A 55,492-nucleotide genomic window follows, 5' to 3' on the forward strand; every position below is an offset into this window, starting at 1 on the left:
AGCTTGATGACGATGGTGTGATGGTGTTGGGAGTGTAGCGTGCCGTGGGCTTCCCTGTGTGGCATCCCACGCGTTTCTATGCCGCTTTCTGTGCAGTTGCAGAGGGATGACCGGGCAGATAATCCATGGCGACAATGGCCTTGTCCTTGCCCGTTTGCTTGGCCTGGTACAAAAGGCTGTCGGCAAAGACGATGGCCTGCTCGAAATGACCGGTTTCGAATTTGGAAATGAAGACGCCGCCCAGGCTGGCAGTGAATGCAATGGGAGCACCATTTTCCATCAGGGGCTGTTCGCGGATGGCCTTTATGATCCGCTGGCAGGTGTCCGGAAACGATGTCGGTGCGATATCGGGAAAAATCACCAGGAACTCTTCGCCGCCCCATCTTGCCGGTATGTCCTGGGCGCGTACCCTGTGCCGCAGTATCTGCGACAACTGCGTGAGGACCCGGTCGCCGACGTCATGGCCGTAATGATCGTTGATGGCCTTGAAATTATCGACATCCAGGATGGCGATGCCGAGGTTCTGCCTGCCTGTGTGGCGGCTGATGGCCTGCAGGACTGAGCGCCGGTTGCAAAGCTGGGTGAGTGGGTCGGTGTTGGCCTTCGCCTTGATGTGCGCCATCAGCCGTCGGTTGCGGCTCATGATTTCTGCCATGACGATAATCAGGATGGCGGTCATGGCAAAGTCGAACCGGTTGGAAAAAATCTCGTGAAACAGTGTGTTGCCCTGGCGGTAGTCATAGAGCGACAGATAGAAGTGAATCCGGCTTGCCGCAGCCAGCAGCATGAAACAGCCGGTGATGAGAATGGTCCATGCAAAACCCAGGCGGATCAGGGCAATGAGGCTGGGCAGAACCAGAATGGTGACCAGACTGAGCCAGTCGGAAAACAGCATGAGTACCTGTGCGCAGGCCAGCGAGATGATCAGCAGGAACATCGGCATGCGGAGTGGATTGGCACGGAGGCTGCGCTTGTGTGACAGGATGCCGGACAGAAGCATCGAGACAATGAGGCCGGAAAATATTTGTTCGCTGGTCCAGTCTATGGCGACGAAACCGGGTGTGCCCAGCGGAATCAGGCGTGCCAGGAATACACCCGCAATGATTCCCTGGATGATGGCAGTCATCGTGATGGGCACGATCAGCAGGATGCTGCGCATATGGGCCCGGTAATATCGGCGCTGCCTGAGTACGAGTTGCGTACATGCGGCATAGATCGGGATGCAGAGCGTATCTGTCAGGCAGGCATAGAATTGCTGCAGTGGCGTCATCTGTTGCTGCACCAGAAGCGATGCGGCGTAATGGCCCGACATGAACAGCAGCATGAAAGTGACCAGCCGCTGTTTGCAGCTGTGCTGGCATCGGCTGCGCCAGTGCATGGCGAGCATGGCGGCCAGGGCGTTGCCTGGCCAGAAGAAAATCAGTCCGGCAGAAGTCTGCCCGATCTGGGCGGTGTAATTTACCAGTGTACAGACAAGGGTATAGGCAACCAGTCGCGGGATGATATGCACGGGGCAATTCCTGTTCGAGGTCCGGCCTGTGGGCCCGTCAGGTAATCGTACACGTCTTGCCCCCGCAGGTGTTATGCCGGAACCGGTTCTGCCTTGCGCTGCAGGTGGCGCACGATCATGTTGAGCAGGAGGCCGTACATCGGTACGAACATCAGCAGGCTGACGGCGAGCTTGATCACATAGTCGACCAGCGCGATCTCGACCCAGTGCTCGGCCATGAACGGGTTGCTGCTGCGCCAGAAGGCCACGCCGAAGAACACCAGCGTATCGACTGCCTGCCCCACCACGCTGGAGGCGGCGGGGGCAATCCACCAGGCCCGATGCTGGCGGCGCAGCCGGTCAAAGACCTGGATGTCCATCAACTGGCCCAGCACATAGGCCGTGAAGCTGGCCAGGGCGATGCGGAACACGAAGCTATTGAATTCGCCCAGCGCAGCCAGTCCGCTGAAGACGCCGTCGTGAAAGAGCACCGAAACGATATAGGAGGCTACCAGGGCAGGCAGCATGACGCGGGCGATCACGCGCCGTGCCGGTGATTTGCCCAGCAGCCGTACCGTGAGGTCGGTGGTCAGGAAAATGAAGGGAAAACTGAAGGCGCCCCAGGTGCTGTGGAAGCCGAACAGCGTGATCGGCAACTGCACCAGGTAATTGCTGGCGATGATGATCAGGATGTGGAACGAAACGAGCAGCGCCAGCAGCCAGGGCTGACGTTGTGTGGACAGCGTAGTCATTGGAGACCTTTTTGACGAATGGGGTAAGGGAACCCATGGACCGGATAGAATTGCAGGTGCAATTGTAGCCTGATTCTGCAGGAGAAAAGGTGTCGGACACTATCCAGGATGATATGGCCGGGGGCGGCGAGCGCGGCACCCGGTTCTGGCATGATCCTGCCATGCCCCATGTGGAAAGCCGCAGGGCATGCGCCAGCCGTGCCTGCTATCGGCCTCACAGCCATCCGACCTGGTCGATCGGTGCAGTCGATGCAGGGCGCAGCCGGTTCAGCGCGGATCGCGTCGGTACCGTACCGATCGGGCCGGGCACACTGGTCTTCGTCCCGGCCGGACATGTGCATGCCTGCAATCCCGAACCGGGGGCGGCCTGGAGCTATCAGATGCTGCATCTCGATGATCGCTGGGTGCGTCGTGTGCTGTCGATGCCGGTGGCGTTGCGGGGGGATGCGCAGGTGCTGTCTGGTCACCGGGTCGGGCTGTCGCACGATCCCGCGCGCTATGCCCGCTTTTGCGCCCTCAATGATTTGCTGTTTTCTGCGGCTCCAGTCGCGACCAAGGATAGGGCACTGCAAGCCTTTCTGGTGGAAGGGCTGGTGGGTGCGGCGGCCATCGAGCCGCTGGCGCAGGCTGTGCAGTTGGCCCCCGTTGCCCTGGTGCCGGTGATGCAGGTGCTGCAGAGTGCACAGGTTCCCGTCCCCCTGGCAGAGCTGGCAGCAGTGGCGGGCATGAACCGTTATCGCCTGATCCGTGTCTTTCGTGCCGCTACCGGGATGACGCCGCATGCCTGGTGGCTCAATGACCGGATCAACCAGGGCAGGATGCACCTGCGGGCGGGCCGGGCGATTGCCGAAGTTGCCCATGGGCTGGGTTTTTCGGATCAGAGTCACTTTCAGCGGATGTTCAAGGCACATGCCGGTGCGACGCCGGGCTGCTATCGCTGAACGGACGTCGGTGGGGGCCTGGCACCGTGACAGGCCCAGGCTGCAATTTCATTCAATACAGGTGGCGTGCCCTGCGTCAGACTCCTGCCCGTTGCAATTGCGGGTGATGAAACGATGGAGCAGTTTCTGATGGTGGCCGTGGCGCACTTCCTGGCGTTGCTGTCGCCAGGGCCGGACTTTTTCCTGATCGCACGGACATCGGCAGTGCAGGGCTGGCGCCTGGCGGCCGGGGTGTGTGCAGGGGTGGCGATCGCCAATGCCGTATTCATCGTGCTGGCCTTCAGCGGTGTCTCGGTGTTCCGTACGGGCAGTCTGCTGTTCGAAGTCGTACAGTGGGCGGGATGCCTGTATCTGCTGTATCTGGGATGGCTGTTCCTGCGCCATGCCGGCCGTACGCCGCTGATACTGCCTGATGCGGTGGCGCAGGAGACCCGGGACAGGCCGCCCACGGCAAGGGGGCTGCCGGGGCCGGTAGGCTGGTGGCGCAATTTCATGATGGGCTTCATGTCCGGGGGCCTCAATCCCAAGAATGCGCTGTTCTATGTGAGTCTGGCCACCATGCTGGGCCAGCAACCGGATCTGCTGCTGGCGGGCTATGGCCTGTGGATGTTCGGGGTGGTACTGGGCTGGGATGTGCTGGTGGCCCTGGCGATCGGCAACCGGGCGATATTGGGCCGGTTTGCCCGTATCCTGCCTGCTGTGGAGCGCATTACCGGCTTATGTCTGATTGGCCTGGCAGTGGCCGTTCTGGCCAGCCGCGGCTGATCTCGGCAAAACCTGCCCGCAGGAATTCGACCAGGCATTGCACGGCACGCGGCACCTGGGGTGTCCAGGGGCGGATGGCGTAGATGCGGGCACCGAAAAAACCCTGCGGCTCCCAATCCGGCAGGACGATGACCAGGGACGGTGCGCGGACAGGGTGCCCTTCCGGCCCTGCCTGCGCAACCGGTTGCAGCGCGGGCATGGCACTGAAATCGGGCAGCAGGGCAATGCCCAGTCCTGCCCGCGCTGCATCGCGCAGGGTTTCGCTGTTGTTGGCCTTGATCGGTCCCCAGACCGGGACGCTGACCTGTTCGGGGGGCTGGCGACGGCGCGTCCGCGCCAGGGTCCAGCTTGATGCGGCCAGCCCGGCCCGCAGGTAGACCAGACAGGCGTGGCGGACCAGGTCTTCGGGGCAGGCAGGCGTGCCGCAGCGCGCCAGATAGTCGGGACTGGCGACCAGCACCGAACGGGTGTCGCACAGGGGCCAGGCGACACTGCTGTCGGGCGGCGTGTGCGTGTGGCGGATGGCGAGGTCAAAGCCTTCCTGCCCGAGATGAACCAGCCGGTCGTTCAGGTCCAGTTCGACACGGATTTCGGGATGTCTGGACAGAAAATCGGCCAGCATCGGCATGACGTACTGACGCCCCAATGCCACAGGTGCCGTCAGCCGTACCAGGCCACGCGGCTGGCTGGCCAGATCGCGAACGGCCGCAAAGCTCTGTTCTATCCGGGCAAAGGCCGGGCGAGTGTCCTCCACCAGTTGCAGGCCGGCTGCCGTGAGCGTCACGGCACGTGTCGTGCGCCTGACCAGGGGGACGCCGGTCGCCCGCTCCAGGGCGGAGATGCGCTGGCTGACCGTGGCCTTGGACAGTCCGAGGCGGCGTGCGGTCTGGGTATAGCTGCGTGTCTCGCCGATCAGGGTCAGCAGATGCAGGTCGGAAAAGACAGGGTGGGCACACAGCGCCGGATCGAGCGATGCAGGGGGCGTAGCCCCGGTGTGTGCGGAGGTGTGCTTGGACATGAGGCAGCGTCGATAACGATCAAGGTCGGGTACGGCAATGGTCGAAGGGAGGATTGTTTGATTTTTCAAACAATGTAGTCGATTTTTCGGACTTCTCAAAAATCAGGTGGCTTCCTAAACTGAAGCGCATTTTCCGGGGACTGTATCGCTCGGGCTGACACAGTCCTGTGGCCATTTTTTCTGCGAGGTTTGATCATGACAGCACTTGTTTCCAACTGGATCGCCGGTCATCGCGCTGCCGCCTCCAGCGGCCGGCAACAGCCGGTGTTCAATCCCGCCAGCGGCATCGTGACAGGGCAGGTGCAACTGTCGTCCGCGACCGATGTCGATGCGGCCGTGGCGGCTGCCCGCACGGCATTTCCGGCCTGGAGCGCATTGCCGCCGCTGCGCCGCGCCCGCATCCTGTTCCGTTTTCTGGAACTGCTCAATGCGCATCGTGACGATCTGGCGCATATGATCACGGCCGAGCATGGCAAGGTATTTACTGACGCCCAGGGCGAAGTCACGCGAGGCATCGAAATCGTCGAGTTCGCCTGCGGCATTCCGCAACTGCTCAAAACGGATTTCAGCGAGCAGGTCAGCACCGGCATCGACAACTGGACGCTGCGCCAGCCGCTGGGTGTCGTGGCCGGCATCACGCCATTCAACTTTCCGGTCATGGTGCCGATGTGGATGTTTCCGGTAGCGCTGGCGACCGGCAATACCTTTGTGCTCAAGCCCAGTCCGATCGATCCCGGCCCCAGTCTTTTCATGGCTGAGCTGTTGCGCCAGGCAGGATTGCCGGATGGCGTTTTCAATGTGGTGCAGGGCGACAAGGAGGCGGTCGATGCACTGCTGGTGCATCCCGACGTGCAGGCGGTATCGTTCGTCGGCTCCACACCGATCGCCAACCATATCTATGAGACCGGAGCGCGTCACGGCAAGCGTGTGCAGGCCCTTGGCGGTGCCAAGAACCATCTGGTGGTCATGCCCGATGCCGACATGGATCAGGTGGTGGATGCCCTGATTGGTGCCGCCTACGGTTCGGCTGGCGAGCGCTGCATGGCGATCAGCGTGGCGGTTTTCGTGGGAGAAGGGACCGCCGAGCAAGTACTGCCCAGGCTCATCGAGCGTACCCGTGCGCTCAGGATTTGTGATGGCCGCAACCTGGAGGCGGAAATGGGACCCATCGTGACGCAGGCCGCCCGCGAGCGGATTACCGGCTACATCGAGCAGGGCATCGCCGAAGGGGCACAATTGCTGGTCGATGGCCGCACGTTCGAGGGGGCTTCTGCCGGGCCGGGATGCGAAGCAGGCTTCTGGCTGGGCGGTACGCTGTTCGACCACGTGACGCCGCAGATGCGCATCTACCGCGAGGAGATATTCGGCCCGGTGCTGGCCTGCATGCGCGTGGCTGATTTCGGCGAGGCGCTGCAACTGATCAACGCGCATGAGTTCGGCAATGGCGTGAGCTGCTATACCCGCGATGGGCATATCGCCCGCGAGTTCAGCCGTCGCATCCAGGTCGGCATGGTGGGCATCAATGTGCCGATCCCGGTGCCGATGGCCTGGCAGGGCTTTGGTGGCTGGAAGCGCAGCCTGTTCGGCGATATGCATGCCTACGGAGAAGAGGGGGTGCGTTTCTACACCCGCCAGAAATCCGTCATGCAGCGCTGGCCGCAGGCCACTGCCAAGGGGGCGGAATTCGCCATGCCCACCAGTCAGTAGGCGGCCAAGCCTGGCTCAGTCAAGTCCGGTGCTGCGCTTGGTCGCATCCTCGTGCATGGATTCGTTGAGCTGGTCGACGATCAGTGCCCAGGGTGCATCGGCCTTGAGCTGTTCGGACAGGAACTGGCGCTGCGCCGGGTTCCAGCAGGGGGCATCCAGGATACTGACATCGGTGGGCAACTGGTTGTTCCGGATAAAGGCAGCGATGGCAGCATCACTGGCGTCCAGTCCGAGTTGCAGGAACAGATTGCTCATGCGGGGCGTGGTTTCGTCCATGGGGCACTCCTTTGGCGGGGTGGGAAAGTGGGGGCACCGGCCTGTCACGCAGGCGCGGGGGCGGGGCGTCACTGGCCGACAGATAGCGTTTGTGTGAAAAATAGACGACCAGTGCAATGGAAATCAGGCACATCACGGCCAGTGTCCACCAGAAGCCATGTTCGTGCCGCAGCCAGGGCAGGAACTCCAGCCCCATACCGAACAGGTCGGCAATCAGGCCCAGCGGCAGGAAGATGGCCGTGATGGCCGTCAGCGTGCGCATCACATCATTGGTGCGATTGCCCTGGATGGTGAAATGAATCTGCACGGCGGTCTCGGCACTTTGCTCGAGCAGGCGCACGTGGCGGGCGACTCGACCGATGTGCTCGGCCACGTCGCGGCTGCGTACCAGCAGGATTTCGTGCGTGCGGCGACTGGCGTCGGACGAAGGCGGCAGGTCTTCCAGAGTTTCGATCCAGCCGCTGACGGCACTGAGTTGGTCCTCGCACAGACTTTCGAGATGATGCAGTGTCTGGCGTGCCTGCAGCAGACCTTCCCAATTGCCGAAGCGGGCATTCGGGCGCAACAGGTGTTGTTGCCAGTGGTCCAGGCGCGTGGTCATGGCTTTGCGCAGGACCAGGAAATCATCGACCATCAGGCCCAGCATGCGCAGCATCAGTTCGGCCGCAGAGGTCGGCAGACGCCCGCCGCCTGCCTGTGTCGCATGCGGGCCGGTTTCGCTCTGTGCCTGTAGCGACAGGCGTTCGATGGCGACGCCCAGGGTTGAGCAGGCGCTGTCCGGATGCACGCTCAGCAGCACCCGCTCGAAGATGGCGAAGCCGACCGGCTCGGTCTGGATGTCCGAGGCCGGCAGCAACTGGGGTTCCTGCTGGGGCCGGGTGCCGGTGGCCGGCCGTGCAGGCAGGTCGTCGAGCATGGCATCCGCCAGGCGTCTGAATACCAGAATATCGTAATCGGCCGTGCAGTCGTAATGCGACGGTTGCTGGTGATTTTCGAGATCGGCCAGGTGCAGATCAAGCAGTGTGCGACCTGCCGTGCGCTGCAAATCGTCCTGCAGGGCATGGCGCCGCCGTTCGAGATCGGCACGGGCGACCGCCAGCCACAGAAAACCATCGGCAGGTGGCGCAGCCGGCAGGCTGGTCAGCTCCTGGAAGGCCTGGCCCGGCCGGATCTGGAAAATACGCAGCATGCCTGTCGATGCTCCATGAAAGAAAGCGACAGCCTCATCATACCCAAGTGCGTGGGCAGCATCGAATGGCTATGGAAAATTACCCATTTTCAGTGATTGCAGGTGACTGTGCGCGCTTGCACAATCACATCGTCAATATCCGACAGGCTGAACATGAAAAATTTATTGATAGCCGGCATGCTGCTTGGCATGTCTTGTGCGAATGCCCATGCGGCATTGCCTCCGTGGGCCCAGCGTAGCGTCGAACTCAAGGCCATCCTTGAGGATCAGGGGGTGATGAAGGCTTTGCCTCACCGGAGTCTCATCCAGAGTCTTGAATACATCGGGCCGGATCTGTACCGGGTCAGTGCAGGGCATTGCACATTGGATGTCCGGATCAAGGATACCCCGATGCCTGAATATCAGGGGGGGCCGATGGTGGGGCCGCGCCATTTCGAACTGGAAGTCGGCATGCCAGTATGCACGGAGGACTGATGAAATTTTCCATTCCAATGATCACCTGGGTAGCGAGTGCTGCCTTGCTGGTGTTGCCCGCCCTGGCCTGGGGAGACTCAAGGCCCGACGCAAAACTCATGCAGGATTACAACGACTCGCAATTCTGCGCAGCGCTGCTGCAGCAGTTGGGGGGGGCAGACAATGAACGGAAAGCCGCGTTGGCGCTGGCCCATGCCAAGAGCCTGGCACCCGCTGCCGGCGACACCACTGCCGAGGCGTTCAATGCCGCGTACCACGATACCACCCTCATTCTGGGGATGGCAGATGAGCAAGAGATGAAGCAGTTCACTCAATTCTGCCTGAATAGGTGGTAACCCTTTTTGAGTACCGGGGTGTGGGCGGGCTATGATGACCAGACGAGCAGACTCAGGAGGTTGCATGTCTTACCCGCCCATCCCTTTCCTGTCCCAGTCGGGGCCGGCCGAGCAGGCCGTCTGGATCCAGGCATTGTCGCAGGCCATGCCGCAGGAGCGGATCGTGTCGTTTTCGGCTCTGTCCGAGCAGGAGCGCAATACCTGCACGGTGGCCATCGTGGCCAATCCCGACCCTGCCCAGGTGCATGCCTTGCCGTCGCTGCAATGGGTGCACAGCGTCTGGGCCGGTGTCGAGCGGCTGGTGGCTTCGCTGGGAGACAGTCCGCTGCATATCGTGCGGCTGGTCGATCCACAACTGGCGGCGAACATGGCCGAGGCCGTCCTGGCCTGGACGCTGTACCTGCATCGCTACATGCCTGAATATGCCCGGCAGCAGCAACAGCGGATCTGGGCCGAACTGCCCTATGTCATGCCGCAGCATCGTACGATCGGAATACTGGGCATGGGTGAACTGGGGACGGAAGCGGCCCGTCGCCTGCGTGCGGCAGATTTCCGCGTCTGCGGCTGGAGCCGTCGCCCCAGGTCGATCGAGGGCGTGGAGAGCTTTGCCGGTGACGACGGTTTGCGGGAGATGCTGGCGCAGACCGATATTCTGGTCTGCCTGTTGCCTTTGACGCCGCAGACCCGGCACCTGCTTGATGCCGAGCGGCTGGGCTGGCTGCCACGAGGTGCCCGGTTGATCAACTTTGCCCGGGGGGCCATCATCGACGATACGGCATTGCATGCTGCGCTTGATGCCGGGCATCTGGCGCACGCAGTTCTGGATGTTTTCGAGGTGGAGCCGCCGCCAGCCGATGGCTGGCATTGGGCGCATCCTGGCGTGACGGTCCTGCCGCATTGCTCCGGGCCGACCAGCCGTGAGACGGCTTCTGCCATTGTGGCCCGGCATGTGCAGGCCTTTCGCGAGCGTGGGGAATTGCCGGCAGGCGTGGATCGGGCGGCTGGGTATTGAAGGGTCTAAGACCGAAGATCACGCCGGCAACAGGAACTGAATGATGAAACCCATCCACCAAACCGCTATTGCGGGATCGCTCATGGCGGTCGTTTTTTTATTGTCAGGCTGCAGTACAGCGACAAACATACCGCCAGCGCAGCATCAAGGCATTGACTGGTGGGATGCTGATTGTCCAAAGGTTGCCAGTGAGGACGTATCACCTGATGGTCATTTGATTCTCAGAAAAGGGAAAACACTTGCGTGCCAGGTGGCCAGGGCTGTATCCAATATCCCGTGCCAGGGGATAAGAGACGCTGGCGATGAAAATGCTGGCGACTATGTTATTTGCCAGGACAGGAGTGGGCGGCAATCCATTTTCTCATTTGATAAAAACAAAATCCTCCTTGAACACAAACAACTCCGATAAGCAGGAATGAGCGAGGTCGCTCCACTGTCATGCTCGCGGTTGCGTGACTGACGGTGGAGCGTGGTCAAGTGCAGCCCAATGATCGGGCTGACTCAGAACGCGTGTGTCAGGCCCACTGCCACCCGTGTCGTGGTCGGGTTGTCCGGCGTGAGCAGGACTTCGGTCGAGGCGTTCTTCATCCGCCCGGCGAAGGCGTAGACGCTGGTACGCGGCGACAGGCTGTACGAATAGCCGATCGTGTAGACCTGTATGTTCTTGGCCTTGTCGCCACTGCCTTGCCAGTCCCAGTCCGGCGAGGCGAGCGACCATTGCAGCGTCAGGTCACCGCCACCCAGCGGAATGGTGGCGCCGGCATACCAGCTTTGCAGGCGACCGCCGTCGACAAATTCGTTGGGACCGAGGCCGCCCAGTCCGGGCCGGTCGGGATTGGCGTTGGCGTATTCATCGCCGTTCAGGCCGACGAAGCCGTTTTTCTGGCGCGACCAGCCGCCGGCCAGCTTGACGGGACCAAAATCATAGCTGGCCCCAAGTTGCCATGCGTCAGGCTGGTTCAGGCCGACCGAGCCGCTGTCTTTCGGTTGCAGGCGGTCGTAGGTGAGCGCCACATACAGCGGGCCATCTTCGTAGCTCAGGGCTGCGCTCAGTTCGCGTGCCTGGCGGGCACTGTCGAAGTCGCTGCTTTCGTCAGCGTTGAAGCTATAGCCCAGGCCCAGTTTCAGGCCTCCGAAATCAGGCGAGAAGTAATTGATCGTGTTCGACAACTGGTAGTTGTCGGCCGCCTTGAAAGTCGCGCCCAGGCCGAAATCTTTCCAGCCGGCCAGTTCCACTCCAGAGGCAGCCTGTTGCGCCACCGTGTTCTGCCGCCCGAAACGAAGCTCGCCGTAGTCGGCGTGGTTCAGGCCGAGCCAGGCAGCATAGTTGAACAGGCGGCCTTCTTCTTCTGCATTGCCGCTATTGGCGTCAAAGCCGCTTTCCAGTGTGAAGGTTGCGCTCAGGCCGTCGCCCAGATCCTCGGCACCGCGCAGACCCCACAGCGAGTCGGCCTGGCCGCCGCTGATCAGGCCGCTCTTGCGGGCGCGGCCCTGGCCTTCGAAGTTGGAAATGCGGGTGTAGGCCAGTCCGGTATCGATCACGCCATAAAGGGTGACGCTGCTGGAGGGGGCCTCGGCATGGGCAGCGCCCAGGGGCAGCAGGGCAGCGCACAGTGCCGTCAGGGGAAGAAGGCGGACGCACGCGGGTACGGCAGTCGTGGCAAACGAATGCTTCATGATGGTTCCTTGCGGAGAGGGAGGTCCCATCGGACGATGGGTGCAAGGTCCGATGGGTCAGTGGTTAAGCCGGGTATCAGTCCAGTCCGAGCATGCCGCGCAGTTGCGACAGGTCTTCTGCCAGCGTGTTGACCTTGCCGGCCAGCAGCTTGCGGTCGCGTTCGCTCAACTTGTCGTAACTCTCGAAGCCGCCATCCGCCGTGCGGTACTTGGCCAGCGTATCGAAGACGGTCTTGAAGTTGGTATCGGTCTTGGCCGCAAAGGCGGGGTCTTCGGCCACGATCAGCGGATGCAGCAGCTCGACGATCTTGTAGGCCCCTTCGAAGTTGGCCTGGAAGTCCCAGAGGTCGGTATGGCTGTAGCGGTTTTCCTCGCCGGAGATCTTGGTGGCCGCGACTTCCTCCATCAGCACGGCAGCCCCGCCCACCACCTTTTCGGGCGGGAAGGTCAGGTCGGCCAGCCGGCCGTTCAGCTCGCGCACGTCGGTCAGCAACTGGTCGGCGAAGGGGGCCAGACCCTGGGTCGAGTTCTGTTCCCACAGCACGTATTCGATGCGGTGGAAGCCACCGAAGCCCGGATCCTTTTCGGCCTGCTCGTGGTCATCGGCACGCGAGTCGATGGCCCCGTCGAGATCGCTGAACAGTTCCGCGACCGGCTCGATCTTTTCGTAGCTGGTGCGGGTGGGGGCGTACAGAGCCTTGGCCTTGTTCAGGTCGCTGGCCTTGATGGCGGCCACGAATGCCTCGGTGTCGGTCACCAGTTGGCCGGCATTTTCGGAAACGTAGATCTTGTATTCGGCCACGGGCTCGACCAGTTGCAGCGGATCGACGGCAGCCTGGGCCTGCAGGGCGGAGAGACCGGCGCAACTGCCGATGAGGATGGCCAGTGTACGGGCGCGGAAGGGATTCATGGGCGTTCCTTTTTATCGATTGAATGTCATACAGGAAAACAGGCGGATGGTCGTGCCGGGCAACGCGGTGCCTGGGCGCAGGCAGAAGGGGCTGGGCATCATGCGCTGGCCTCCATCAGGGAACGACCCAGCCAGTCATCGGCCGTGCGCATGCCGGGCAGCGTGAAGAAGAAGCCGCCGCCGACGGGCTTGAGGTATTCCTCCAGGGGCTCGCCGTCGAGCCGTTTCTGTACCGTGATGAAGCCCTTTTCCAGATCGGCCTGGTAGCAGATGAACAGCAGCCCCATGTCGAGCTGGCCCGAGCGGGTGACACCATTCGAATAGTTGAATGGCCGGCGCAGCATCAGGTTGGCCTCGGAACCCGGCGTGCGCGGGTTGGCCAGCCGGATGTGCGAGTCCATCGGGGTACGCAGACCTTCGGGATCGGCGTGGTAATCCGGCACATCGTGTTCGGTGGCACCGCCATCGAGCGGCGCGCCGCTGTCGCGCTGGCGGCCGAAGATGGCTTCCTGCTCCTGCAGTGGCGTGCGGTCCCAGCGCTCGACGAAATTACGGATGATGCGTACCGCCTGGTAGGTGCCGCCCACGGCCCAGGCCGGTTCGCCCTGGCCGGGCTGAACCCAGACCACACGATCCATCAGGGCTGCATCCCCGGCATCGGGATTGGCCGAACCGTCGCGAAAACCCAGGAAATTGCGGGCGCTTTCGGCGGGCTGGCCGGGGCGCTCGGCGATGGGCGGCACGCTGCCTTCCTGCTTCCAGTGCAGCAACAGCAGGTCGGGCGTGTTCTTGATGATGTCGCGCAGGGCGTGGATGATGGTGTCGGGCGTATTCGCGCAGAGCTGGATGGACAGGTCGCCGTGGCAAAGCGCAGCATCGAGTGCATCGTTGGGATGGCGCTGCATCTGGTGCAGTTCACGCGGCTTGACGGCGGCCAGGCCAAAGCGCGGGTCGAACAGCGAGGTACCGACCGACACGGTCACGGTCAGGTTGTCGGGGGGCACATCGGGGCCGAGGATGCCCGATCCGGGCGGTGGCAGCTTGGGATCACGCTGTGGCTGGGTGCCCCCCTGGGTCAGGAAGGCGATGCGCGCGCTCAGGATGCGGAACAGCCGCTCCAGCCCGGCGCGGTCTTCTGCGAGCACGAAGAACGAGGCCATCATGCCGGCGCTGGGTCGGGGTGTGGTGACGCCCGCCTGGTGCACGCCCAGGTAGGGAACGCGTTCCTGAAACTGGTCGCTGTAGGGCGCGTCGGTGACTTGCCCGCCGGAGCGCGCCAGCGGCGCGCAGCCACCGATCAGCAGGCTGCCCGCACCGATTGTTGCCAGCAGGTGGCGTCGTTGCGGGGAGGTGGGCGATGTGTCATGGCTGTGATCCGACAACGGGACGGAACGTATTTTCATGCAGGCTCCTGATCGTGGTGGCCTCGGCTCACTCGAGTCCGAGCGCCGGGTTGATCTGGTCGAAATCGTCGGCCAGTGCGTTCAGTGCTGTCGCAACAGAGGCCGGTACGACGGGCGAGGCTTCCAGTGACTGATCCAGCGTGCCGAGGTCGCGGCTGATACGGGCCTGCAGGTCCGGATTGGCCTTGGCCAGCAGGGGTTCCAGCAGGGCGGCGATCTTGCGGGTGCCGTCGCGGGTCCCCTTGACCAGATCCAGGTCGCTCCAGGCTTGCTGCGAGGCGCTGCCGGTACTGTCACCCAGATGGCCGGCGGCGCGGCGCAGGCTGCGGGCACCGGCCTGCGCCAGTCGCTCGGGGCTGATCTGCAGGGTGCGCACGCGGGCGCGCAGGCTGTCGACGTCTGCCTGCAGTGCAGGCAGTTCGGCCTGTAGTGCAGGCATATCGCCACGCTCGGCAAGCAGGTGGCGTGTCTTGTAGAACCCGGCAAAATCCGGGTCGTTTTCCCGCTGGTCAAAATAATCGGCCCGGGCATTGAGGCGGGTGTCCAGATCGGCAAACAGCTCTGCCACAGGTTCCAGTCGCTTGTAGGTGCGATGTGCGTCCTGTGTCGCACGGCGGGCACCGTCGAGGCTGCCGTCTGCCACGGCCTGCTGCAATTGCTGCACGTCCTTCTGGACAGCGCCTGCTGTCAGTACCATGTAGACCTTGTATTCGGCCAGCGGGCCGATGTACTCGGTCAGGGGCGGGCGGGCGGCGTCGGCCTCGGACTGGGCCGACGGCGTGACGGTCAGCGTGCCGCGCGGGTTGCTCAGCAGGCCGCAGGTAATGGCAAATGTACCGGGCCGCAGCTTGACGGTCAGAGTCTGGGAGAAGCCGGGCGCGATATTCTCACGCTCATCCACGACCATCACGCCATCGAGGATTTCCCATTCGAGTGCGCGTGGCGTCTGGTTGACGATGGTAAAGGTAGTGCGGCCGGCCGGCACGGTGATGTCTCCGGGATCGCACAGGTTGTCGCGGATAGTGACCGTGACCTGCTGCGCATCGTCATGCGGGGCACGCTCGCGGGCCTTGCCCGAGGCATACCAGAATGCGGCAAGTCCGGCGATGCAGAGCAGCGCCGAGCCGGCCAGGGCGACCTTGGTCAGGGCCGGCATGGAGGGCTTGGAAGAGGAGGACATGGGCGTGGTCCGGTCGGGAAAGAAGCTCTGGTGGCGTCAGGCGTGGGAGGCTGTCGATGACGTCGCGGGGGACGTGGCTGCGGGCATTGCCGTGCCAGTGGGGGCTCCGGCGCTTGTGTCGGGCGCGGATGCGCGCAGGAAGCAGGCCAGGGAAATGGCCAGGAACACCACGTAGGCAATGACTTCACCCAGCACCGGTGCCGCCTGGTAGCCGAACAGGCTGGACAGCACCGTGCCGAGCGGACTGTCCATGGGCAGTGTGTCGTTGAGGTCGAAGACCACCTGTTGCAGGTGGTTCCAGACACCGGCCTCATGGAACTTGCGCAGCACGCCGGCCAGCAGGCCGGCCGCCACCAGCAGGATGAACATGCCGGTCAGGCGGAAAAATCGGCGCAGGTCGAGGCGGATGCCGCCCGAGTACAGGCCATAGCCGATCAGGATGGATACGAGGATGCCGGCCAGCGCACCCAGCGGTGCAGCCCAGTCCCGGCTTTGCTGGAAGATGGCCAGCAGGAAGAAGATCGATTCCAGCCCCTCGCGCGCCACGGCCAGGAAGACCATGCCGATCAGCGCCCAGCCCTGGCCGCTGCCTGGGTGGTCGTGTACTGCGTGTTCGACCGAGTCCTGCAGCCTGCGCTTGAGTGTGCGCGCGCTTTTTTTCATCCAGAACACCATGGAGGTGAGCATGGCCACGGCCACCAGCCCGACCACGCCTTCGAAGAACTCCTGCTGCTTCTGGGGGAACTCTGCAGACAGCCACTGCAGCGCAGCGCCGGCGAACAGCGAGAGGGCGGCCGCCAGCAGTACACCGATCCAGACGACCGGAATCAGGTGGCGTCGTCCGCTCTGGACGAGATAGCTGGCAATGATGCCGACGATGAGCGCGGCCTCGATACCTTCGCGCAGCATGATGAGAAAAGGGATCAACATGGCTTCGATTCCTGGACAGGCAGGCGGCCTTCAGGGGGCGTCGAAATCGGCGCGCGACATGAGGAGGTCGTCGATGCAGAAGTATAAATGGAAATGCAATTTGTTTTTATGTGTTCTGCAAATCTGTTGATCCATCGCAACTATTCGGTAGGGCGTCTATCCTGTCCATGATCCTGACGAATTCGGCCAGATTCTGTGCCCCGAGCTTGTCCATGGCATGTCGGCGGCGTACCTTGACGGTGATCTCGCTGACGTGGAGCCGATCAGCGATCTGCTTGTTGAGCAGTCCCTGCACGACCAGTCGCGCCACGGCCAGTTCACCCTGCGTCAGGGTGGCAGCCAGATGCTGCAGGGCATGATGTCCGGCGGCTTCGGTGCGTTGTCGGTGGTCCAGGTCGAGGGCGCGCTGGATGGCATCGAGCAGGTCCTGTTCGCGAAAGGGCTTGGTCAGAAATTCGACAGCGCCATTTTTCATGGCCTCGACACCCATGGCGATATCGCCGTGCCCTGTAATGAAAATGACGGGCAGGGTGCCGCCCTGGCGCACCATGTTGCGATGGAAGTCCATGCCGCTCTGGCCCGGCATGCGGATGTCCAGTACCAGGCAGGCCGGTCGTCCACTGCGGGGACGGGCCATGAATGCGGCGACAGAGGCGTCGGCCTGTGCCTCGATGCCGACCGAGGCCAGCAGGTCTTCCAGCGCGGCACGCACCGAAGGATCGTCATCGACGATGTGAACGACAGGCAGGTCAGTCATGGGAAGCCTTTTTGCCTACCGGCAGCCAAAAGACCAGCCGGGCACCCCGGCCCGGAGCCGGGTGCGCGGCGATCTCGCCGCCGTGTGCGGTGACGATGGAGCGGGCGATGGACAGGCCCAGTCCGGCACCGTTGTCCCTGGTGGTCCAGAAAGGGTCGAATAACTGTGTCGCGTCGCCGGGGGCAAAGCCGCTGCCGCTGTCCTCCACCGTGAATTCGGCAAAGCCGTTGCCGCCGGCATGCACGGCGATGCGCAGCGTGCGTTCGGCGGGAGGCACCTGGCGCAGCGCGTCGAGGGCGTTGCCGACCAGATTGCCCAGCACCTGTTGCAGCAGTATGGGGTCGGCGTGCACGGCAGGCAGGCTGTCGGGAAGGTCGAGCAGCAGGCGTATCTGCTCATGTTCGAGCTCATGCGTGTACAGCGCCAGGGTCTCGTGTATGGCATGTGCCGGAGCGATGGCCTGGGGGGCGGTCTTGCGGGCCTGGGTGACGGCACGGATGCGGGCAATCACTTCACTGGCGCGATGGGCGTCGTCTTCCATGCGCCGGGCCGCCTGGCGTGCCCGGTCGAGATTGGGCGGCGTCTGGTCGAGCCAGCGCTGGCATGCGCTGGCGCTGGTGGCGATGGCGGCCAGTGGCTGGTTGACCTCATGGGCGATAGACGCAGCCATTTCGCCCAGGCTGGTGGCGCGGGCGATGTGGAACAGTCTGTTCTGCGTCCGTTCGGCGGCGGCACGCGCCGCCACGGCCTTGAGTGCCAGGTGGGCGGTGATGCCGATGGCCAGCAGGCTGATGGCCAGATTGACCAGGCCGGTATCGTAGGCACCGGAACGGGTCAGCGCAAAGCTGGCCAGGGTGAGCAGCACGGCCAGGGCGGTCAGCAGGCGCGTGGTCCTGACCGGCAGCAGCGCGGAGGCGGCGAGTATGGCCAGGATATAGAACACCGCGACCGCGATTTCATAGCGGGTCAGGGTATCGGCCACGAAGATGGCTGCCATCAGGGCAAGCAGTGCGACGGTCTTCAGGATCATCGGCAAGGTTCCTCATGTCGTTCGGCGGACAGACGCTATTCCGTGGTGCTGGCGCTCCAGAACGCCTGGCGGATGCCGCTGTTGCGGCGCAGTTTCGCCAGCAGGGGATCCAGTTCGTTGCCGCCGATCGAGGTTGGCAGCAGCGCGGCCTCGATCTCGATTTCCTGTTCGCCGAAGGCCCGGACCTCGATGTCGCGCAGCGGGATGCCGGCAGTATCGAAGGTCGATTCGATCAGGTGCAGGGCTTCCTTGCGGCGCTCGCGTTCGGCGATGGCATAGATGATGTAGGTTGCCTCCATGTCCTGGGTGTCGATCGGCTGTCGGTTGATGCGGTTGACGGCCGGGCGCAGCAGCGTGTTGGCAGCCAGCACGAACAGGGCACCGACGATGGCTTCCAGCAGCAGATCAGCACCTGCTGCGCAGCCGACGGCGGCCGAACCCCAGAGCGTGGCGGCGGTATTGATGCCGCGCACGCTGCCACCCTCGCGCATGATGACGCCGGCCCCCAGGAATCCCACACCCGAGACAACATAGGCAATCACGTGCACCGGGCTGGTATTGCCTCCGTGCAGTGTGTAGTAGCTGACGCCGACGTCCACGAAGAGTGCTGCGCCGGTGCAGACCAGCACGTTGGTGCGCAGTCCGGCCGTGCGCTGGCGGATCTGGCGTTCGATGCCGATCAGGCCGCCCAGGATGAAGGCGGCAGTCAGGCTGACGAGCGTGTCGGTCAGGGAGAGCAGGTTGATGTATTCGAGGCTTTTCATGTGTTCAAGTGTCTACTGGCCCAGGGGGGCAGGTGCCAGCATGTCTCCAAGAAAGGCGTAGGCCAGGCCGAAGTAGATGACCACGCCGACCAGGTCCATGATGGAGGTGATCAGCGGCGCGCTCAGCGTGGCCGGGTCGGTACCCATTTTACGTGCAGCAAATGGCAGCAGCGCGCCGATGAGGCTGCCCAGCACGGTGCACAGCAGCATGGCCAGGCCAACCACCAGCAGGACCTCGCCCTGTACGCCCTTGCTGAAGTAGGCCAGTATGCTTTCGAGCACGGCGATGGCGATGCCCAGCGCCAGTGCCACTGGCAGTTCGCGCCGGATCACGAACCACATGTCGCGCCAGCGCAGCCGGAAATCGCCCAGTGCCATCGATCGGATCACCAGGGTGGCTGCCTGGCTGCCGGTATTGCCGCCGGTATCGATGATGGGCGCGATGAAGGCAGCCAGGATGATGATCTGCTCCAGCATTTCGGTCTGGGCGGCGATATAGGTGCTGGTCAGGATGCCGAAGCAGGTCAGGATCACCAGCCAGAAAGCGCGCACCTGAAACAGCTGGCGGAATGGGGACGTCCGCAGGTCCAGGTCATCGCCCTGCATGGCAGCGACCCCGCCGAAGCGGGTCAACTGAGTGGCATCTTCTTCCTTTTCCAGGGTCATGGCGTCATCGACGGTCACGATGCCGATCATGCGTTCCCCACCATTGATGACGGGCAGCGCCAGCAGGCCGTGGCGGCGGATCAGTTCGGCCGCCTGGCGGGCTGGCCATTCTGCACGCACGAAGACCGGATGTGGCCGCATCAGATCGGCGATGCGGGCCTGGGGCTGTGCCAGCACCAGCTCGCGCAACGATAGCGTGCCCTGCAGGTGTCCTTCGGGGTCGAGCACATAGATGACATAGATGGTTTCCTTGTCGGGCGCGCTGGTGCGAAGCGCTGCCAGCGCTTCGGCCGCAGTCATGCCGGCGTTGACCGCGGCGTAGTCGGAGGCGGTCAGTGAGCCGGCCGAGCCTTCCGGGTAGGCTGCCAGCCTGAGCAGGCCATCGCGGTCGCCCTGGGTCAGGGACGGCAGCAATCGGGACTGGGTGTCGGTATCCAGCCGGTTGTACAGGTCGGCCTGTTCGTCGGAGGGCAGCGCCTTGAACATGTCGGCGATGATCTGGTGGTGCAGGATGGGCAGCAGCAGGTCCTGCTCGAAGTCGGGCAGGTGTTCGAACAGGCGTGCCCGTCGGGCAGGGGCCAGCCAGCACAGCAGCAGGGCCAGTTGTTCAGGCTCCAGGTCGGACAGCGCTTCTGCCAGATCGGCACACTGTACCTGGTCGAAAATGCGTGCGAAGGCTGCGGCATCGCTGTGCTTGAGGGTGGCGCGGACGGCAGCCAGGAGATGTTCGCGGTTCATGGATTCCTTTCCTGTCGATCTGGGCGCAGCGATCTCCGGATGGGGATTCTGCGGGCGGGTCATGACGCCTTCATGAACGCCTGGGGGCGGCCATGCGCGGCGGCAGGGCACGCGCATCCACCGGCAGCGTGCCGGGCAGCTGCCGCAGGAGCGGGTGAGGGAGGGATGGGCTGTCGGCCGGTGTGGGAGGACAGCCCGCGCCGGAGCGGTCCGGCCGGCAAATTATAGGAACCGGGGCCGTGGCGGCACCAGTATCCGGTGGCGTATCCGTGTCATGCGCAGGGATGGCGCCGGTATACCAAGGTATACCGGCGTACAGGCATGGCTGTCGTTGCCTACAGAGTGAAGGCCTGATCCTGGCGTGGTACTGCAGCATCCCAGCCGAGTTCGCGGCCGATGCGCATGCGCAGTGCCTCGGCGGCCTCCGGTTCGCCATGGACGATGAAGACGCGTTGTGGGGCGCGCCTGAATCCGGACAGCCAGCGCATCAGTTCTGCCGCATCGGCATGGGCCGACAGCATGGGCAACTCGGAGACCTCGGCCCTGACCGGAATCCACTGGCCGAACATGCGGATCTCGCGGGCACCCTGCAGCATGTCGCGTCCGCGTGTACCGGCGGCCTGGAAACCCGAGAACAGTACGGTATTGCGATGATCCTGCGCGAAGGCGACCAGGTGATGCAGCACTCGTCCGCCCGTGGCCATGCCGCTGGCCGAGATGATGACCTTGGGATAGGCGTTGGCCGACAACGCCTTGGATTCTTCCACGGTGCGGACATAGGTTGCCACGCCGCAGGCCTGGGCGCAGGTGCCGGCCGATAGCCGGTGGTCCTCGTGGTGGCGGCACAGCAGTTCGCTGGCACTGGTGGCCATTGGGCTGTCGAGATAGACCGGGATATTGCGCAGGCGACCGCTCTGCTTGAGCTGCCACAGGTAATACAGCAGCGCCTGTGCCCGCCCCACGGCGAAGGCCGGGATCACGGTGGTGCCGCCGCGACTCGCGGTACGTTCGATGACATCGCCCAGGGCAGTTGCCGGATCGGCATGGTCATGCAGGCGATTGCCATAGGTGGATTCGATGACGATGTAGTCGGCCTCGGGCACAGGTTCGGGATCGACCATCACCGGGTCGCCGTATCGGCCCAGATCGCCGGAGAAGACGATGGTGCGGCCTGCCCAGCGGATTTCGGCCGAGGCTGCGCCCAGGATGTGGCCGGCCCGCCGCAGTTGCAGCGTGGCCCCCCCGGGCAGGGGTACGCTCTGGTGCAGCGGTGCGGTGCGAAAGAATGACATCGCATGTTCGGCATCGTGCACGCCGTAGAGCGGCAGTGCCGGGCTGTGCCTGGAAAAGCCCTTGCGGTTGGCGTATTCGGCATCTTTTTCCTGCAGGTGGCCGCTATCCCTGAGGATCAGTTCGGCTACGTCACGCGTGGCTTCGGTCGAGACGATCGGCCCCCTGAAACCGTCGCGTACCAGGCGCGGCAGATAACCGGAATGGTCCAGGTGGGCATGCGTCAGTACCACGGCATCGATATTGCCGGCCTGTACTGGCAACGGAGCCCAGTTCTGTTCGCGCAGGTTCTTCAGCCCCTGGAAGAGGCCGCAATCGACCAGCAGGCGGTGATCGCCGCTGGACAGGAGGTGTTTGGAGCCGGTGACGGTACCGGCCCCGCCGAGTGAGCGTAATGTCAGCATGATGCGGGCTCCTGTTCGGGGGCGTCGAGATCGGAGGGATGGCCCTTGCCGTCGAGCGCGGCGCGCTCGCGGGTTGTCAGCAGCCTGTCTCGTGGCAGTCCGGCCAGTGTGACGGCGGCATCGACGGCATGCGCCCAAGTGCAGCGGTTGGCGAACAGCAGGCCCGCCGTATCGAGCGTGCCGCCCCGGCTGATGTAGCCCAGCGCGGTGGTGCCTGTCGGGCCATTGTCGATGCGACGCAGCACGCCCAGCATGGGTTCGGGCCGGGTGTGGCAGAGCAGTATGCGCGGCAGTCCGGCAGGAAAGAGGGTCGCCAGCGCCGCGTCGCCGAGCACGAACTCCGCTTCGATGGCATCGCGTGGAATACGCAGGCGGCCCGGTTCGAGAATGACCGTGACGCAGGCAGATATTCCCTGGCGCGACAGTCGCCCGTGGGCCTTGATGGCCTCATCGAGCTGATAGGCACCGATGGCCACCAGTTGTACCTGTGCCTGGTCAGGGATGCCCACGACATGTGCAGCTCCTTCCCGGACCAGGGCCTGTGCGGCGTTGGCATCGAGCCGCTGGGGCAGGTTGCGCTTGGAGACGACCAGGCAGGCCACCTGGCCGCGTCCGGCATAGATATCGCGCAGGGCGGCCATGGCACTGTTGGAGTCCACGGGAAACAGTACGCGTGCGGTGTCGGACATTTCGCCGAGCAGCGCCTCGCCAATGGCCGGGTCCTGGTGGGACTGCTCGTTCTTGGCATTCTCCCAGGTATGCGAGGTCACGACCAGCGGCACGCCGATCCAGCCCGGTGTCTGCCCGAGATCCCGCTGGTGGCGGGCAAAAATGATGTCCTGGCGCAGCTCGCCCAGCATTTTCATGGCAAAGGCTTCGTAGCTGACGATGAGGTTCAGCCCCGCCTTGTTACCCAATGCTGCGGCGGCCACGGCTTCCTCGTTCAGTGCCGTGATGATGGCTCCCTGCACCGATTCGGCGATGCCGGGCTCGGGCTCGTTGACCCGGTGTTTCAGGTGCGCCAGCGTCTGGCCCATCTGGTTGCTGGCCAGTTCGTCCGGGTTGCCGACCCGGGGCCGCAGGCCCGGATTGGACTCGACCAGTTGCACGAACCAGCGATCCAGATCCTGCATGGCGCAGCCGGGCGTGCCGTCGGCTGCCACCCATGCCGGTTCGGGCAGGGATGGGGCCTGGGGGTGACGGTCGGCCAGCGGATGGCGGCTTTCCGGTGCGCGTTGCTGGGCTGCATGTACGGACAGTGTCTGGACCGCATGATCCAGCATGTCGGCCGGCACGAACAGTTTGCGGGCAGCGTCGTTGAATGTGTCGCGGGCCTGGGCGCTGGCATGGGGGTTGCCGCCCAGCGGCAGGTTGTGCGCGGCGTTGGTGTCCGCTCCCGGAAAACCGTAGCCTTTGACCGTATCGGCAATGACATAGGGCAGCCTGGCCGGGTAGCATCGGCCAGGATCGGCAGCAAAGGCCTGCAATCCGTTTTCGGCCTGGAGAATGGCCCAGGCGAATGCGGCCGGATCACGGCCATCGATGATGACGGGGTCGAACCCATGACTGTGCATCTGTGCCGCCAGCCAGGGGGCACCGCCTTCCTGGGCGATCTGCGTGCGTTCCTCGATGCGTCGGCCATTCAGGATCATGACCGGCACCGACAGGCCGCTGTCTTCGGCGCGCCACCAGCGCGTGGCCCAGTCCGAGCCGCGTTGTTCCTCGAAGGCTCCGTCGCTCAGGAAGGCCACCAGGCTTTCGCCGGGCAGCGGCATATGGATGTATTGCAGCGAGGCAAAGCCCAGGTAGCCGCCTTCCGATATCGCGCCTGCCGTATTCGGGCCGGCATGGCTGCCCAGTGGCACGGCAGGGCGGCCATGGGCATCGACGGCATAGGAGTAGAAATCCGCTGCCAATTGCGACAGGCCGCGCTCGGTGCGATCGTAACGACCACGCTGTGCGTCGGAAACATCGCCGGTCAGCGCATTGACGGCTTCGATGGCTGCCACGCAATGGCCCTGGCCCATCAGCCAGCCACGCGTGGTACCGCTCAGGGCATTGGCCAGCAGATAACCGACGAAGGCCGGCACCATGTTGAGTGCGCCGCCGGTATGGCCCTCGGGCGTCGGCTTGAAGTCTTCTGCCCGCAACGGTTCGCCTGACAGCCTGACCCGCTGCGCATAGGTCATGTGAACTACCGTCCACATGGCGGCACTGGCCAGTCGGTCGGCGGCAGCCAGCATGCGCCAGGCGGTGTCGGCGCTGGTGAATCGGCCGGTTTCCACGCCAAGGGCGATCAGGCCGGTCACGCGCTCGATGGTCTCAGGCGTGTGCTGGATCAGGCCGTAGCCTTGCTGCCAGTGATTCAGGGAGGGCTGGGTGTCTTTGAACGGCTGCATAGGTCTCCTGGCTGTTTTGCGGCAGTACGGCTGTGCGGAATTGTTATGGTCTTGTGTTGGATGGTAATAACTTTACCGAAACGGCGGGGATCTGTCGCCGTGGCGCATGGATTGCCGCAAGACCCCTGCGAATCACGTTACTATCGGCTGTTTCTGATTGCTGCATCCGGTATTCCGACATGAACAAGTACACCGTTTCTGCCCTCATTGCGATTGTGGCCGTGGTGGCCGGCCTGATGGCGCTGGGCCACTACGGGCTGGGCAATGATTCACAGGCGCGCAGCCTGCAGACCAACATGAAGCAGATCCAGCGCAGCTACAAGGCGGCTCTCAAGGCAGAGGACCTGCAGACGCTGCTGGGCAGCCTCCACGAGATGAAGGCCGCCGCCGCCGAGGCCCGCACGCAGACGCCGCGTTCCATCTATGGTGAGGCTGCCGACAGCAAGGACATGCAGGACTACACGGCAGGGATGGACCGGCTGTTGAAGCAGATCGATACGGCGGTCGATCTGGCCAGCCAGGGGCGCCTGTCGGAGTTGCCGGCGCTGTTCGACGATATGGATGCGGTCAAGGAAGAGTTCCACGAACGCTTCGAGTCGATGATTCAGTCCTGATCCGTTCTGGCGATCGATACATCCTGGGTATCTTCCACATACACCCTGCTCGCTCAGGGCAAAGACATTTCCATGCATGCGTACCGCACACGTCAATATGATGTCTGCCTTTTACTGGCCGCACCCGATGCACCCAGAATCTGGGAATATGCCGTCTGGCAGCGTCTCGTGCCCGCACTGACGCCATTGCTGTCCTCCGATCGGGGCCGTACCTCGGTTCGCATGACGCAATTCGACCAGACGCAAACCGGCTCGCCCAACCAGACCTATGTCCGGTTTGGGCAGATCGGCTGGAACGAAAAATCCCATCGCCGCTGGACGCACGCCTCTCCCGATACCGAGGCAGTGTCTCGAGCATGGGAGTTTTGTGGTGCGGCTGGATGGGCTCCTGGGCCGAGCAAATGCAGCGAATGCCCCCCGGATGGTTTCCTGGCCGTGCGCAATGCACTGGATGATGGACAGGCTCCGGGTGATTGCCGGTTTGCCTATTCAGTGCTGCTGGCGGCGGCCATCGATCGGCCCGATGCCACACAGTCGCTGAACGGAGCCATTGCGGCACTTGGTATCACGATTCCCCATGTCCTGCTGGCCGGCACCCGGCGGACCTGGTCGGAAGGAGGCATGTCACTGACCGACTGCGACACCTTTGGCGCGCCCTTCAAGCCAGGGCCGAAGCACTCGGCAGCGCCGACCCTCGATATGCTCGAAGGCAACTGGCAGGCCCTGACGGTTTGACGATGCGGCTCAATCCAGCTCCAGCACGGCGGCAGGATCGATCTGCAACAGTACGCTCGAGCCTGCAGGCAGCAGGTCGGCACTGCTGCGGTTGAGCGCATCGACCTGCAGCGTCACGCCCCGCGCCTCGACCTGGTAGCGCACCACGTTGCCCAGCAGGCTGCGCTGGCGCACCATGCCCTCGATGCCTGCATCGGCAAAGCGGATGGTTTCGGGCCGGATGGCGGCCGCGCGGGTGCGGATCTCGCCCAGCAGCCGGCTGGCGGCATCCGGATCCAGCAGGTTGTAGTGACCGATGAAGCCGGCGGCAAAGGTATTGACCGGTGCGGTATAAAGCGTTTCGGCATCGGCGTTCTGCACGATGCTGCCCTTGTCCATCAGCAGGATGCGGTCCGACAGGGCCAGGGCCTCTTCCTGGTCGTGCGTGACGAAGATCGTGGTCAGTTGCAGCTCGCGCTGGATGCGCCGGATCTGCTCGCGTAGATGACGTCGGATGCGGGCATCCAGTGCCGACAGGGGCTCATCCAGCAGCAAGAGGCGCGGGCGGGTGACCAGTGAACGTGCCAGTGCCACACGCTGGCATTGTCCGCCCGACAACTGACGGGGGTAGCGGTCGGCATAGTCTTGCAACTCGACCAGTGCCAGCATTTCTCCGACGCGCCGGGTGGTTTCATGTGCGGGCGTCTGTTGCATGCGCAGCCCGAACGCGACGTTCTGCGCGACCGTCATGTTCGGAAACAGCGCATAGTGCTGGAAGACCATGCCGATATGTCGTTGCTGTGGCGGCAGGTGTGTGATGTTTTCGCCGTCCAGCATGATCCGGCCCCGGTCCACTTCAGCCAGGCCGGCGATGCAGCGCAGCAGCGTGGACTTGCCGCAGCCGGAGGGGCCCAGCAGGGTGATGAATTCTCCCTGTGCGATGCGGCATTCGATTTGGCTGAATACCGGGGTGGCACCGTAGCGCTTGTCCAGGTCCTGCAGCAGCAGATAACTCATACCGTGTCCTTGTTCAGTCTGCGGGCAGCCCAGGTGACCAGCACCACGAAAGCGAAATATGAAATCACCAGCGCGCTGGTGAAGTGACCGCTGTCGTTGCGCATGTTGTACAGATAGACCTGCAGGGTTTCGTAGCGGCTGCCTGCCAGCAGATTGGCGAAGACGAACTCACCGAACAGGAAACTGAACGACAGGAAGACCGAAATCATCAGTCCGGTGCGCAGGTTGGGCAGTACCACCAGCCAGGCGGCGCGCCAGGTGCTGGCACCCAGCAGGTGCGCGGCATCGAGCAGGTCCTGCAATTGGATGGCCTGCAGACTGTTGCTCAGTGTGCGGTAGATAAAGGGCAGGGCAATGGTGAAAAAGCAGCCGATCAGTATCCAGGGCGTGCCGGCCAGCGGCAGTGGTCCGCCCGAAAAAAGCTGCATCAACCCGACCGATGACACCACGGGTGGAATGGCAAAGGGCAGCAGGATCAGGATGTTCATCCAGCGGTCCAGTCGTGGAAAGTGGCTGTGGATCGCCAGCATCAGTGGCAGGATCAGGCACAGCGACACCGCCAGTGCGCCCAGGCAGACCAGCAGTGACCGGCCGAACGCAGCCAGGAACCGGGTGTCGGACCACAGGGCGATATACCACTTGAAAGTCAGCCCGCTGGGCAGGATGGTGGCGGACCAGGACGTCGAGAGCGAATACAGCAAGGTGCCCAGCACCGGCAGCATCAGCATGGTCAGCAGCATCAGCACGATGATGCGGTGCAGCCAGGGGACGGACGGGCGCAGCGGGCGGGTGCGGGACAGATCCGGGCGGGCCGGTGGTGCAGATGCCCCTGCGGACGGATGTTCAATGGATGGCATGGTGGCTCCTGCGCAGCAGCCACTGGTGCACCAGCGTGATCAGCGCCATCAGGCCGACCAGGCACAGCGCCAGCGCACTGGCCATGTTGGGATCAAGGAACAGGTCGCCGGCCACCAGCGAGGCGATGCGGATCGGCAGGATGTTGAAATTGCCTGTGGTCAGCGCATACACCGTGGCGTAGGCGCCCAGCGCGTTGGCCAGCAGGATCACGAAGGTTCCCAGTAGCGCCGGTGCCAGCACGGGCAGGCCGATGTGGCGCCAGTATTGCCACGGGCCGGCCCCCAACAGGGCGGCCGACTCGTGCCAGTCTTCGCGCAGGGCGTCGAAGGCCGGGTACAGCAGCAGGATGCCCAGCGGGATCTGGAAATAGGTATAGAGCACGATCAGGCCGGTCTTGGAGTAGAGGTTGAAATCCTCTATCCAGCCCCACTGCTTGAGCAGCAGCGTCAGTGCACCATTGAAACCCAGCAGGATGATGAAGGCGAAGGCCAGCGGCACGCCGGTGAAATTGCTGGCCATGTTCGACAGCGACAGCACGGCGTCGCGCAGGCGGCCCCCCGAGCGGCGCAGTGAATGGCAGCCCTGCAGGGCAATCAGCAGCCCGATCAGGCTGGACCAGAAGGCGATTTCCAGGCTGTGCCGGATCGCCTGCCGGTAGAAGGCCGAGGCCAGTATCTCGCGGAAATTGTCCAGCCCCCAGCCCTGTGGGCCGGCAAAGCCGTGCAGCACGACCCAGGCCAGCGGTGCGAGCTGGAACACGGCAAAGAAAAGACCAAAGGGCAGTATGCAGAGAACTGCCCAGCCCTTGCCGGAAAGTGCCGGTTTTTTCATTTCATGTGCAGGATGACCTGTTCCTGCCACAGTCGCGGCAGGGCCTTGGAGGTCACTTCCCAGGCGGCGGCATCACGGATCGGCTGGGCCTTGGCGTATTGTTCCTGCGGCAGCAGCCTGGCCTGCACATCGGCGGGCAGGTTCAGGTGTTCAGCCCGGATCGGACGGGCATGTCCCTTGGCCAGGTTGATCTGGCCGGCATCGGAGAGGATGTACTCGCGTGTCAGCTTGGCAGCATTGGGATGCCTGGCCCACTTGTTGATGATCGTGGTATAGCCGGAGGTGATGGAGCCATCCGAGGGGATGATGACCTCGAAGCGTTCGCGGTCGATCTGGTCGCGGTAGTTCAGGCCATTGAAATCCCAGACCACGCCTACTTCGATTTCGCCTTTCTCCAGCGTCTGGATCGTCGGGTTGGCCAGTGACAGGCGGCCCTGGCGCGCCAGGTCGGCATACAGGTCCAGTGCGGGCTTGACGTCGGACTCATTGCCGCCCAGTGCGACAGCGGCTGCCAGTACGCCGTTGACGGCCTGCGCGGCCTTGCTGACGTCGCCGGCCGAGACCTTGTAGCTGCCGGTACGCAGATCGGCCCAGCTGCGGGGCGCATTCTGGACCAGTTGTTTGTTGACGATGAAGGCGATGGTGCCGGTATAGGCCAGCATCCAGTGACCGTCGGCATCCTTGGCCCAGTCCGGAATCTGCGCCCAGGTCGAGGGCTTGAAGGGCTGCGTCACGCCCTGCTGTACCGCGATCGGGCCGAAGGAGGCACCGACATCGCCGATGTCGGCGGTGGCGTCATCCTTCTCAGCGGCGAACTTGGCGATTTCCTGCGCCGAACTCATGTCGGTATCTGTATGTGCCAGACCGTAGAGCTTATTCAGGTCGGCCCAGGTGTCTTTCCAGTTGGCCCAACTGTCGGGCATGCCTACGCTGTTGACCGTGCCTTCGGCGCGGGCGGCCTGCTCCAGCGCCGGGAGGTTGTCGGCCTGGGCCGTGCAGCTCAGGGCCAGCAGGCCGGCAGTCAGGGTAAAACACATTCCTTGGTTCATCGCAGGTCCTTGTTCGGGAAAGGAGGAGAGGGGCGCGCGATGCGCAAAGGATGCAGTCTATGGGGGCGATATGACAGTTTTGTGATCGGGGATCGGCCCGGACAGGCCAGACGACGGGGTATGTCCTGCGTCAGGCGTGTGTGGCTTCGTAAGCCTGGATGATGGCCAGGAGATGCCCCATGAATGCGCGTTGATCACGGATTTCTTCGCCAAAGACCAGTGCCAGGTTTGCGAACAGATCGTCAAAATCGCAGCCCGGTTGCTCAAGGTAAAACCCGGTGATGGCGATGAAGTCCAGTCGTTCCCTGTCGGAGAAGGCCAGATACTCTGCCTGCAGGAATATGTCGCAAGCGGTCGACAGATCCTGCCTGTCGTTGGGATTGAGCCCCTTGAGCCGGGACTCATGGGCATGATCGAAGTAGTTGGCATCGAATATCTTGAGCAGGCTGATCAGCGTGTTAATGTGGTGTGTTTGCATAGGGGTTGCGCTTTTAATATGATGTGGTACTATTGTAGGATGTTGCACGGGTGTGCACATATGATTCATTAGAAACGCACCGCCCGTAAACTTGTTCTCCTTCCTTGCCGGATTGCCGTACTTTCGGCTCCAGTCTCCCGGTAGCCCCTCGCCTGCAGCGAATATCCCTGCAGGCCAGCCGCAGATAGAGTTCAGCCGCATGCGCTTGTGCGCAGTCATTGTTACCCGTTTTAGCTGATGTCTGGTGTTTGAACCGACATCGAAGGTTTTTATGTATCCATCCATACAGGTCGGCAAGTACCTGGTTTCACCCCTGGTTCGTCGTGACCATGCCGGGCGCTATATCGCCTCGGTATCGATTCGCAGTGGTCACTCCAGCATGACTCAGGATCGTCTTATGCGGTTCACGCCGTTTTTCGACTCGGCCGAAGCCGCAGTCCGTTTCGCCAAGACCGAAGCATTCAGTTATATCCGTACCCGTTCGCAGCCTGCTGCGCGCAAGGGCAGGTTGTCGGCATGAGCAAAGAAGAACTGATTGCCATGTCTGGTGTCGTTGACGAAGTTTTGCCCGATTCACGTTTTCGGGTTACGCTCGAGAATGGCCACAAAGTTATTGCCTATACCGGTGGCAAGATGCGCAAGCACCATATTCGCATTCTGGCTGGAGATAATGTTTCGCTTGAAATGTCGCCTTACGACTTGACCAAGGGACGCATCACTTTCAGGCATCTCAATAAAGATCGCGCCGCACCCGCAAAACGGACGTACAGGCGATAACCGGCAGCGGACAACGCATGCCATTCGCCCGCAACGGGCACATGGAAGTTTCCTCTCAGGAAATTTCTTATCATTTTTTTGACCAAGGAAGTATATTTTGAAAACAGAAATCGGCATTGTGAAGTGGTTCAACAACGAAAAGGGCTTTGGTTTCATCATGCCCGAATCCGGTGGCAAGGACCTCTTCGCACATTATTCCGAGATTCAGGGCTCCGGCCACAAGACGCTTGAAGAAAACCAGCGCGTGTCCTTCGTGGCAGCCGTTGGACAGAAGGGCCCTCAAGCCACGAAGATCGAGATTCTTTGATATGACTGAGCTGTCGCCTGCCTGATGTGGCGGGTGACAGGCGTCAAGGCGTCACGCAGCCGGTTCCCGAGGTTCGGGAGCCGGCTTTTTTATTTCGAAATCGGGTCTGGACTATGCTTTTCAGCATTCGTGCCGTTATTTTTCAACGGGATCCGAATTTTCGTGAAATCCAGGTTTTGCAAGTCCATGGTTACCATGGCAGCGTCATATTTTAGGTATCCATATCCACGATCCGTCCCCGGGCGTCATGTGCAAATACGACCTTGCGTGCTGCATGAAGTTTTTTGTATTGACGTTCGGTCAGGATGAATTTGCGGCATAGCTCTTCCGGGCGCACAGGTTTGAATGCCCCACGCCGGGCGGCGCGCTCGAAGCGACGCTGGTTGTAGCGTGCCCAACTGAACAGCAGCAGCGCATTGAGCAATCCCGTCGCCAGATAGCCGCCCAGGGTGCCGGCGGCAGACCAGTCGGTCAGGTAGAGGCGTGGCAGCGCGCTATCCAGGCCGTCGGACGATACCTTGATCAATCCATGCAGCAACAGGTACAGCAGCACCCACCAGGCTGCCAGCGTCAGGGTGAAGTCGATGGCATGCGCCAGTCGATTGCGTTGTGAGGCAATGATCATTTCCGGTCCATGGTATCGATGCCACGATCCGGGCTCACCCAGCGCGCACGCGTGCGTCGGAGCCGGAGCATGACCTTGGGGAAGCTGACCAGCGTGGTCAGGAGCGTGATCATCCAGTAGGCCAGCGGGTACCAGATAATCCAGAAGAGCGTACGCCCGAGGCGCGGTTCGTAGCGGCGGTCGATCAGCAGACTGATGCCGCACTGGATCAGGCAGGCCATGGCCAGTACCAGCCCGGTGAAGGCGGGCGGTGCCAGGCTCTCGACGCGCACGTGCGGCGGCAGTTCGACGACCTGGCCCAGCAGCCAGAGCAGGATCGACAGTGCCAGGGAAAAGGCCCAGAGGACCGACAGACAATACTCCACCATCAGCGGCCACATGCGACGCCAGCGCCAGCGCCAGATGCCGCGCATATTCTTGACGAATACCTCGGCACCGCCCTGGGCCCAGCGCAGGCGCTGCTTCCAGAGTCCGCGCACGGTTTCGGGCATGAGTATCCAGCACAGGGCGCGGGGTTCATAGAAAATGGCTCCGTGATCCAGTTGCAGTTTCCAGCTGATGTCGATGTCTTCGGTGACCATGTCGGTACTCCAGTAGCCGACCCGCTGCAGGGCGCGCCGATGGAAGGCTGCGACCACGCCGGAGACGGTGAATACCTGGCCGTAGACCCGCTGGGTGCGCTTGATCAGGCCGATAATCGACGAAAACTCTCCCACCTGGATACGGCCGATCAGCGTGGAACGGGTGCGCACGCGCGGGTTGCCGGTGACCGCCGCGACCCGCGAGTTCTCGAGCATGGGGGCGACCAGGTAGGCAGCCGCATCGGGATCCAGCATGGCGTCGCCGTCGATGCAGACCAGATAGTCGCTGCGTGCCGCCAGCGCGCCCATGCGCAATGCCATGGCCTTGCCCTGGTTCTCGGCCAGGTGGATGACCCGAAGCCGGTCATCCTGCTCCAGCAGGGTATCCAGGATGGCACCGGTGTCGTCGCTGGAACCATCGTTGATGGCGATGACCTCGATGTGCGGGTAGCGCTGGGCGAGGGCAGCGGAAAGCGTTTCGATGACATGCCGGCCTTCGTTGTAGCAGGGCACCAGGATCGAAATCAGCGGGTTGCCGGGCAGTTCGGGAGGCTGGGCCTGGGGGCCGACAGTCCAGTGGCGTTCACGGACCAGCCAGAAGTACAGGCCACCCGATATCCAGATGCCGGACATGAACAGCGGATAGAGAAAGACGAAGGCCAGCAGCAGGTCCCCGGTCAGGCTCAGGGCCGCACCGAAGGGCGCGCCCAGCATCAGGACCAGGATCAGCAGGGCAAGGAGGCGGTCTATCATGGCAGCGGATACCATTCTCGGGACAGGGCCGGCCGTATCGTTTCCAGATGCGGCTGGTCGGTTGCGAAATCATCGGGGTAATACCCGAAGTTGAGTGCGCCGCGCATTTGCAGTCGCTCCATCCAGCGTGCCAGTTGCGCGCTGTCGAGTGCCCGTGCGTCGGCCGGCGCACGCCAGTCCACTGCCTGCAGTTCGAATACCGTGCGTGCCAGCGCGCCCGGTCGCTTCGCCACTTCGTCCACCAGCCGATCCAGCCAGGCATTGGTCTGTGCCGGAGGGATCCTCTCCATCAGCGGCATGGCCATGGGTGCGACCCAGTCGTAGGCCGCCAGGAAATCGTCGAGGTTCTGCGCGAACCAGGTTTCGCTGGCTGGATCGAGGATCGGCAGGGCGAACAGGTTGCGTGCCGTCTGTATATGAGGTCCGCGTACCTTGCGGACCCGCTCGGTCAGTTCCTGTGTCAGCCCGATCAGGGCCTGGCTCTTGAATCGTGACCAGCGTTGCTGCATATCGGGATCGGTACGCAAGACATGCAGGTCGTCCGGCAGTCCGGCATTGCGGTAGGCTGCCCGTGCCGCTGGACTGGCATCCTCGACATCGCCGAGCAGCGCATCGTCGTGGAACAGGATGCCGGAAAACGGTGCCTGCCAGGCCAGGTCTTCGTAAATGTCTCCGATACGGCGACGCACCTCTGCATCGAAGGGCGAGAGTCGTACGTATTGATCAGGGTCGATGCGGGCCGTGCCAGTTTCAGGATCCCAGGCCTGGACGCGCGGCAGAGCCGGGTCGAGGTCAAAGCCGAGTACCGGCATCCAGGCGAAGACTTTCACGTCGGCCCGGTTGAAGATCTGCCAGGCGGCGCGGTTGAACAGGTCGGCCCGCATCGGCAGCCAGCGGTTCGGGAAATACAGCGATTTGACCAGGCCATCACCGGCCGGGTCGGCGAACGCCTGCAGGAAGACGTGGGTAATACCCATATCCTTGATGCGTTGTACCAGTACCCCGAGGTTCTCGTTGGTCTGCCCAGGATCGGGATCGTAGACATAATCCAGGTCCACGTGCATGACCCGCATGACTTCCTGCGCTTCCATGGCACGTACCGAATGGGCGAATTCGCGCGTGGAAGGGTCGTTCGACACCAGGAAGCGGGGTGAAGACATCAGCGAGTCCAACCGGGCGGGGCCATCCTGGAGCGTCATGGTCATGCGATAGCCTTGCTTGCCCAGGATTTCGATGGCAGTGCCGGTAGAGGCGCCATAGGGCCAGACCCAGACGCGCGGGGACCGCCCCGTGGCTGCCGTGATCCGCGCCGATATGTTGCGGGCATCCTGCGTCAGGCGGTCCCGATATTGCGATCGATCTTCGTAGGTGCCGGTCCGGGCATTGAACGCCAGCGTGGTGGCGGACGGTTGCTGGTTGCCCTGCGGATTGGCCTGGATGCCGAAATGCAGGTTATTAGTATGGGAAGCGATTTCAACCAGCCCGGAATCCGACATCTCGGCAATCTGTGCCCAGGTCGTGAAGTGCGTTCGCGCGACGGGCAGGCCACCGAAATCCACCGGTTCTCCGGCCGGCGTATCCAGCCAGCGCCCGACCGGTGCGAAGATCGCTGGCCAGCGGTAGGCCTTGAGCAAGGGGAATACCCGCGAGTAGAAGCTGCTGTAACCATCGTCGAAGCTCAGCAGGACAGCCTTGTCGGGCAATGTCGGGCCGCCTTGGCGGGCAGCCAGTACCTGGTCGACCGAGACGGCCTGATAGCCGTTCTCGCGCAGCCAGGCCAATTGCGTCAGCAACCGGTCGGTGCGTACGCCCACAAAGCGCTGGTCGGCATCCAGGTCATCGACGTCGTGATAGGCCAGGGACAGGAATTGGTTGGCGGGCCAGGGCTGTTCGGTCGGGGCCAGCGGCCGCTCTGCCGGCGGGGTGAAGACCGGCAGGTCCTTGGCGCATGCGGCCAGCATCAGCAGCAACAGGGTGGTTGCACACCCTGTGCGCCATGCCCGTATTGTTCGTGCATTCATATTGTGGGCTCCGTATGCCGGGACTGGGTCAGAATCGGTAGTTCAGGTCGAACTGGATGTGGGTCTCGCGTTCGCGTACGCCGTCGTAGGGGCGGCTGGTGGCCGTGACCATCAGACCGGCCTCGAAAACGTCATGCATGCGCAATCGCTGCCCGTAACCGATCAGGCCGGTTGCGGCAGTGCCGTAGTCGCGCTGTACATAGGCACCTGCGCCGGCCTGGAATACCTGTTCCCAGACGGTTTCGTAGCGGCGATACAGGATGTGGCTGACCTGAAGAGCCGGGGCGATGTCCAGATCTGCCCGTGGGCTGTAGTACGGTGTATCGGATTGGCTGTTGCGCGAGGCTTCCAGAGCCCAGAGGGCATCGATGCTGACGTGTGGCCGGGTGTAAAGACGTGTCTGCCCCGTCAGCGCCCAGCGATAGCGCTGGTTGCCGTCGCCGAAATGGTTGGTGCCGACCTCCATGCGCCACTGCTGACGCTCGCTGCCAAGCCAGCGCGCGAACAGGCTGAGTCCATTGCTGCGGATGCCATTGCGCAGGGCGCGTAGCGGCGTATCGCGTGCCAGGAGGGCCGCTTCTCCGCCCAGTTGCCAGTGGTCGTCCAGGTCGTAGGCGGCCGCCAGGCGCAGGCCGGTGCGGTGACCCTGTCCGTAGCTGTTGCGGGAAATTTCCCCCTCCAGCCACAGGTCACGGCTGCGTCGCTCCACACCGGCCCGCTGCCAGTCGTAGCCGATATTGCCTTCCTCGAATCGGCCATAGGCGCGTCCGAGGCCTGCGAAGGCGCGCCAGTCGTAGTCGATGGGCGGGGTATAGATGACGGCATCGACGCTGTAGTCGCCATTGCCGCTGACAGGGCTGTCGTTGGACAGGCCTCGGTGGCCGCTGATACGCAGCTCGGCCTTGCGATAGACATCGAACAGCCGGTTCAGGCGCTTGACCGGCCAGGAGTCGGGATCGCGCCGAAGCGTCTCGGCTGCCAGCATGTCGGTCTGGCGCCATTCACGCAGTTCGAGCGCGGTCAGACCCTGGCCTGTCATCAGTGGAATGTCTCGTGGGGCCAGCGCTTCGGCAATCTTCAGGCGGCGTTCGGCATGGCGCGGCCACATGCGGGCGCGATGGCTTTCAGCCAAAGCGATGTGCAGGTGCTGGTTGCCGGGTGCCCGCCGCAGCAGCGCCTCGAGTTTTTCAACGGCCCGGTCGGTGGCATTGGCATAGAGGTCGGCCATGTCGGTCGCGAGTTGTGTGTCGAGGCGTCGCGCATTGGGCTGGAGTTCGGGCTGGCCGGCAATGCTGAGCCGCGTGTCGCGCCGATTGGCTTCGGCCACGACCGCGTATGCCCGTTCAAAATCTTCGGTTTCCACCAGCGCATAGAAGAGGCCCAGTTCAGCCAGCATGCGCTCCTCGTCGTCCTGGGTCAGGCGTGCCAGCGCCTGCTCGAAACATGGAATGGCGTGTTCGGGCTGGCGCAGTTCCAGGTAGGCCGATCCGGCCAGGCGCAGCACATAGGGCGAGTCGATGGCGGCATCGGCAGCCAGTGCTTCGTACTCCTGTGCCACGGCACGCCATTGCAGCCGGCTTGCCAGGGCATCCAGCCTGTCCAGCCGGGCCCGGCGCATGGCATCCTGCGTTTCCGGCAACTGCCGCGACCAGTCGGCGAGCAGTCTGTCATAGCGCTGCAGTGCCCGGTCCGCAATTTCGAAGCGTTCCGTTTCCGAGCGTGTGGGCAGGCTGGACAGGCGTACCGATCCGGCCACGGCGTCCAGTTCGAGATCCCGGTGCGCCGCAGCATCCAGGAGACCGGGATGGCTAGCGGCCAGTGCCAGGGCCGGGACGGACAGCCCGATGGTTTGCATGGCATTGATCAGTGCGGTGATGATCTGCCGATCATCTGGCCAGCGTGCATGAGCGAGATCCAGCGTATGCCAGGCATCGTAGTCCTGGCCTGCCTGGGATTGAACATAGGCCAGGACGAGATGGGGGAGCGGTGCATCGGGAGACTGGGCCAGCCAGGTCCGGGCCAGTGGCATGGCCTGTGCCAATTTGCCGGCGTCGGCCTGGGTCAGTATGTGCCCGGCGCGCAGTTGCGGATCCTGCGGTGCTGCCTGCATGGCGCGGGCATACAGGATTTCCGCCTGTGACCAGTGATGCCTGAAACGCAAGGCCCGTGCTGCGGCACCCAGCATATCAGGTGTCCAGTGCCGGTCCTGGGCATAGCGTTGGTAGAGATCGATGACTTCGTCATCAAGGCCGGCCCAACTGGCAATCAGAACATGGTCCCGAAGCCGGTTCGCCTGTCCGTCACTGCGATGTGCCCCATGATCCAGCGTGCGCAGGTAGTCCAGCGCAGCATCATGCTCGCCGGTGCGAGCCTGGTGGATGAGTTGTTCGTAGTGTTGCGGTGTGACGGGTGCTGCCGGGATTGACATCGGCAAGGCCGATGAGATGGCCGCAACAAAAAATGCGGCCCAGTGTGGGGATGGCGGATTCATGCACAATCGAACTTTCACCCGATGGCAGGACGGAGCTGCATGCTTCTGGCACGCATTCTTTAAGCATGATCCTGCGCCTCATCTTTCTGTCGAAGGATGTCGGATACTTTTTAGAATATGGTATCGAATGTGCTGAAAATGCTTCTTTTGCCTTTTAATTGATACTGAATTTGGCTGATTTTCAGGAAATCGACGAAGTACGCCCAGGTGGAACCCGCATGGATGTGGGGTCTGGATCATGGGGGCAGTTGCTTTCGCGTATGGGATACGCTTCTTCCGGCACGACAGGAGCGAAGCAGTATCTGGTAAAAACAAAGATAATCAAGGCGTCAATAATCGTTGCATTTCATCTGTTCCCTGCCTTGGGTGAGTTTCTTGAGTGTGGTGATGGTCGCATGGCATCCGCGTGTTGTGGTCCAATCTCTGCGGTATGAAGACTTGGCATGGGGACAATCGATAGGGGGCTGTCTTGGCTTTAAATGTATCGTTGCGGCGACGCTGGCCGTGGCTGCTGGTGCTGATGATCGTGCTGGCGTTGCTGCTGCTGTGGCGTCCGTGGCGGGGCAGCCCGGTGCCGGTCTATCGCCTCGAAAGCCGTCCCCTGGTGCAGGATGTCGTGGCCAGCGGCCGCATTGCCGCGCGTGAGCGCACGCGGCTGGGCAGCGAGGCGGCGGGTGTGGTTGTGGAGCGCTTCGTGCGGGAAGGCGACATGGTGACGGCAGGGCAATTGCTGGTTCGCCTGCGCAATGACGAGGCACAGGCGCGTCTGGCCGAGGCCGAGGCAGTCCTGGATCAGCTCCAGGATGTGCGTCGTCAGCAGGTGGCAGCCGAGCTGCGCGAGGCGGAGGTCGCTCTGGTACAGGCCGAGCGCGAGGCGCGACGGCGGCATGAGCTGGCTGCCCGTAACGCCATGCCGAGGGAGACGGCCGAACAGGCGCAGCAGGTGCTCGATACCGCCAGGTTGCGACGTGATCGCGCCCGGCTGGCGCAGCGTGACCTGGCCGGCGATGGCCCCGAGGAACGTACGCTGCGCGAGCGGGCGGCAGTTGCTGCTGCGGTGCTGGCGCGGACCGAGGTACGCTCGCCGTTCGATGGTGTGGTTGCCGCGCGTCTGGTTGAGGTGGGCGATGCTGTCCAGGCGGGGCAACAACTTTTTGATATCGTGCGTCTCCCGGCCGTCAATGAGGCGGTGATTCCGGTCGATGAAAAATTTCTTGACCGGCTGGAGGTTGGACAGAACGCGGTGGTGATTGCCGATGCCTTCCTGGACCGGCCATTCCAGGCCGTGGTGGATCGCATTTCGCCGCAGGTCGATCCGCAGCGCGGTACGGTGGATGTGCATCTGTTGCCGCAGACCGTGCCTGAGTATCTGCGTGAGGACATGACGGTGTCCGCGACGATTCGAACCGCCAGCAAGGATGATGCGCTGGTCGTGCCCAACGATGCGCTGGCGTCACGGCGTGGTGATCGCGCCACGGTGCAGGTGTTGCGCGGTGAGCGGGCCGTGGTGGTGCCGGTACGCCTGGGATTGCGGGGGCTCTTTGCCAGTGAGGTGCTGGAAGGTGTGGTTGCCGGCGATCTGGTGCTGGCGAACGCGGCACCGATGGGTGACCGGCGCCTGTATCCGCAGGAGCAAGCCTTTCCGGAAGCGCAGTGATGAGGGGCCTGAGGGGCTGGTGCGATAATGCCTGGTTCGCCAGCCGGGTGGCGCTGCGTTTCCTGGGGCAGAGCCGGGTGCAGACGTCGATCATCCTGGTCGGCATTGTCGTGGGCGTGTCGATTATCGTGTTCCTGCGCGTGCTGATTGGCGGCCTGCAGGCCAACGCGATCGATCGCATGCTGGGTACCCAGTCGCATATTGCGATCGAGGCGGCAGATCGTGTCAATGTGCCGGCTGCCGGGCCAGAGGGTGGCTGGCACCTGATGCTGGAGGACAGGCGCGCGCAGGGCCTGCATTCGATAGACGATTGGCAGCGCCTCTTGCCGGCGCTGGAGTCCCTGGAGGGCATCCGGGCCGTCTCGCCGATGGTGTCGGGTGCAGCCATCGGCAGACGCGGTGGTGCGCGCGAAGCGGTGACCGTGCTGGGGGTGGATGCCGAACGCTACCAGCGCATCGTGCCGGTTGGCAACAACCTGCGCGAGGGGGCGTTTATCCTGTCGCCCGGCAATGTGGCGATCGGCAGTCGCCTGGCCGAGACGCTGGGGCTGCAGGCGGGCGGCAAACTGCGCATCGAGGCGGATGAAGGGGCCAGTGCAGTGATGACAGTCGCCGGCATTTTCGAGATGGGCGTGCGCGAACTGGATTCGCGCTACGTCTACATGGATATGAAGCAGGCCCAGTCCTTGCTGGATCTGCCGGGGGGCGTGACGCGTATTGATGCTACCGTGGAAGATATTTTCGCGGCCCGCACCATCGCTGATCGCATTGCCCGATTGCTTGGGCTGAAGGCAGAAAGCTGGATGCAGACCAATGCCCAGTTGCTCAATGCCTTGCGTTCGCAATCCATGGCGACGACCTTGATCAGCGTATTCGTGGCTCTGGCGGTGGCGATTGGCATCGCTGCCGTATTGGCCGTGAGCGTCACCCAGCGGACGCGTGAAATCGGCATTCTGCGGGCCATGGGGACCACGCGGTGGCAGATGCTGGCCGTGTTTCTGCTACAAGGGGCAATACTTGGCCTGGCGGGTTCGCTGGCGGGCAGCCTGGCCGGTTGGGGCATGGTGGCTGCGTTTCATGCCTTCGGTCCGGGCCTGTTCGATACGCCGTTTCCACCCCAGACGATTCCCATGGCCATTGCGATTGCCACCTTGAGCGGTGTACTGGCCGCCTCCATTCCTGCCTGGCGTGCGGCGCGCATGGACCCGGCGGAGGCGATACGCTATGTCTGATGATAGCTCCAGGCAGTCCGCTCCGGTGCTGGCCGTGCGTGAGGTGCGAAAGTCCTATCATGTCGGGCTGCCGACAGAATCCGAGGTGCTGCATGACGTCAGCTTCGAATTGGCTGCAGACGATTTCTGCGCGCTGGTCGGACCTTCCGGATCAGGCAAGACGTCGTTGCTGAATCTGGTGGCGCAACTGGATACGCCTACACAGGGTGAAATCGAGCTGCTGGGCCATCCCACCCGCGCGATGCCGGACCGGGAGCGTACCTTGCTGCGCCGCCGTGCCCTGGGCTTCGTGTTCCAGTTCCACCACCTGATACCGGCGTTCACGGCCCTGGAAAACGTCCTGATGCCGTGCATGATCGATCATGGCAAACCTCGCACGGCTGATCGCGAGCGCGCATTGGCGTTGCTGCAAGACGTTGGGCTGGGGAATTTCGCGCACAAGCTGCCGGCAGAACTCTCCGGTGGCCAGCAGCAGCGCGTGGCCATTGCCCGTGCACTGGTTACGCATCCCCCCTTGCTGGTGGCGGATGAGCCGACGGGCAATCTCGATACCCAGACCGCCGAGAGCATCTTTGCCCTGTTCCGGCGCTTTCATGAGCAACTGGGATGCGCGGTATTGATCGTGACCCACGACCAGCGGCTGTCGTCGCAGGCTGACCGGCTGATTACGCTGGTGGATGGGCGGATTGCCGGGGACTGCGTGCGTTGACACCCAAACGAAAAAAGGACCTACGTTAGAAACGTAAGTCCTTGATTTCATTTGGAGGCGCAAGCCGGAATCGAACCGACGTACACGGATTTGCAATCCGCTGCATAACCACTCTGCCATTGCGCCATCAGCAAAGGCGAGATTCTACACGAAGCTGGATTTTTTTGCAGGGAAGCATCAGGGCATTCTCGACGGTGCAAGTCCCTGTTAACAGTAGTTGCATTTTCCAAATACAAAACCTGTGTTACTTCTGCTTCTTCATAGGCTCAGTCAATAGGGCCGACTGTTGTCTCATGTTCCATCCGGTATCCCAGGCATCTGCGTTGCCAGGAGACGAGATGCCCTGGTGCTGTCCCCCACTGCATACATGGAGATGTCATGAAGCCTTATATTCCCTATACCCATCCCGCCGGCGGCTGGGATGCCCTCAAGGCCATGGAAGCCTTGCTGCTCAAGCAGGATATCCCGGTCAATGGGTTGTCCATCCTGTCGAAGATGAACCAGCATGGCGGTTTCGACTGTCCCGGCTGTGGCTGGGCCGACCCGCTCGATACCTCGCGCTTCGAATACTGTGAGAACGGTGGCAAGGCGATTGCCTGGGAGGCGACGCCCAAGCGCTGTACGCCCGAATTCTTTGCCCAGCATACCGTGACGGAACTGGAAAAATGGGATGACTACGCGCTGGAAATGGTCGGACGGCTGACGCATCCCATGCGCTATGACGCCGCCAGCGACAAGTACCTGCCGGTGAGCTGGGAGGATGCCTATGCCCTGGTCGGCCAGCACCTGAATGCACTGGACGATCCGAACCAGGTCGATTTCTATACGTCAGGGCGTGCCTCCAACGAGGCGGCCTATCTGTTTCAGCTGTTTGCGCGCGAGTACGGTACCAACAACTTCCCGGACTGTTCCAACATGTGCCATGAGCCGACCAGTGTCGGCCTGCCCAGATCCATTGGCGTAGGCAAGGGCACGGTCGTACTCGACGATTTCGACCAGTCAGACTGTATTTTCATTTTCGGGCAGAATCCGGGCACCAACAGCCCGCGCATGATGACCTATCTGCGCAATGCCGCCAGGCGCGGGGCGGTGATCATGTCGTTCAATCCGTTCCGTGAGCGTGCGCTGGAGCGTTTCCAGGCCCCGCAGGACGTGGCGCAGATGGCCACCTTCGGCTCGACCGAGATTTCTTCGCGCATTTTCCAGGTGCGGGTCGGCGGCGATGTGGCGGCCATCAAGGGCATCATGAAGCTGCTGGTCGAGGCCGACGAACAGGCTCGGGCCAACAACGATGCCGAGATTCTCGACTGGGAATTCATCCGTGCGCACACTGTCGGCATCGAGCCCCTGATTGCCGACCTGAAGGCGACCGAGTGGGCAGATATCGAGCGCAAGTCGGGCCTGACGCGCGAGGACCTGTCTGTGGCTGCCGGGGCCTATGCCAAGGCCGAACGCGCTATCCTGGCCTACGGCATGGGCATCACGCAGCATCGCCACGGCACCCACAATGTGCAGCAGATCGCCAATCTGGCATTGTTGCGCGGCAACGTGGGCAAGGCCGGTGCCGGTATCTGCCCGGTGCGGGGACACTCCAACGTGCAGGGTGATCGCACGGTGGGCATTACCGAGATTCCCTCCAAGGTATTCCTGGATCGCCTGCAGGCGCGCTATGGCTTCGAGCCGCCGCGCAAGCCGGGTCGCAATGTACTGACGGCACTGGAGGCGATGGTCGGCGGAGCCAGCAAAGTGTTCATCGGCCTGGGCGGCAACTTTGCCGTGGCCGTGCCGGACTGGGCCAGGACACAGACCGCCATGCGGGCGTTGAACCTGACCGTGCAGATATCCACCAAGCTCAATCGCAGCCATTTGATACACGGGCGCGATGCCCTGATTCTGCCCTGTCTGGGGCGTACTGAACTGGACGTACAGGCAACCGGTCCGCAATCGATGAGCGTCGAAGACACCATGTCGATGGTGCATGCCAGCACCGGCAGCAATCCACCGGCATCCGAGCACCTGCGCAGCGAAGTGGCCATCATCGGCGGCATGGCACGGGCCACGCTGGGGGCAGGCTCGAAGGTGGACTGGGAAAGCCTGGTCGGCAACTACGCCCTGATCCGCGACGATATCGAGGCCGTGTTTCCCGATATTTTCCCCGGCTACAACAAGCGTCTCGAGATCCCGGGCGGTTTCCACCTGACCTCGCTGGCCCGGGAGCGGGTATGGGGAACGCCGTCGGGCAAGGCCAACTTCCTGGTCCACGCCGGGCTGTGCGAGGACGAGGAGGCCGATCAGGACGGCGTGCTGTGGCTGTCCAGCATGCGCAGCCATGACCAGTACAACACCACGTTGTATTCCTATTCGGATCGCTATCGTGGCATCCACAATGCCCGCGACGTGCTCTTTATCAACGCGGCGGAATTGCGCAGGCTGGGATTGGCCGATGGCGATCGTGTCGACATCATCTCGCAGGCCAATGACGGCGTGGAGCGGATGCTGACCGGTTTCCAGGCCATCGAGTACGACTTTCCGGATCGCAGTTGTGCCGCCTATTTCCCGGAGGCCAATCCGCTGGTACCGCTGTATGCCTATGACCCGGACTGCTTCACGCCGGCTTCCAAGGGGATCCCGGTGCGGGTGGTCCGAGCCGGACAGGTAGAAAAAAGCCCGGAGGTGGCCGAGGTTCAGGCTGTGTGATGTCGGATGCCGTCTGTTCGCACCCGGCTGCCAGGCGGGGGGCGAACGAGGCGGTGGAGCCTGGGCCTGCTGTCATGCGATGTTTCTGTTTGGTAGTGCCGGGTTTGATCCCGCACAAGTTGGTTTCCCAGTTGGAGGATTACTCTGGCGGAGCACTACTACATACGGAGAACCGTTTCATGAGCAGCACTTTTTTCATTCCCGCAGTGAACATGATGGGCGCCGGCAGCCTGGAGGAGGCCGCCGTCGCCATTCGCAACCATGGCTTCAGGAAAGCCCTGATCGTGACCGATGCCGGTCTGGCCAGCGTCGGCGTGCCGGTCCAGGTTGCAGAACTGCTGTCGCAACAGGGTGTGGAGTCCGTCGTGTTCGACGGTGCCCAGCCCAATCCCACGGTCAGGAACGTGGAGGATGGCCTGGCACTGTTGCATGCCAATGTCTGTGATTGCGTGGTGTCGCTGGGCGGCGGTTCGCCCCATGACTGTGCCAAGGGCATTGCCCTGTGTGCGTCCAATGGCGGCCACATCAGCGAGTATGAAGGTCTGGACAAGTCGGCCAAGCCGCAACTGCCGCTTATTGCCATCAACACGACCGCCGGCACTGCCAGCGAAATGACCCGTTTCTGCATCATCACCGATGAAACGCGCCACGTCAAAATGGCCATCGTCGACCGCAATGTCACGCCCATCCTGTCGGTCAACGATCCGGCACTGATGGTTGGCATGCCCAAGGGGCTGACGGCGGCAACCGGCATGGATGCCCTGACCCATGCCGTCGAGGCCTATGTCTCGACTGCGGCCACGCCGATTACCGACGCCTGTGCCATCAAGGCCATCGAACTGATCGCCGCCAACCTGCGCACTGCCGTGCATCAGGGCAAGGACATGGCCGCCCGCGAAAGCATGGCCTATGCCCAGTTCCTGGCCGGCATGGCCTTTAACAACGCGTCGCTGGGCTATGTGCATGCGATGGCGCACCAGCTGGGTGGTTTCTACAACCTGCCGCACGGGGTCTGCAATGCCGTGCTGCTGCCGCATGTCGAGGCCTTCAATGCCAGCGCCTGTGAAAGCCGGCTGCGCGATATCGCGGGTGCGCTGGGCGTCAATATCCTCGACCTGGATGCCAAGACGGGTGCACAGGCTGCCATCGATGCGATCCGTGCGCTGTCGGTCGATGTCGGCATTCCGGCGGGCCTGGCCGAACTGGGTGTCAAGGATGAGGATGTCTCGACCCTGGCGACCAATGCGCTCAAGGACGTTTGTGGTCTGACCAACCCGCGCCAGGCCTCGCAGGCCGAGATCGAAGGCATCTTCCGCGCTGCCTTCTGATCGCAGCAACCTGACCGGCGCTTGCCGGTCATGATAGAGAATGCCGGCCTTTTGGCCGGCATTTTTCATGTGGCTGCGTGCTACATTCTCCGAATGCCGCATGGTCATGCAGAGAGTGCCAACATGGAGAGAAGTACGCTGATGCCGCACGCAGTGCCTCGCAACCCGGACCCACCCGTGACCGGTGGCACAAACCCCATCCCCATCCTGGAACCGGGTCGCAATTGCTGGCGTATCGAGCCGTGCGACCGGGCCAGCGTGATCGTGGATGCGGCCGAGTATTATCATCAGGCGGGCGAGGCGATGCAGTCCGCCAGGCAGCGTATCCTGATCATCGGCTGGGAGTTCGATACGCGCATTCGGCTGGAGCCCGGACGGGAAGGGGGCGGGCAGACGCTGGGGGAATTCATCCTGGCGCTGGCCAGAGCGATGCCGGCCCGACGCATCAGCATACTCAAATGGGGTTTCGGGGCCTTGAAGCAGTTGCTGCGACCGTCTGCGTTGTGGATGTTGTGGCGCTGGCATTGCACCCGGGCCATTGCCTTCCGGTTCGATCGCGCACACCCACCGGGTTGCAGCCACCACCAGAAAATCCTCGTGGTCGATGATTGCCTGGCGGTATGCGGCGGGATCGACATGTCGACGGCGCGCTGGGATACGTCCGAGCATCTGGATGACGATCCGCGCCGGATCGGTCCGGAAGGACGACCCTATCCGCCCTGGCATGATGTCACCATGATGCTGGCCGGCCCTGTGGCGGCGGCGCTGGGCGAACTGGGGGCCGAACGCTGGCAGCGGGCCACGTCTGAGCCGCTCGATCCCTTGCCTGACTGCAGCGAGGTGCTGTGGCCGGACGACCTGCCGGTCCAGTTCGAGAATGTGCGTGTCGGCATTGCCCGCACCCGCTCGGTCTATGATGGTTGCGCCGAGGTCCGGGAAATCGAGGCGCTGTATCTCGACATGGTGGCCGCAGCGCGCGATTTCATCTATATCGAAAACCAGTATTTCACCTCTGCCAGAGTGGCGGTGGCCATTGCGGCCCGCCTGAAGGAGCCCCATCCGCCCGAAGTCGTGATGGTGATGCCGCGCAAGGCCGATGGCTGGCTTGAACAGGTGGCCATGGATGCGGCCAGGATCCGCCTGGCCCGCAAGATCGCCGAGGCCGACCCGGGCAACCGTTTCCGTATCTATGTGCCGGTCACGGCCGGACGGCAGGATATCTACGTGCATGCCAAGGTCATGATTGTCGATCATCGCCTGCTGCGCATCGGCTCGTCCAATCTCAACAACCGCTCTCTGGGGCTGGACAGCGAGTGCGATGTGGTGATCGATGCCGCCCTGCCGGGCAACCAGCATGTGGCACCGATGATTGCACAGTTGCGTACCCGCCTGCTGTCGGAGCATCTGGGCGTGGAGCCGGCTGTTTTCGAGGCCGAGTTCGCGCGCAGCGGTTCTCTGATGGCTGCGATCGAGGCGCTGCGTGGTGACGGCAGGAGCCTGGATCTGCTGGATCTGACCCGTCCTGGTCCCCTGGACAAGTTCGTGGCTGACAACGAGCTGCTCGATCCCGAGAGCGCCGATGGCTTTTTCGAGCCTATGGGCCGGCGCGGCCTGCGCCGTCGCTGGCGGGAAGGACTGCAGCGCCTGAGGCGACTGCGTCCGTCCGTCAGGTCTTGACCCGGAACCAGGCAGCGTACAGGGCCGGCACGAAAATCAGTGTCAGGACCGTGCCGACGGCCAGGCCTCCCATGATGGAGACCGCCATCGGCCCCCACAGGTCGGAGGCGGTCAGCGGGATCATGGCCAGGATGGCGGCCAGTGCCGTCAGCACGACCGGTCGTGTGCGCCGTACCGTGGCATGTACGATGGCATCGCGCGGCGCATCGCCCTGGGCGATGTCGCGGTCGATCTGTTCGACCAGGATGACCGAGTTGCGCATGACCATGCCGGCCAGGGCGATCACGCCCAGGGTGGCCACGAAGCCGAACGGCCGTTGAGTGACCAGCAGCGCCAGCGTGACACCCACCATGCCCAGCGGAGCCGTCAGGATCACCATGAACATGCGGCTGAAACTCTGCAACTGGAACATCAGGAAGACAGCCCACAGCAGCAGCATGAGCGGGATCACGACGGCAATTGCAGCATTGGCCTTGGCGCTTTCCTCGACGACACCCCCTTCCTCGATGTCGTAGCCGACCGGCAGGCGGGCCTCGATGTCGTGCAGCGTGGCGCGGATCTCGGCGGAGACATCCGGTGCCTGCGCACCGGACACGTCGGCGCGCACGCTCAGGCTGGGCAGGCGGTTGCGGGTCCACAGGCCACCTTCCTCGAGTACCGGTTCGATCTCGGCCACCTGGCTCAGCGGAATGGCACGCCCGTTGGCGGCATGCACGGTCAGGCTGCCCAGCCGTTCGGCGTCCAGCCTGGCTTCTGGGTGGGCACGGGCGATGACATCGATCAGTTCGTTGCCGTCGCGCACCTGGGTGACGGTCTGGCCGCTGAGCAGGGTCTGCAGTGTCAGTGCCACGTCCTGGCTGTTGACGCCCAGGGCGCGGGCGCGATCCTGGTCGATGCGAAAGCGGATGGCCTTGGTGCGTTCATGCCATTGCAGGTTGACGTCGCGCACGTTGGGATGCTCGCGCATCCGGTCGCGGACTTCGGCCGCGATGGCGCGCACGGTATCGGGATCGGCACCATTGACGCGGAACTGCACCGGATAGCCGACCGGTGGGCCGAGCTCGAGCCGATAGACCCGTGTGCGGATGTGCGGGAATTCTGTCGTCAGATAGTCATGCAGATCGGCTGCCAGCGTCTTGCCCTGCTGAAGGTCGTGGGGATAGACGATCACCTGGGCATAGTTGAGCTTGGGCAACTCGGGGTCGAGTGCCAGGTAGAAGCGCGGGGAACCGCTGCCGACGTAGGCCGTGACGGCACGTACGCGCTCGTCGCGGGATAGCCACTGTTCGAGTTTCTCGGTTTCGGCCAGGGTGGCGGCATAGCTGGCCCCTTCCTCCAGATGCAGATCGACCAGGATTTCCTCGCGTGGCGAGTCGGGAAAGAACTGCTGCGGCACCAGCCGGAAGGCCGCCAGCGACAGGACGAAGGCCAGCAGCGCCGAGATCAGCACGGCCTTGCGATGCCGTACGCTCCACTCGATACGGCCGGTGAGCCAGTCCATCAGGCGACGCTTGCGCCGGCTCCAGGGGGTATCGCGCTCGTGGTGGCCCGTCATGTCCGGCAGCAGCAGCGTGCCCAGGTAGGGAGTAAAGAGGACAGCCACGACCCAGGATACCAGCAGCGCAATGGTGACCACCCAGAAGATAGACTGGGTGAATTCGCTGGTGGATGAGCGTGCAAAGCCGACGGGCACGAAGCCGGCGGCGGTGATCAGGGTGCCGGTCAGCATCGGAAAGGCGGTGGAGGTCCAGGCGAACGAGGCGGCCTTGAAACGGCTCCAGCCTTCTTCCATCTTCACCTGCATCATTTCCACCGCAATGATGGCGTCGTCCACCAGCAGGCCCAGCGCGATGATGAGCGCGCCCAGCGACACGCGATGCAGGTTGATACCCAGCCGCCACATGATGAAGAAGGTGATGCCGAGCACCAGTGGCACCGACAGCGCCACCACGATGCCGGTGCGCCAGCCCAGTGCCAGCAGGCTGACCGCCAGCACGATGCCCAGCGCCAGCAGGAAATGCAGCAGGAATTCGTTGATCGAGTGGTCCACCAGCGTGGGCTGGTCCACGACTTTTTCGATAGTGATGCCGGCAGGCAGTGCCGCCTGGACTTCGTTCATGACGGCATCGAGATTGCGCCCCAGGGTCAGGATGTCGCCGCCTTCGGTCATGGAGACGGCCAGCGCGGTGACGGGTTCGCCATTGCGCCGCATCGACATCTGGGGCGGGTCGACGTAGCCGTGCGTGACCTCGGCGATATCGCCCAGCCGGAACGTGCGCTCGCCGGCCTTGACGGGGACGTTCTCGATGTCCTGGAGGCTGCGCACGGCACCGTCCACACGCATCGGGATGCGGCTGCGCGGTCCTTCGATGACGCCGGCAGGCAGGACGACGTTCTGCTGCTGCAGGCTGGCCAGCAACTGCGAGGGTGAAATGCCGAGACGGGCCAGCCGGTCGGGGCTGAATTCGACATGGTAGGCCTGGTCCTGCACACCCAGCATCAAGACCTTGGAGACATCCGGGACGCGCAGCAGGCGTTCGCGTGCCGACAGCAATACCTGCTTCATCTGGGCCTGGTCGAACCCATCGGCGTGGAATACATAGATGGAGCCGAAGGTATCGCCGAAATCGTCGTTGAAATACGGTCCCAGAACGCCTTCGGGCAGCGTATGGCGCATGTCGCCCACGCGCTTGCGTGCCTGGTACCAGCTTTCCTGGATCTGGTCCTTCTTGGCCCAGCTCTGCAGCGTCAGGAACATCGTGGCGCGGCCGGGGCGCACATAGCTGCGCACATTGTCGTAGAGCGGGACTTCCTGCAGGGTGCGCTGGAGCTTTTCGACGACCTGCTGTTCCATTTCGCGGGTGGTGGCACCGGGCCAGGCGACGTCCAGCGTCATGACCATGATGGTCATTTCCGGGTCTTCCGAGCGGCCCAGGTCGATATAGGCCAGTACCCCCAGGATGACGGACAGAATCATGCCGAAGAGGACCAGCGGGGCATGCCGCAGCCCCCAGGCGGACAGATTGAATTTCATGGCAGGCGATGATCCCAGGGCTGGACAGGCATGCCCGCATCGAGCCGGTGCACGCCTGCCGTCACGACCCGCTCACCGGATTGCAGGCCTGCCGTCACCAGAATGTGGTCAGTTCCCATCGTGCCCAGGGTGACGGGCCGCAGCTCCAGATGATCGGCCTCGTCGGGCAGGACCCAGACGGCAGGGCCTTTGCCCTGCTGGTAAAGCGCGGCGAGCGGCAGGCGGAATACCTGCGCGGGAGCTGCACCCGTGTGATTCAGTTGTACGCTGGCCGTCATGCCCAGCCTGGCGCTGTCCGGCATGGCATCAAGGGCGACGCGGACCCGATAGGTACGCGAGGCCGGGTCGGCCACGGGCGAGATTTCACGCACGCGGCCCTGCAACACGGTGTCCGGTGCGCTCAGCAGGCGTGCCTGTACTGTCGAGCCGGGCTGGATTCGGGCTATGCCGTTTTCCGGCACATCGACTTCCAGTTCGCGCTGGCCGTCATAGGCCATCGAGATGATCGGCGTGCCGGCGGCCACGACCTGGCCGACTTCGGCATGAACCTGGGTGACGATGCCGGGCTGCGGCGCGCTCAGGTCGGCATAAGCCAGATTGTTGCGTGCCTGTGCCAGCCGGCTGCGCGCGGCGTCATGCTGGGCCTGGGCATTGTTCAGACCGGTTTCCAGGGCATCGAAATCGGCACGAGCCAGCGCTCCCTTTTCCACCAGTGTGCGGTTGCGGGCCACATCGCGCCGGCTGCGTTCGAGCACACCTTGGGTCTGCGCTACCTGGGCCGCCGCCTCGTCGCGCGCCAGGCGCAGGGGTTCCGGGTCGAGCTGGGCCAGTCGCGTGCCCTGACCGACCTGGGCACCGACATCGACGGGTCGGGCCAGCAGCCGGCCGGGCACGCGAAACGACAGGGTGCTGTCGACACGGGCCACGACGGTGCCGGGCAGGTTCAAGCCGGCCTGCTGGATCGTATCGGGCTGAACGGCCTGCAGGCGGACCCGGGTGGGCGCTGCCGATGGCGCGGCATCCTGCCCGCAGGCTGCCAGCAGCAGCGGGCACAGGGACAGGCAAAGCAGGGCGCGATAGCGCCGGAACAGGGATGCAGCAGGCATGGCAGGCCTCGAAATCGGTCGATGCATTGTAATGTGCGGCGAAATAGGGCGGGTATGCGATTGCGCCTGTTTTCGTATGCGGATGCTGTTTTCAGCCTGTCGCAAGTGGGAGGCAGTTACACTTATGTCTTTCCCGTCCCTCCTTTCCTGACCCGATCAATCGCCATGTCTGTCATCGACCCGCGTCGCGGGTATCTGCTCGGTCTGACCGCCTATGTGCTGTGGGGCCTGTTTCCGCTGTATTTCAAGCTGCTGCAGGCTATTCCCGCCATTGAAATCGTTGCCCAGCGTGTGCTGTGGTCGGCCCTGCTGGGGCTGGTCCTGCTGCAATTCTGGAAGCATCCGGGCTGGTGGCGGGAGTTGCTGGCGCAGCCCCGCATGCTGGTTGCGCTGGCGCTGTGCGGTACGTTGCTGGCCGCCAACTGGCTGATCTATGTCTGGGCGGTCAATGATGGCCGCATGGTCGAGGCCAGCCTGGGCTATTACATCAGTCCGCTCATCAATGTCCTGCTGGGGCTAGTTGTGTTGCGCGAACGACTGCGACGGCTGCAATGGCTGGCCGTGGCGCTGGCGGCGCTGGGAGTGGTGCAGCAGATCTGGCAGGTGGATGGCGTGCCCTGGGTGGCCCTGTCGCTGGCCGGTTGTTTCGGTGTGTATGGACTGATCCACAAGCAGACCTCGGTTGCGGTGTTGCCGGGGCTGGTCGTGGAAACCTGGTTGCTGTTGCCGGTGGCGCTGGGTTGGCTGTGGCTGCATCCTTCGGCCGCCACGCTGGTGCCGGACTTCTGGCAGACCGGCACGGCCTGGCTGCTGGCGGCATCGGGGGCCGTGACACTGGTGCCGCTGATGTGTTTCAACATGGCCGCTCGGCACCTGCCCTACGCCACGCTGGGTTTCCTGCAGTACATTGCACCCACCTTGGTGCTGCTGCTGGCGGTGTGGTTCTATGACGAACCCTTCGATCCGGCGCAACTGGCGGCATTTTCCTGCATCTGGGCAGGTCTCTTGATCTATAGCGTCGATACCTGGCTGAACCTGCGACGTACACACCAGCGGTCGGGCTGAGACGGTTGGCATGGCGATGCGTATCACCTTGCTGCATTGTTTCGAGTTACGGATCCAGGTGGGGTTGCTGGCCTGGGCTGACCTGGACGAGGCGATCATCGATATGGCATGGCATCATCTGCCTGCGGAAGATGCCGCCGTCATCCGGCGCTACCAGCATGAGGCAGATCGTTTGCGCAGTCTGGGGGCCAGAATCGCGCTGGCCTGGATGTGGGCGCAGCAGGGCGGCCTGGCGGGGCCGTCGGTGAGGGGTGCGCACGCCCGAGCGGAGGGGCATCGTCCGGTACCCGACGGCAATCCTGCCTGGCCAATTCTGTCGCGGTTGCGCAAGGACCCGCATGGCCGGCCATGGCTGGATGCACAGGGCACCGATGACATGCCTTCAATCGGTTTCAGCCACGCTGGGGCCTGGTCAGTCTGCGCGGTGTCCCCCTCTGGAGAGCGTATCGGCGTCGATATCGAACAGCAGCCGGCAGATCCGGCTGGAATGGACAGTATCTTTTCGGCCGAGGAGCATGGGCGCTTGCGTACGGCTGCCTCTGCCGGTGTGGCTGCAAACAGGGCGCTGCTGAAGGGGTGGACCATCAAGGAAGCAGCGCTCAAGGCCATGGGCAGCGGGTTTCTTGCGGCCCCGCAGGCATGGCAGATCAGCCCGGAATGGCCTGCGATGGAGGAGGGAATGGGTACGATTCAGGGGCCACAGGGCGTGGCCCGCTGGTGCCATCTGGAAAGCCCCCCAGGCTATGTATTGACGGCTGCCCGTTTGGATTGAGACAGGTGTCATGGATATTTCCTTCAATATTTTCACGGATACCGCGACACTGGTCGTGTTTGATCTGGCTTCCCTGCGGCATCGCCTGTCCGATACGCCTGACTGGTGGAGCCTGCCCGAGGATGAACTGGATGAGATCAACCAGGGAAATGCTGCCTTCCTGAATCTGGGACAGGATGGCGTGCATGTCGTTGAAATTGTCGATAACCTGCTTGATTATTCGGGATCTGTCTATATTCGGGTGCCTTCCGGCCGAATTTTTGTGGGCGCAGGCGAGGATGTCACAGGCGGGGATCTGGAGCCGGATGACACGGCTGCCGTGTCCGGCCGTTTGATCGAGATGGCCCCTGGGTCGTATGCCGTGCGTTTCAGGCGGGACGGTGATGTCATTTCACTGTCTTTCGTGATTTCTGGCGAGTTCAGGAATCATGTCGAGGGGCCTGTCAGGCTGTAGAACGGGTTGATTTCGGGCTCTTAAGCCGCCGGCCCTGGCGTATTTCTGAAATTGCACGCCCCTATCGCAAACCCTGATAGACACGAAAAAGTCTGGTGTCGTTCAATAAGCCCATGATTTTAAAAATAAAAGTTCGCAATCCGAATTTTCAGGGTGGACGGCAATGGCAGATACTGCAAACAGCAAAAACACCATACAGTCCCTGGCCAAGGGATTCAGGGTGCTGGAGTCCTTCTCGGCGCAGGAGCCGCAGCTCACCATGGCCCAGGTGGCCCGGGCTGCGGGTGTCGATAACGCCACGGCTTTTCGTTTTCTCAATACCCTGGTCGAACTGGGTTATGTGCAGCGCGTACCGAATACCCGGCTGTTCGAGCTTTCGACCAAGGTTCTGAACCTGGGCTTCAACGCCATTGCGCATGCCGATTTGCGCACGCTGGCACGCCCCGTGTTGCGGAAACTGGTGGGACAGACCAACGAGGCCGCCTCGATCGGTGTATTGGAAAATGCCGAGATTATCTATGCCGAACGGATCCAGGCCGGACTGACCCGGCTGGGCGTGGATATCCGGATCGGCAGCCGGGTGCCGGTCCATTCGACCGCTATTGGCCACGCCATCCTGTCCAGCCTGCCCGAGAGCGAGCAGCGTGCCATTCTCGATGCCCGGCCCCGCCAGAAGCTGACCGAGAAAACGCTGGTCGACATCGATGCCTTGCTGGCACGGCTACAGCAGGTGCAGCAGCGTGGCTATGCCCTCTCCGACCAGGAAACCGTGTCGGGCCTCTATGTGATCGCTGCACCGATTCTCGATGCCGATGGCATTCCGCTGGCGGCCCTGAGTGTGGCGGCACCTGCGCTGAACACCACCTTGCCCCAATTCGAACAACTGGCCGCGCCTTCTGTCATGGAAGCGGCACAGTCCCTGTCACACGCCCTGCAGGCCACGGGCGGCGTGATTTCACCCAGGTAGGTTTCGTGCTGGCGTGCCGGCATATTTTTCATAAAAACATCAGGAGACAGACATGCAGGACATCAATTTCCACAGTGTGATTCCGGCGATTGCCGTGCCGTTCGATGACAATCTGGCCATCGACCGCGATGAGCTGACCCGCTTTTCGCGCTGGCTGGCCGGCCAGCCGGGGATCGGCGCACTGATGACCAACGGGCATACCGGCGAAGTGTTTTCCCTGACGCCGCTGGAGCGCGCCGAAGTGACGCGCATCACGGCCGAGGCGGTGCGGGGTATCTGCCCGGTGATTTCTTCGATTGTCTGCGAGGGCATACGCGAAGCGGTCGAGCAGGCCCGCCTGGCCAAGGAGGCCGGGGCCGATGCACTCGACATCATGCCGCCACACCACTGGCTGCGTTTCGGTTTCAAGCCCGAGCACTGCCTGGAGTATTTCACTGCCATCGGTGATGCCACTGGCCTGCCGCTGATCGTGCATGTCTATCCGGCCTGGACGCGGGCTTCGTTCTCCAGCGAACTGCTGGCCGAGCTGGCGCGCCTGCCTGCGGTGCGCGCCTTCAAGATCGGCACCCGTGAAATGAACAAGTATGCCCGCGACCTGGCGGCGATCCGCGCCGCTGATCCGTCGAAGGCGCTGCTGACCTGCCATGATGAATATCTGCTGGCATCGATGGTGCAGGACATCGACGGGGCGCTGGTCGGTTTTGCCTCGCTGGTGCCCGGCCTGATCCATGACCTGCTGCAGGCCGTCCGTGCCGGTGACCTGGCGCGTGCCATCGAGATCCAGGGCCTGATCACGCCGCTCAAGGATGCGGTCTACGGGGCAGGAGAGCCGACCGGCGAAGCCCATGGCCGCATGAAGGCCGCCATGGCGCGTGCCGGCATCATTCGCAGTGCGGCAGTGCGTCCGCCGACCCAGGGGCCCAGCGATGCCGAACTGCGTGCCATCGACGCCGCGCTGGAGCATGCCGGCCTGCTGCCAGTGGCAGCCTGATTCCAAGCTGCCGCCGCGTCCCACTGCGCCAGCAAGAGCCAGGGGACGCACCCGGCGGCCAATCCATGCTTCAGCGACAAGGAGACACAGATGCTGATTGCGGAAGAAGATCACGAGGTGCAAGCCGGTGCGGCGGTGGCAGACAGGGAATGCCTGATCTCGCTGCGTGGCCTGGGCAAGACATACATTACCCCGACAGGGCAGGTACGGGCACTGGACGGGCTGGACCTGGACATTGCCGATGGCGAGTTCGTCAGCATTGTCGGGCCATCCGGCTGCGGCAAGAGTACGCTGCTGCGGATGCTGGCCGGGCTGGACCCGTACGAAGAAGGCGAGATGCGGATGCAGGGACATCCCATCCAGGGGCCCTCGCGGGACGTGGGGGTTGTTTTCCAGGCTGCCAACCTGCTGCCTTGGCTGACGGTTCGGCAGAATGTCGAGTTGCCGCTGAGAGTCGGTGGGCGGCATGCCAACGATGGCCCCAGCGTGGACACTCTGCTCGACATGACCGGGCTGGGGGATTTCGGCCAGCGCTATCCCTATGAACTGTCGGGCGGCATGCAGCAGCGTGCCGGGATATG

The 55,492-nt window shown here is 63.1% G+C and carries 51 protein-coding genes and 1 tRNA gene (1 of these 52 cut by a window edge); 24 read left to right on the forward strand and 28 right to left on the reverse strand.

Going from position 1 to position 55,492, the window contains the following annotated elements; all coding sequences use genetic code 11:
• Positions 1–76 precede the first annotated feature (76 nt).
• Together ABN482_RS02715 and ABN482_RS02720 are read right to left on the reverse strand one after the other, a co-directional pair.
• Entirely contained in the window at positions 77–1,510 is a 1,434-nt protein-coding gene (locus ABN482_RS02715; RefSeq protein ID WP_349502547.1) for a GGDEF domain-containing protein, read from the reverse strand.
• Between the two features lie 71 nt (positions 1,511–1,581).
• Positions 1,582–2,241: a 7-cyano-7-deazaguanine/7-aminomethyl-7-deazaguanine transporter gene (locus ABN482_RS02720; protein WP_349502548.1), complete on the reverse strand. Its 660-nt coding sequence runs from the start codon at positions 2,239–2,241 to the stop codon at positions 1,582–1,584.
• Positions 2,242–2,330: 89 nt separating this feature from the next.
• Between ABN482_RS02720 and ABN482_RS02725 the strand changes: the two genes are divergently transcribed.
• Both ABN482_RS02725 and ABN482_RS02730 read left to right on the forward strand, forming a co-directional pair.
• Positions 2,331–3,182 carry an AraC family transcriptional regulator gene (locus tag ABN482_RS02725; protein WP_349502549.1) on the forward strand — a complete coding sequence of 284 codons (852 nt, stop codon included), beginning with the start codon at positions 2,331–2,333 and terminating at the stop codon, positions 3,180–3,182.
• A 114-nt stretch (positions 3,183–3,296) separates the two neighbouring features.
• The gene (locus ABN482_RS02730) at positions 3,297–3,947 is read left to right on the forward strand and encodes a LysE family translocator (RefSeq protein WP_349502550.1); all 651 of its coding nucleotides are present in this window, start codon (positions 3,297–3,299) and stop codon (positions 3,945–3,947) included.
• Here ABN482_RS02730 and ABN482_RS02735 read toward each other — a convergent pair.
• Entirely contained in the window at positions 3,892–4,965 is a 1,074-nt protein-coding gene (locus ABN482_RS02735; RefSeq protein ID WP_349502551.1) for a LysR family transcriptional regulator, read from the reverse strand. The genes ABN482_RS02730 and ABN482_RS02735 overlap by 56 nt on opposite strands.
• A 195-nt stretch (positions 4,966–5,160) precedes the next feature.
• On the opposite strand from ABN482_RS02735, the gene ABN482_RS02740 reads away from it, so the two are divergent.
• Complete coding sequence (locus tag ABN482_RS02740) at positions 5,161–6,672, forward strand: CoA-acylating methylmalonate-semialdehyde dehydrogenase (protein WP_349502552.1); 1,512 nt, start codon at positions 5,161–5,163, stop codon at positions 6,670–6,672.
• A gap of 15 nt (positions 6,673–6,687) precedes the next feature.
• Here the strand turns inward: ABN482_RS02740 and ABN482_RS02745 are convergent, their stop codons facing one another.
• Positions 6,688–6,948 carry a DUF2789 domain-containing protein gene (locus ABN482_RS02745; RefSeq protein ID WP_143857465.1) on the reverse strand — a complete coding sequence of 87 codons (261 nt, stop codon included), beginning with the start codon at positions 6,946–6,948 and terminating at the stop codon, positions 6,688–6,690.
• Positions 6,887–8,137, reverse strand: a complete 1,251-nt coding sequence (locus tag ABN482_RS02750; protein ID WP_349502553.1) for a magnesium transporter CorA family protein — start codon at positions 8,135–8,137, stop codon at positions 6,887–6,889. Before ABN482_RS02750 ends, ABN482_RS02745 begins: the two co-directional genes overlap by 62 nt.
• Positions 8,138–8,290: 153 nt before the next feature.
• Here ABN482_RS02750 and ABN482_RS02755 point away from each other — a divergent pair, with 153 nt between their 5' ends.
• The 4 genes from ABN482_RS02755 (at position 8,291) to ABN482_RS02770 (ending at position 10,367) form a co-directional block, all read left to right on the forward strand.
• On the forward strand, positions 8,291–8,611 hold the full coding sequence (locus tag ABN482_RS02755; RefSeq protein WP_349502554.1) for a hypothetical protein: 321 nt from the start codon (positions 8,291–8,293) through the stop codon (positions 8,609–8,611).
• Positions 8,611–8,946 (forward strand): hypothetical protein, encoded by a 336-nt coding sequence (locus tag ABN482_RS02760; protein ID WP_349502555.1) that lies wholly within the window; start codon positions 8,611–8,613, stop codon positions 8,944–8,946. The genes ABN482_RS02755 and ABN482_RS02760 overlap by 1 nt, the downstream gene beginning before the upstream one ends.
• Before the next feature lie 64 nt (positions 8,947–9,010).
• Positions 9,011–9,958, forward strand: a complete 948-nt coding sequence (locus tag ABN482_RS02765) for a 2-hydroxyacid dehydrogenase (protein ID WP_349502556.1) — start codon at positions 9,011–9,013, stop codon at positions 9,956–9,958.
• 40 nt (positions 9,959–9,998) lie between these two features.
• Complete coding sequence (locus tag ABN482_RS02770) at positions 9,999–10,367, forward strand: hypothetical protein (RefSeq protein WP_349502557.1); 369 nt, start codon at positions 9,999–10,001, stop codon at positions 10,365–10,367.
• A 92-nt stretch (positions 10,368–10,459) separates the two neighbouring features.
• Here ABN482_RS02770 and ABN482_RS02775 read toward each other — a convergent pair whose 3' ends face one another.
• The 11 genes from ABN482_RS02775 to ABN482_RS02825 form a co-directional block, all read right to left on the reverse strand.
• On the reverse strand, positions 10,460–11,635 hold the full coding sequence (locus ABN482_RS02775) for a porin (RefSeq protein WP_349502558.1): 1,176 nt from the start codon (positions 11,633–11,635) through the stop codon (positions 10,460–10,462).
• 76 nt (positions 11,636–11,711) lie between these two features.
• Positions 11,712–12,545, reverse strand: coding sequence for an iron uptake system protein EfeO (efeO, locus tag ABN482_RS02780; protein WP_349502559.1), 834 nt, complete (start codon positions 12,543–12,545; stop codon positions 11,712–11,714).
• 98 nt (positions 12,546–12,643) lie between these two features.
• The gene (gene efeB, locus ABN482_RS02785) at positions 12,644–13,948 is read right to left on the reverse strand and encodes an iron uptake transporter deferrochelatase/peroxidase subunit (protein WP_349502560.1); all 1,305 of its coding nucleotides are present in this window, start codon (positions 13,946–13,948) and stop codon (positions 12,644–12,646) included.
• Positions 13,949–13,976: 28 nt separating this feature from the next.
• Positions 13,977–15,128, reverse strand: a complete 1,152-nt coding sequence (locus tag ABN482_RS02790) for a cupredoxin domain-containing protein (protein WP_349502561.1) — start codon at positions 15,126–15,128, stop codon at positions 13,977–13,979.
• A gap of 36 nt (positions 15,129–15,164) precedes the next feature.
• Positions 15,165–16,058 carry an iron uptake transporter permease EfeU gene (gene efeU, locus ABN482_RS02795; RefSeq protein ID WP_349502562.1) on the reverse strand — a complete coding sequence of 298 codons (894 nt, stop codon included), beginning with the start codon at positions 16,056–16,058 and terminating at the stop codon, positions 15,165–15,167.
• Between the two features lie 106 nt (positions 16,059–16,164).
• Entirely contained in the window at positions 16,165–16,815 is a 651-nt protein-coding gene (locus ABN482_RS02800; RefSeq protein ID WP_349502563.1) for a response regulator transcription factor, read from the reverse strand.
• Positions 16,808–17,845: a sensor histidine kinase gene (locus ABN482_RS02805; RefSeq protein WP_349502564.1), complete on the reverse strand. Its 1,038-nt coding sequence runs from the start codon at positions 17,843–17,845 to the stop codon at positions 16,808–16,810. The genes ABN482_RS02800 and ABN482_RS02805 overlap by 8 nt, the downstream gene beginning before the upstream one ends.
• A gap of 35 nt (positions 17,846–17,880) precedes the next feature.
• Entirely contained in the window at positions 17,881–18,609 is a 729-nt protein-coding gene (locus ABN482_RS02810) for an MgtC/SapB family protein (protein WP_349502565.1), read from the reverse strand.
• 12 nt (positions 18,610–18,621) lie between these two features.
• Positions 18,622–20,013, reverse strand: coding sequence for a magnesium transporter (gene mgtE, locus ABN482_RS02815; RefSeq protein WP_349502566.1), 1,392 nt, complete (start codon positions 20,011–20,013; stop codon positions 18,622–18,624).
• 335 nt (positions 20,014–20,348) lie between these two features.
• On the reverse strand, positions 20,349–21,707 hold the full coding sequence (locus tag ABN482_RS02820; RefSeq protein WP_349502567.1) for an MBL fold metallo-hydrolase RNA specificity domain-containing protein: 1,359 nt from the start codon (positions 21,705–21,707) through the stop codon (positions 20,349–20,351).
• Entirely contained in the window at positions 21,701–24,106 is a 2,406-nt protein-coding gene (locus ABN482_RS02825; RefSeq protein ID WP_349502568.1) for a phosphoketolase family protein, read from the reverse strand. The genes ABN482_RS02820 and ABN482_RS02825 overlap by 7 nt, the downstream gene beginning before the upstream one ends.
• A gap of 179 nt (positions 24,107–24,285) precedes the next feature.
• Here ABN482_RS02825 and ABN482_RS02830 point away from each other — a divergent pair, with 179 nt between their 5' ends.
• Positions 24,286–24,720 (forward strand): cytochrome b562, encoded by a 435-nt coding sequence (locus ABN482_RS02830; protein ID WP_349502569.1) that lies wholly within the window; start codon positions 24,286–24,288, stop codon positions 24,718–24,720.
• A gap of 72 nt (positions 24,721–24,792) precedes the next feature.
• Complete coding sequence (locus ABN482_RS02835; RefSeq protein ID WP_349502570.1) at positions 24,793–25,455, forward strand: hypothetical protein; 663 nt, start codon at positions 24,793–24,795, stop codon at positions 25,453–25,455.
• Between the two features lie 9 nt (positions 25,456–25,464).
• Here ABN482_RS02835 and ABN482_RS02840 read toward each other — a convergent pair whose 3' ends face one another.
• From ABN482_RS02840 to ABN482_RS02860, 5 genes are all read right to left on the reverse strand, one after another.
• Positions 25,465–26,451: an ABC transporter ATP-binding protein gene (locus tag ABN482_RS02840; RefSeq protein ID WP_349502571.1), complete on the reverse strand. Its 987-nt coding sequence runs from the start codon at positions 26,449–26,451 to the stop codon at positions 25,465–25,467.
• Positions 26,448–27,308 carry an ABC transporter permease gene (locus tag ABN482_RS02845; RefSeq protein WP_349502572.1) on the reverse strand — a complete coding sequence of 287 codons (861 nt, stop codon included), beginning with the start codon at positions 27,306–27,308 and terminating at the stop codon, positions 26,448–26,450. Before ABN482_RS02845 ends, ABN482_RS02840 begins: the two co-directional genes overlap by 4 nt.
• Entirely contained in the window at positions 27,295–28,140 is an 846-nt protein-coding gene (locus ABN482_RS02850) for an ABC transporter permease (RefSeq protein WP_349502573.1), read from the reverse strand. Before ABN482_RS02850 ends, ABN482_RS02845 begins: the two co-directional genes overlap by 14 nt.
• Positions 28,137–29,189, reverse strand: coding sequence for an ABC transporter substrate-binding protein (locus ABN482_RS02855; protein WP_349502574.1), 1,053 nt, complete (start codon positions 29,187–29,189; stop codon positions 28,137–28,139). The genes ABN482_RS02850 and ABN482_RS02855 overlap by 4 nt, the downstream gene beginning before the upstream one ends.
• Positions 29,190–29,319: 130 nt before the next feature.
• Entirely contained in the window at positions 29,320–29,667 is a 348-nt protein-coding gene (locus tag ABN482_RS02860) for a hypothetical protein (RefSeq protein ID WP_349502575.1), read from the reverse strand.
• Between the two features lie 271 nt (positions 29,668–29,938).
• On the opposite strand from ABN482_RS02860, the gene ABN482_RS02865 reads away from it, so the two are divergent.
• The 3 genes from ABN482_RS02865 (at position 29,939) to ABN482_RS02875 (ending at position 30,751) form a co-directional block, all read left to right on the forward strand.
• Positions 29,939–30,187 carry a hypothetical protein gene (locus ABN482_RS02865; RefSeq protein ID WP_349502576.1) on the forward strand — a complete coding sequence of 83 codons (249 nt, stop codon included), beginning with the start codon at positions 29,939–29,941 and terminating at the stop codon, positions 30,185–30,187.
• Positions 30,184–30,444 (forward strand): translation initiation factor IF-1, encoded by a 261-nt coding sequence (infA, locus tag ABN482_RS02870; protein WP_349502577.1) that lies wholly within the window; start codon positions 30,184–30,186, stop codon positions 30,442–30,444. The genes ABN482_RS02865 and infA overlap by 4 nt, the downstream gene beginning before the upstream one ends.
• A gap of 97 nt (positions 30,445–30,541) precedes the next feature.
• Positions 30,542–30,751: a cold-shock protein gene (locus tag ABN482_RS02875; protein ID WP_109062126.1), complete on the forward strand. Its 210-nt coding sequence runs from the start codon at positions 30,542–30,544 to the stop codon at positions 30,749–30,751.
• A gap of 211 nt (positions 30,752–30,962) precedes the next feature.
• On the opposite strand, the gene pgaD is transcribed toward ABN482_RS02875, so the two are convergent.
• The 4 genes from pgaD to pgaA are packed head-to-tail and all read right to left on the reverse strand — an operon-like array spanning position 30,963 to position 37,159.
• Positions 30,963–31,376, reverse strand: coding sequence for a poly-beta-1,6-N-acetyl-D-glucosamine biosynthesis protein PgaD (gene pgaD, locus ABN482_RS02880; protein WP_349502578.1), 414 nt, complete (start codon positions 31,374–31,376; stop codon positions 30,963–30,965).
• On the reverse strand, positions 31,373–32,710 hold the full coding sequence (gene pgaC / locus ABN482_RS02885) for a poly-beta-1,6-N-acetyl-D-glucosamine synthase (RefSeq protein ID WP_349502579.1): 1,338 nt from the start codon (positions 32,708–32,710) through the stop codon (positions 31,373–31,375). Before pgaC ends, pgaD begins: the two co-directional genes overlap by 4 nt.
• Positions 32,707–34,731 (reverse strand): poly-beta-1,6-N-acetyl-D-glucosamine N-deacetylase PgaB, encoded by a 2,025-nt coding sequence (pgaB, locus tag ABN482_RS02890; protein WP_349502580.1) that lies wholly within the window; start codon positions 34,729–34,731, stop codon positions 32,707–32,709. Before pgaB ends, pgaC begins: the two co-directional genes overlap by 4 nt.
• A 28-nt stretch (positions 34,732–34,759) precedes the next feature.
• Positions 34,760–37,159 (reverse strand): poly-beta-1,6 N-acetyl-D-glucosamine export porin PgaA, encoded by a 2,400-nt coding sequence (gene pgaA / locus ABN482_RS02895; RefSeq protein ID WP_349502581.1) that lies wholly within the window; start codon positions 37,157–37,159, stop codon positions 34,760–34,762.
• Positions 37,160–37,691: 532 nt separating this feature from the next.
• Here pgaA and ABN482_RS02900 point away from each other — a divergent pair.
• The 3 genes from ABN482_RS02900 to ABN482_RS02910 are packed head-to-tail and all read left to right on the forward strand — an operon-like array spanning position 37,692 to position 40,820.
• The gene (locus tag ABN482_RS02900) at positions 37,692–38,879 is read left to right on the forward strand and encodes an efflux RND transporter periplasmic adaptor subunit (protein ID WP_349502582.1); all 1,188 of its coding nucleotides are present in this window, start codon (positions 37,692–37,694) and stop codon (positions 38,877–38,879) included.
• On the forward strand, positions 38,879–40,111 hold the full coding sequence (locus ABN482_RS02905; RefSeq protein WP_349502583.1) for an ABC transporter permease: 1,233 nt from the start codon (positions 38,879–38,881) through the stop codon (positions 40,109–40,111). The genes ABN482_RS02900 and ABN482_RS02905 overlap by 1 nt, the downstream gene beginning before the upstream one ends.
• On the forward strand, positions 40,104–40,820 hold the full coding sequence (locus ABN482_RS02910; RefSeq protein ID WP_349502584.1) for an ABC transporter ATP-binding protein: 717 nt from the start codon (positions 40,104–40,106) through the stop codon (positions 40,818–40,820). Before ABN482_RS02905 ends, ABN482_RS02910 begins: the two co-directional genes overlap by 8 nt.
• A gap of 52 nt (positions 40,821–40,872) precedes the next feature.
• On the opposite strand, the gene ABN482_RS02915 is transcribed toward ABN482_RS02910, so the two are convergent.
• Positions 40,873–40,946 (reverse strand) — tRNA-Cys (locus ABN482_RS02915).
• Between the two features lie 252 nt (positions 40,947–41,198).
• Between ABN482_RS02915 and ABN482_RS02920 the strand changes: the two genes are divergently transcribed.
• The 3 genes from ABN482_RS02920 (at position 41,199) to ABN482_RS02930 (ending at position 46,522) form a co-directional block, all read left to right on the forward strand.
• The gene (locus tag ABN482_RS02920) at positions 41,199–43,517 is read left to right on the forward strand and encodes an FdhF/YdeP family oxidoreductase (protein ID WP_349502585.1); all 2,319 of its coding nucleotides are present in this window, start codon (positions 41,199–41,201) and stop codon (positions 43,515–43,517) included.
• A 179-nt stretch (positions 43,518–43,696) separates the two neighbouring features.
• On the forward strand, positions 43,697–44,845 hold the full coding sequence (gene yiaY / locus ABN482_RS02925) for an L-threonine dehydrogenase (RefSeq protein WP_349502586.1): 1,149 nt from the start codon (positions 43,697–43,699) through the stop codon (positions 44,843–44,845).
• 141 nt (positions 44,846–44,986) lie between these two features.
• On the forward strand, positions 44,987–46,522 hold the full coding sequence (locus ABN482_RS02930; protein WP_349502587.1) for a phospholipase D-like domain-containing protein: 1,536 nt from the start codon (positions 44,987–44,989) through the stop codon (positions 46,520–46,522).
• On the opposite strand, the gene ABN482_RS02935 is transcribed toward ABN482_RS02930, so the two are convergent.
• Together ABN482_RS02935 and ABN482_RS02940 are read right to left on the reverse strand one after the other, a co-directional pair.
• Entirely contained in the window at positions 46,512–49,556 is a 3,045-nt protein-coding gene (locus ABN482_RS02935) for an efflux RND transporter permease subunit (protein ID WP_349502588.1), read from the reverse strand. The two genes, ABN482_RS02930 and ABN482_RS02935, sit on opposite strands and share 11 nt — an antisense overlap.
• A complete protein-coding gene (locus ABN482_RS02940) occupies positions 49,553–50,662 on the reverse strand; it encodes an efflux RND transporter periplasmic adaptor subunit (protein ID WP_349502589.1) in 1,110 nt (369 codons plus the stop codon). The genes ABN482_RS02935 and ABN482_RS02940 overlap by 4 nt, the downstream gene beginning before the upstream one ends.
• 165 nt (positions 50,663–50,827) lie before the next feature.
• Between ABN482_RS02940 and rarD the strand changes: the two genes are divergently transcribed.
• From rarD to ABN482_RS02970, 6 genes are all read left to right on the forward strand, one after another.
• The gene (rarD, locus tag ABN482_RS02945) at positions 50,828–51,727 is read left to right on the forward strand and encodes an EamA family transporter RarD (protein WP_349502590.1); all 900 of its coding nucleotides are present in this window, start codon (positions 50,828–50,830) and stop codon (positions 51,725–51,727) included.
• Positions 51,728–51,737: 10 nt separating this feature from the next.
• On the forward strand, positions 51,738–52,499 hold the full coding sequence (locus tag ABN482_RS02950; protein ID WP_349502591.1) for a 4'-phosphopantetheinyl transferase family protein: 762 nt from the start codon (positions 51,738–51,740) through the stop codon (positions 52,497–52,499).
• Between the two features lie 10 nt (positions 52,500–52,509).
• On the forward strand, positions 52,510–52,953 hold the full coding sequence (locus ABN482_RS02955; protein ID WP_349502592.1) for a DUF6386 family protein: 444 nt from the start codon (positions 52,510–52,512) through the stop codon (positions 52,951–52,953).
• 163 nt (positions 52,954–53,116) lie between these two features.
• Positions 53,117–53,920 (forward strand): IclR family transcriptional regulator, encoded by an 804-nt coding sequence (locus ABN482_RS02960; protein ID WP_349502593.1) that lies wholly within the window; start codon positions 53,117–53,119, stop codon positions 53,918–53,920.
• A gap of 52 nt (positions 53,921–53,972) precedes the next feature.
• Positions 53,973–54,911, forward strand: a complete 939-nt coding sequence (locus ABN482_RS02965) for a dihydrodipicolinate synthase family protein (protein ID WP_349502594.1) — start codon at positions 53,973–53,975, stop codon at positions 54,909–54,911.
• Between the two features lie 90 nt (positions 54,912–55,001).
• On the forward strand, positions 55,002–55,492 hold the 5' portion of the coding sequence (locus ABN482_RS02970) for an ABC transporter ATP-binding protein (RefSeq protein WP_349502595.1). Its footprint extends 334 nt past the window's final position; 491 of the gene's 825 nt are visible here — the first part of the coding sequence; it begins with the start codon at positions 55,002–55,004; its stop codon lies off the right edge, out of view.

It is taken from the genome of Corticimicrobacter sp. (assembly GCF_040137905.1).
In the GTDB taxonomy this organism is placed as follows: domain Bacteria; phylum Pseudomonadota; class Gammaproteobacteria; order Burkholderiales; family Burkholderiaceae_B; genus Corticimicrobacter.

What these genes read in the sequence shown, in the direction of transcription:
- ABN482_RS02735 (WP_349502551.1), bottom strand. Translation starts at nt 4,965, where the DNA reads ATGTCCAAGCACACCTCCGCACACACCGGGGCTACGCCCCCTGCATCG.
- ABN482_RS02765 (WP_349502556.1), top strand. Translation starts at nt 9,011, where the DNA reads ATGTCTTACCCGCCCATCCCTTTCCTGTCCCAGTCGGGGCCGGCCGAG.
- rarD (WP_349502590.1), top strand. Translation starts at nt 50,828, where the DNA reads ATGTCTGTCATCGACCCGCGTCGCGGGTATCTGCTCGGTCTGACCGCC.
- ABN482_RS02855 (WP_349502574.1), bottom strand. Translation starts at nt 29,189, where the DNA reads ATGAACCAAGGAATGTGTTTTACCCTGACTGCCGGCCTGCTGGCCCTG.
- ABN482_RS02920 (WP_349502585.1), top strand. Translation starts at nt 41,199, where the DNA reads ATGAAGCCTTATATTCCCTATACCCATCCCGCCGGCGGCTGGGATGCC.
- ABN482_RS02755 (WP_349502554.1), top strand. Translation starts at nt 8,291, where the DNA reads ATGAAAAATTTATTGATAGCCGGCATGCTGCTTGGCATGTCTTGTGCG.
- ABN482_RS02800 (WP_349502563.1), bottom strand. Translation starts at nt 16,815, where the DNA reads ATGACTGACCTGCCTGTCGTTCACATCGTCGATGACGATCCTTCGGTG.
- ABN482_RS02930 (WP_349502587.1), top strand. Translation starts at nt 44,987, where the DNA reads ATGCCGCACGCAGTGCCTCGCAACCCGGACCCACCCGTGACCGGTGGC.
- ABN482_RS02950 (WP_349502591.1), top strand. Translation starts at nt 51,738, where the DNA reads ATGGCGATGCGTATCACCTTGCTGCATTGTTTCGAGTTACGGATCCAG.
- efeB (WP_349502560.1), bottom strand. Translation starts at nt 13,948, where the DNA reads ATGAAAATACGTTCCGTCCCGTTGTCGGATCACAGCCATGACACATCG.
- ABN482_RS02775 (WP_349502558.1), bottom strand. Translation starts at nt 11,635, where the DNA reads ATGAAGCATTCGTTTGCCACGACTGCCGTACCCGCGTGCGTCCGCCTT.
- ABN482_RS02825 (WP_349502568.1), bottom strand. Translation starts at nt 24,106, where the DNA reads ATGCAGCCGTTCAAAGACACCCAGCCCTCCCTGAATCACTGGCAGCAA.
- ABN482_RS02965 (WP_349502594.1), top strand. Translation starts at nt 53,973, where the DNA reads ATGCAGGACATCAATTTCCACAGTGTGATTCCGGCGATTGCCGTGCCG.
- ABN482_RS02960 (WP_349502593.1), top strand. Translation starts at nt 53,117, where the DNA reads ATGGCAGATACTGCAAACAGCAAAAACACCATACAGTCCCTGGCCAAG.
- efeU (WP_349502562.1), bottom strand. Translation starts at nt 16,058, where the DNA reads ATGTTGATCCCTTTTCTCATCATGCTGCGCGAAGGTATCGAGGCCGCG.
- pgaC (WP_349502579.1), bottom strand. Translation starts at nt 32,710, where the DNA reads ATGATAGACCGCCTCCTTGCCCTGCTGATCCTGGTCCTGATGCTGGGC.
- ABN482_RS02740 (WP_349502552.1), top strand. Translation starts at nt 5,161, where the DNA reads ATGACAGCACTTGTTTCCAACTGGATCGCCGGTCATCGCGCTGCCGCC.
- ABN482_RS02840 (WP_349502571.1), bottom strand. Translation starts at nt 26,451, where the DNA reads ATGAGTTATCTGCTGCTGCAGGACCTGGACAAGCGCTACGGTGCCACC.
- pgaD (WP_349502578.1), bottom strand. Translation starts at nt 31,376, where the DNA reads ATGATCATTGCCTCACAACGCAATCGACTGGCGCATGCCATCGACTTC.
- ABN482_RS02760 (WP_349502555.1), top strand. Translation starts at nt 8,611, where the DNA reads ATGAAATTTTCCATTCCAATGATCACCTGGGTAGCGAGTGCTGCCTTG.
- ABN482_RS02860 (WP_349502575.1), bottom strand. Translation starts at nt 29,667, where the DNA reads ATGCAAACACACCACATTAACACGCTGATCAGCCTGCTCAAGATATTC.
- mgtE (WP_349502566.1), bottom strand. Translation starts at nt 20,013, where the DNA reads ATGAACCGCGAACATCTCCTGGCTGCCGTCCGCGCCACCCTCAAGCAC.
- ABN482_RS02935 (WP_349502588.1), bottom strand. Translation starts at nt 49,556, where the DNA reads ATGAAATTCAATCTGTCCGCCTGGGGGCTGCGGCATGCCCCGCTGGTC.
- infA (WP_349502577.1), top strand. Translation starts at nt 30,184, where the DNA reads ATGAGCAAAGAAGAACTGATTGCCATGTCTGGTGTCGTTGACGAAGTT.
- ABN482_RS02790 (WP_349502561.1), bottom strand. Translation starts at nt 15,128, where the DNA reads ATGTCCTCCTCTTCCAAGCCCTCCATGCCGGCCCTGACCAAGGTCGCC.
- ABN482_RS02845 (WP_349502572.1), bottom strand. Translation starts at nt 27,308, where the DNA reads ATGCCATCCATTGAACATCCGTCCGCAGGGGCATCTGCACCACCGGCC.
- ABN482_RS02820 (WP_349502567.1), bottom strand. Translation starts at nt 21,707, where the DNA reads ATGCTGACATTACGCTCACTCGGCGGGGCCGGTACCGTCACCGGCTCC.
- ABN482_RS02720 (WP_349502548.1), bottom strand. Translation starts at nt 2,241, where the DNA reads ATGACTACGCTGTCCACACAACGTCAGCCCTGGCTGCTGGCGCTGCTC.
- ABN482_RS02810 (WP_349502565.1), bottom strand. Translation starts at nt 18,609, where the DNA reads ATGAAAAGCCTCGAATACATCAACCTGCTCTCCCTGACCGACACGCTC.
- ABN482_RS02955 (WP_349502592.1), top strand. Translation starts at nt 52,510, where the DNA reads ATGGATATTTCCTTCAATATTTTCACGGATACCGCGACACTGGTCGTG.
- pgaB (WP_349502580.1), bottom strand. Translation starts at nt 34,731, where the DNA reads ATGAATGCACGAACAATACGGGCATGGCGCACAGGGTGTGCAACCACC.
- efeO (WP_349502559.1), bottom strand. Translation starts at nt 12,545, where the DNA reads ATGAATCCCTTCCGCGCCCGTACACTGGCCATCCTCATCGGCAGTTGC.
- pgaA (WP_349502581.1), bottom strand. Translation starts at nt 37,159, where the DNA reads ATGTCAATCCCGGCAGCACCCGTCACACCGCAACACTACGAACAACTC.
- ABN482_RS02865 (WP_349502576.1), top strand. Translation starts at nt 29,939, where the DNA reads ATGTATCCATCCATACAGGTCGGCAAGTACCTGGTTTCACCCCTGGTT.
- ABN482_RS02910 (WP_349502584.1), top strand. Translation starts at nt 40,104, where the DNA reads ATGTCTGATGATAGCTCCAGGCAGTCCGCTCCGGTGCTGGCCGTGCGT.
- ABN482_RS02830 (WP_349502569.1), top strand. Translation starts at nt 24,286, where the DNA reads ATGAACAAGTACACCGTTTCTGCCCTCATTGCGATTGTGGCCGTGGTG.
- ABN482_RS02905 (WP_349502583.1), top strand. Translation starts at nt 38,879, where the DNA reads ATGAGGGGCCTGAGGGGCTGGTGCGATAATGCCTGGTTCGCCAGCCGG.
- ABN482_RS02750 (WP_349502553.1), bottom strand. Translation starts at nt 8,137, where the DNA reads ATGCTGCGTATTTTCCAGATCCGGCCGGGCCAGGCCTTCCAGGAGCTG.
- ABN482_RS02770 (WP_349502557.1), top strand. Translation starts at nt 9,999, where the DNA reads ATGATGAAACCCATCCACCAAACCGCTATTGCGGGATCGCTCATGGCG.
- ABN482_RS02805 (WP_349502564.1), bottom strand. Translation starts at nt 17,845, where the DNA reads ATGATCCTGAAGACCGTCGCACTGCTTGCCCTGATGGCAGCCATCTTC.
- ABN482_RS02745 (WP_143857465.1), bottom strand. Translation starts at nt 6,948, where the DNA reads ATGGACGAAACCACGCCCCGCATGAGCAATCTGTTCCTGCAACTCGGA.
- ABN482_RS02850 (WP_349502573.1), bottom strand. Translation starts at nt 28,140, where the DNA reads ATGAAAAAACCGGCACTTTCCGGCAAGGGCTGGGCAGTTCTCTGCATA.
- ABN482_RS02835 (WP_349502570.1), top strand. Translation starts at nt 24,793, where the DNA reads ATGCATGCGTACCGCACACGTCAATATGATGTCTGCCTTTTACTGGCC.
- ABN482_RS02730 (WP_349502550.1), top strand. Translation starts at nt 3,297, where the DNA reads ATGGAGCAGTTTCTGATGGTGGCCGTGGCGCACTTCCTGGCGTTGCTG.
- yiaY (WP_349502586.1), top strand. Translation starts at nt 43,697, where the DNA reads ATGAGCAGCACTTTTTTCATTCCCGCAGTGAACATGATGGGCGCCGGC.
- ABN482_RS02940 (WP_349502589.1), bottom strand. Translation starts at nt 50,662, where the DNA reads ATGCCTGCTGCATCCCTGTTCCGGCGCTATCGCGCCCTGCTTTGCCTG.